The sequence below is a fragment of the Stenotrophomonas sp. YJH_SMC_131 genome, from assembly GCF_059367975.1.
The window spans coordinates 1-55,671 of sequence record NZ_JCAFRJ010000010.1 but is presented as its reverse complement, the minus strand read 5'-3'; the positions used below and the strand labels follow the sequence as shown (position 1 = coordinate 55,671).

The following is a 55,671-nucleotide window of genomic DNA, read 5'->3' as shown; positions in this document are numbered from 1 at the left end:
TGGCGCTGCGCCTGTTCTGGAAGCTGCCGAACCCGACCCTGCGGCAATGGCGCAACCTGGTCATCATGGGCGTGACCATGCTGGTGCTGGGCAACGGCATGGTGGTGCTGGCCGAGCGTGAGGTGTCCTCGGGCCTGGCCGCCACCGCGGTGGCCTCGGTGCCGCTGTGGATGGCGCTGTTCTCGGCGCTGCGCGGGCAGCATGCCAGCCGCGGTGAGTGGCTGGGCATCGCCATCGGCTTCCTCGGTGTGGTCTGGCTCAATGCCGGCAGCAGCCTGACCGCCTCGCCGACCGGGCTGGTGCTGCTGCTGATCGCGCCGATCGGCTGGGCCTTCGGTTCGGTGTGGGCACGCGGGCTGGACCTGCCGGGCCCGTTCATGACCGCGGCCGGGCAGATGATCTGTGGTGGCGTGCTGCTGGTGCTGATCGGCCTGGCGGTCGGCGAGCGCCCGAGCACGCTGCCCGATACCGGTGGCCTGCTGGCGATGGCGTACCTGTGCGTGTTCGGCTCCATCGTCGCGTTCACTGCCTACGTGTGGCTGCTGCAGAACGTGCGTCCGGCGCTGGCCGGCAGCTATGCGTACGTCAACCCGGTGATCGCGGTGCTGCTCGGCGCGCTGCTCAACGGTGAACGCTTCGGCTGGCGCGACCTGCTGGCGATGGCGGTGATTCTCCTGGGTGTGGTGGTACTGACGATGGCAAGGACGCGAAAGAGATGAGCATGGACGAGAAAGAACAACGCCGGGGCCTGCTGGTCACCGCGTCCACCTTCGTGATCTGGGGCCTGGTGCCGGTGTACTGGCACCTGCTCAACGAGGTGCCTTCGTTCCAGATCATCGCCCACCGCATCATCTGGAGCACCGTGCTGGTGCTGGGCTGGCTGCTGATCAGCTCGCGCCTGGGCTGGTGGCAGAAGATCGCCGCGCAGCCGCGCGCGCTGCCGATCCTGCTGGTGTCGAGCCTGACCATCGCCTTCAACTGGGGCCTGTATATCTGGGCGGTCAACGCCGGCCATGTCATCGAGACCAGCCTGGGCTACTTCATCAACCCGCTGGTGAACGTGCTGCTGGGCGTGCTGGTGCTGAAGGAACGCCTGCGCCGCCTGCAATGGGTGGCGGTGGCGATGGCGGCGGTGGGCGTGGCCTGGCTGACCATCGACGCCGGCACACCGCCGTGGATCGCGCTTGGCCTGGCTTGTTCGTTCGGCCTGTATGGCCTGCTGCGCAAGCTGGTCTCGGTCGACCCGGTGGCCGGCCTGGGCGTGGAAAGCATGTACCTGTTCCTGCCGGCGCTGGCCTTCGCGATCTGGGCGGAAAACGGCCATGGCGGTGCGTTCTTCCATGGCTGGGGCTGGCGCAACGACCTGCTGCTGATCTTCGGTGGCGCAGTCACCGCCGTACCGCTGATCGGCTTTGCCTACGGCGTGAAGCGCATTCCGCTGTCGCTGGTCGGCATCCTGCAGTACATCGCACCGAGCCTGCAGCTGCTGCTGGGCGTGTTCTTCTTCCACGAAGCGTTCGATACCGCCAAGGCGATCGGTTTTGCCGCGATCTGGGCCGGCCTGATCCTGTTCGTCGGCGACAACATCCGCACGATGCGCGCCAAGCGCTAGCGCCGGCGGGGCTGCGGGGTCGGATCCCTTCGCAGGGCGAAGGGATCCGACCCGCTTCCACCCAAAAAAGAACGGCGCCCCGAGGGGCGCCGTTCTGCTTCCGTCCACGGCCAGGAGAGAGGGATGGCCGTGGCGGGAACGCGGTTGCAGGCTTAGAAGCGCTGCTGGTACTTCATGTACATGAAGCGGCCGATGTCGAAGCCACCGTAGTAGGTGAAGCTGCTGTTCGGCTGGCTGTACATGATCGGACCCTGGTGGTTGAACACGTTGTTCACGCCCAGCGACACGGTGCCATCCCACGGCAGGCTGTAACGCACCTGCAGGTCGTGGAAGGTGTTGGAGCCCACCTTGTTGGTCGGCGACGCGCTGGTGTACGACGAGTTGAAGCCCGGCATGTTGCACTCATCCATGTACGAGCACTTCTCCTTCATGCTGGAGTAGTAGCGCGCGGTCCAGCCGATGCCGAGGTCGCCGTACTGCCAATCCAGGTTGAAGGTGGAGCGCACGCGGAAGTCGCCGGCCCAACCGGTACGCTGTTCCACCGGGGTGGTGGCGGCGCTGTCGTTGCGCTGCTCCAGGTAGTCGGTGTACGTGGTGTTCCAGTTGACGGCGAACTTGCCGAACGCGGTTTCCGGCAGGCGGTAGCGCACGTTGATGTCATAGCCGGCGGTTTCGCGGTAGCCCGCGTTCACCAGCGAGCGGTCCAGCGAGTTGACCTGGCCGTTGCTGCCACGGGTGAAGCGGCCGCAGGCGGCATCCGAACCCTGCACGTAGCACTGTTCCAGGATGTTGGTAGCCGACTCACCGACGATGGCGTTGTCGATGCGGATCTTCCACCAATCCAGGCTGACGTCCAGGCCCTGCACGAAGTCCGGGCTGTAGACCAGGCCGACGGTCCAGGTCTTGGCGGTTTCCGGCTTCAGGCCCGGGTTGGAACCCGAGCTGAAATCGGTGGTGGCCTGCTGGCCGGGCTTGGTGGCCACGCTGCCATCGCTGTTGAGCTGGCGGAAGTTGGCCGGCACCTTCAGCGCCTGGCAGCGGGCAGCGACGGTCGGGCTGGTGGCGGCGGTACCGAAGGAGGTATCGCACGGATCGGTGAACGAGTCGCGGCTGCTGACGGTGCCGCCGTACAGGTCATCCACGGTCGGCGCACGGAAGCCGGTGCCGTAGGTGGCGCGCACCAGCAGGCTGTCGATCGGCTTCCACTTCAGGCCGAACTTGCTGTTGGTGGTCGAACCGAAGTTGTTGTAGTCCGAGTAGCGGCCGGCCATGTCCAGCGACAGTTCGCGGGCGAACGGCAGGTCGGCCAGCAGCGGCACCTGCAGTTCCAGGTAGACCTCGTTGAGCGAGTAGTTGCCGCGGGTCGGCTGGCCGCTGGTGCCGGCGATCTCGCCCTTCTGCACCATCGTGTCCGGAGTGTAGCTGGCTTCTTCGCTGCGGTGCTCGAAGCCCATCGCGGCCAGGATGTCGCCGGCCGGCAGGGTGAACAGCGAGCCGGAGATGTTGCCGCTGGCGACCTTGGTGGTGCTCTGCATCTTGTCGACGAAGCGGGTGAACAGGTAGTCCTGCACGTCCTGGTTGCTCAGCGAGCCGGGTCCGGTGTAACCCATCGGGGCGGCCGGGTTCCACGGCACGCAGCCGGCGATCACCGCGCCCGGCGCACCGCAGCGGGCCACGTTGCCGTCCATGAAGGACGGGCCGACGGCCAGGTTGACGTGCGGCTGGTACATGCTGCCGGTACCGATGCGCTCGCCTTCGTTGCGGTTGTACATGTAGTTGACGTTCCAGTCCCAGTACCGCGAACCGGTTTCGAAGCTGCCTTCCAGACCAATGCTGGCGCGCTTGGTTTCCAGGTTGTTCTCGGTGCCGCGCGGCAGTTCCTCGGTACGGTGCGCGAACAGCGCATCCTGGCCCCACAGGTTGAACGCGCTGTCCTTGGACAGGGCGGCACGGCTGCCATTGCGGGCCTGCGCGGCGCTGACCGAGTACGGGTAACCGGCCAGGTGCTTGGTCGACTCGCGCTTGCTGTACAACGCGTCGGCGACGATGCGCAGGTTGTCGGTGATCGAGAAGCCACCGTTGGCGAACACCGAGGTGCGTTCCAGGCCTGTCAGCAGGCTCATGTTCGACTTGGTGTTGGCACCATCAGCCGGGTCCGGCGCATGGAAGTTGCCGGCCTTGCCCGGGTCGCCGCCCGGGCCCACCGTCAGGTTCTTGCCACCGACGGTGACGTAGCCCCACGGGGTGTTGCCATTGAGGCCATCGTTGGGGTGGCGCGGGCCGTTGGTGTAACGGCTGAACTCGCGGTCCTTGCCCAGCACCTCATCTTCCTTGGTGCGCTCGGCGCCCACGCTGAACCAGCCGCGCTCGAAGGTCTTGCCGAAGGTCGCGCTGTAGGCGCGCTTCTGGCCGTCACCCTGGCCGTACTGGCCGACATAGACGCTGGCTTCGCCACCATCGAAATTCTTGCGGGTGATGATGTTGACCACGCCGGCGATGGCATCGGAGCCGTACAGCGCGGAGGCGCCGTCGGTCAGCACTTCCACGCGCTCGACGATGGACGACGGGATCGAGGCCAGGTCGGAGTAACCGCCGGCGCTGACGCCCATGCGGCGGCCGTCGATCAGCACCAGGCTGCGTTCCGGGCCCAGGTTGCGCAGGCTGACGTACATGCCGCCGAAGTCGCGCGAGGAGGTCAGCGACGAGGCGCGGCTCATGCTCGGCGCACCGGCGGCAGGAATGTCCTGCAGGATGTCAGCGACGTTGACGTAGCCCTTCTTCTCGATCTCGGCGCGGTTGAGCGCGACCACCGGCTGTGCGGTTTCGACACTGGCCTGGCGGATGCGCGAGCCGGTGATTTCGATGCGGTCGAGGTTGGTCGGGGTATCGCTGGTGCTCTGTGCGAAGGCGGGGGTGGTGCAGCTGGCGGCCAGCGCGATGACGATCGCGTTGCGCAGCGGATTGGTTTTCAGGGACATCCGTGAAATCTCGTGTTTCGGTAAAAACAAGCGCCCGTTCTATGGGCGCGTGGGGTGCTGCAAACCAACGTGGGGGGCGCGATTCTAGAATGTTTCCATTCGTAACTGTTTGTCTCGGCGCTGCTGGAAGTGCGCGAAAATGAATCGCAACCAACAATCCACAGATGCGCTGTGCGCAGCGTCACGCGCGCTGCGTTTGCGATGGGCAGAGGCATCGATAGCGGCACGAAGCTGGCACGCTTGAGTGGTTGCGACAACGCGTCGCAGTACGCGCTTGTATGCAGGCGCGCAGGCGTTGTGATGCACCTGCCCGCATGAAATGCTCTTCGCCTTGTCATCGAAGGCAGGAGACGAAGGAATGATCCAGCTTGAAGAAGCACGCCGTCGCGTGGAGGCTGCACTTGCCAGCGACGATGAGCCGGTTGCCATCACGCATGAGCACGAAGTGGTCGAAGGCTGGCTGTTCTGCTTCCAGTCGCTGCGCTACCTGCAATCCGGCGAAATCTCGGATGCATTGGCCGGCAATGGGCCGATCTTCGTCGACCGGCACACAGGCGAGCAGCACGCGCTGGGCACGGCGTATCCGCCCGAGGAGGTCCTTCGCCAGCATCTGGCCGCGCGCGGCCCCGCCGTCTGATGCTGCGGCGGCGGATTTCTGAGTTCGGCAACGTGAAAGGGACGGAGCCTTCGCTCCGTCCCCTTGCGTGATGCGCAGTCCACCGCTGCGCGATGCTCAGGTTTCGCGCAGCGCCGTGGTGATCGGCAGACGTGCCGCGCGCAGTGCCGGGAACAGGCCGCCGACCAGGCCGATGCCCAGTGCCCATTTCAGGCCGGTCCACAGCAGTTCCGGCGACACATGGAACTTGAACACCACTGCGCTGAAGTTGCTGCCGATGGTGGACACGCTGTAGCCGTTGAACAGCAGCCACGCCACCGCACAGCCGAGCAGGCCACCGAGCAGCGCCAGCAGCATCGTCTCCAGCATCACTGCCGTCACCACCGGCAGGCCGCGGAAGCCGATCGCACGCATGGTGGCGATTTCGCGGGCGCGCGTGGCGACGGCCGCATACATGGTGTTGAGCGCGCCAAACACCGCACCGACCGCCATGATCGTGCCGATCACCTTGCCAAGGATGTCGATCAACTTGGTCAGCCCGCCGCCCTGCTTGCTGTAGTACACGCGGGTGGTTTCCACGTCCAGTTTCAGGCGCGGGTCGGCGGCGACGGCGGCCTTGAACTGATCGAAGCCTGCCTTGCCCTCGGTGCGCACGCTGATCGACTGCCAGGCGCTGCGCTGGTAGGTGGTGGCCAGCGTATCGGCGTCGGTCCACAGTTCCGAATCATGCGCATCGCCGGTGGCGAACACACCCACTACGGTCCAGGTCTGGTTGCCCAGGGTCAGTGTCCTGCCCACCTCCATGTCGCGGAACTGGCCCTTGGCGCCCTGGCCGACCACGATCTCGCGCAGGCCAGTGGCGAACTTGCGCCCCTCGACGATCCTGACCTTGTCATGCACCGCCCATGCCTGCGGGCCCACGCCGCGGAACTGCGCGTTGACGTCGGTGCCATCGGACTTCGACACCAGGTTGACCACCTGCGACAGCTCCGGCGACAGCAGCGGCCGGCCCTGCGCATCGCGGCTGATGCCGGGCAGGGTGGACAGCATCGGTACCTGCTCGCGGGTGATCACTGAGTTGGTCTCGGCCTGCGAGCCACCGCGCAGCACGATGGCAGTGGTGTCATCGCCGGTGTTGTTGAGCGTGGCCTGGAAGCCTTCGCCCATCGCCAGCATTGCCACCAGCACGCCGACCACGCCGGCGATGCCGACCACGATCACCGAGGACGCGCCCCAGCGCTGCGGCAGGCTGGCCACGCCGATACGGGTGGCGGCCAGCGCCAGTCGCCCCCCGCGGGTCAGCAGAAGCCACAGGGCCACCAGCACGGTCACGGCCAGCACGCCGGTCCACGGCAGGCTGATCCACAGCACCAGGCCGACCGCCAGCAGCAGCACCGTCACGCCGTTGCCCAGCCACTTCTTGAGTTTGCTCTTGAACATGTCTGTGTTCTCCTCAGCGACCGGCCAGTGCGTCGACGATCTTCAGGCGCTTGGCACGCAGCGCCGGCAACAGGCCGACGATGATGCCGATCACCACGATCAGGCCCAGCCCCATCAGCCAGGTTGGCGTCGGCACGTGCGGCGGCAGCATGCCCATGCTCTTCGGGCCGATGGCCGGCAGGATCAGGGCGGCCAGGCCCATGCCGATCAGGCCGCCCAGGCCGATCAGCAGCACCGATTCCACCATCACCAGGGTCAGCACGGTGCTGTCCTTGAAGCCCAGCGTCTTCAGCGTGGCCAGCTCCGGCACGCGCTCGCGCACGGCCTGCGCCATGGTGTTGCCTGTCAACAGCAGCAGGGTGAAGAACACCGCGCCCATGATCGAGGTGACGATCATGCCGATATCCGCGAACTGCTTGACGAAGGCCTGCTGGAACGCCGATTCGGTCTGGGTCTTGGTCTCGTGGTCGGAGTTGGCCGAGATCGCGTCGATCGCCTGCGCCACCCGCGAAGAGTGGTCCGGGTTGTCCAGCGTTACCGTGTACCAGCTCACCTGGTTCTTGATGTAGTCGTTGGATTCATCGAAGTACTTCCAGTTCATCATCAACTGGCGTTCTTCGTTGGCGGCCAGCGCACGGTCCTTGGAACGGTAGATGCCCTTGAGCACCAGCGGCCAGTCGTTGCTGCCGCCACGCGGGAAGATCGTGGCCTGCAGCGGGATGGTGTCGCCGATCTTCCAGCCGAACTGCTTGGCCAGGGTTTCGCCGACGATGGCGCCGGTACGGGTCTGCTTCCAGTCTTCCAGCTGTGCCGGGTCGATCTGCAGCTCGCGGTAGACATCGAAGTAGTTGGGGGACACCGAGAAGTTCGGGAAGAAGTTCTTCGGGTCCTGGTAGATGCCGCCGAACCACATGCCATAGGCCACGTCGCGCACGCCGGCCACCTGCCGCACCTGGGCCTCCAGGCGGATCGGCAGCGACTGGGTGATCGACAGCCGCGATGCGACCACCAGGCGGTTGGCGCCTTCCACGCTGCCGCCGGAGGTGAATGCCACGCGCACCGAATCGAGCATGCCGAACAGCAGGAACGCGGCCACCACGGAGAGCAGGGTCAGCAACGTGCGGGTACGGCTGCGGAACAGCTGCGCCCACACCAACGAGAAGTATTTCATCGCCGTGGCCTCCGTCAGTGGGCCAGCGGCGCGTCGGCCAGCTCGCCCTTGTCCAGGTGCACCGTGTGCGTGGCGTACTCGGCGGCCTTCGGGTCATGGGTGACCATGATGATGGTCTTGCCATGCTCCCGGTTGAGCTGCTGCAGCAGGCCGAGGATCTCCTCGGCGGACTGGCGGTCGAGGTCGCCGGTCGGTTCGTCGCAGATCAGGAAGGTCGGGTCGGAGACGATCGCCCGGGCGATTGCCACGCGCTGCTGCTGGCCGCCGGACAGTTCATTCGGGCGGTGGCTGCGGCGGTCGGCCAGGCCGACCAGGGTCAGCGCGATCTCGGCGTTGCGGCGGCGCTGCGCCGCATTGAGGTGGGTCAGCAGCAGCGGCAGTTCCACGTTCTTCTGCGCGGTCAGCATCGGCATCAGGTTGTAGAACTGGAACACGAAGCCGACGTGGTGGCTGCGCCAGGTCGACAGCTGGCCGCCGCTCATCTGGTCGATGCGCTCGCCCTCGATGCTGATCTCGCCGCCGCTGGGGTTGTCCAGGCCGCCGATCAGGTTGAGCAGGGTGGTCTTGCCCGAGCCGGACGGGCCCATCAGCGCGACGAAGTCGCCGCTGGCGATGTCCAGGTCGATGCCGTGCAGCACCTGCACTTTCTCGGGGCCACGCTGGTAGGTCTTGGTGATGTTGCGCAGTGAAACCAGGGTCGACATGGGTGGTTCTCCACGGAAGGCGGGAAACGGGGAAGCGCCACGGCAGGGGCCGCAGGCGTGCGTCGAGCGGTGCTGCCGGCGGCGCCCGTGGGCGCCAGGCCGCTACTGCGCTTGTTTCTGTTGCACCTTGGCGCCATCGCGCAGGGTGTCCGGCGGGTTCAGCACCACCGATTCACCTGCGCTCACGCCCTTGAGGATCTGGCGGTCCTTGCCCATCGCCTGGCCGGCCTCGACCGTGCGCTGCTGCACGCGGCTTTCGTCACCCAGCACGAAGGCAACCGAGGCGCCCTCGCGCTGGACCACGGCGCCCGCCGGCACGCGCACGCCCTGCGGTTTGGCGGCCGCCTGCGGCTGCGCCTGCTCCAGGAAGCTGACGCGCACGCCCATCTCCGGCACGATGCGCGGGTCCTTCACCTTCAGCGCCACGCGCACCTTCACCGTGGCCTTGCCGCGGTCGGCGGTGGGGATGATGGCGATCACCTCGCCCGGAATCTTCCACTCCGGATAGGCGTTGAGCGTGGCTTCGACCGGCATCTTCGGCTGCACGCGGCCGATGAAGGCCTCGCCGACCTCGACTTCGATCTCCAGCGAGTCCATGTCGACGATGGTGCCGATGCCGGTACGGGTGAACCCACCGCCCGCCGACAGCGGCGAGACGATTTCGCCGGGCTGCGCGGCCTTGGCAGTGACCACGCCGGAGAACGGCGCGCGCACGATGTTGTTGTCCACGCCCAGATCGGCGATGGCCAGCTGGTCGTTGGCCACCTTGACGTTGCGCTGTGCGGTGTCCAGCTGTGCACGCAGGCTGTCACGCTGGGCCACCGCCTGGTCGTACTGCGAGCGCGACACCAGCTGCTGGCCGACCAGTGCCTGCAGGCGGCTGGCTTCAGCGGCCGCCTGCCTCTGCTGCGCTTCCAGCCCGGCCACCTGGCTGCGTGCGGCCTGCAGCTGCGAGGCATACAGGCTGCGCTGCGCGTCGGCATCGATCGGGTCCAGGGTGGCCATGATCTGGCCCTGTTCCACGCGCATGCCTTCCTCGATCATCACCTCGCGCACCTTGCCGGTGATCTTGGCCGATACCGTGGCCATGCGCCGGGCGACCACGTAGCCACTGGCATCGAGCACCGAACTGCTGGCGCTGCCCTGCTGGATGGCCACGGCGGGGGCGGTTTCCACGTCCACTGCCGGCGTACGCCCGAACAGGGCGAAGCCGACAGCGGCCAGCAACAACACGACCACGATGATCGCGATCCACAGCCAGCGGCGGCCACCGCCACTGCCGCCGGAGGCGGGCGGCGGCGATTTGCGGTCGATACGGAGTTCCTTCAACAGCTCGGCAGAAGCGTTCATTCGTTCCATCACAGGCGTTTGGGCGGGTGTGGCCGGAAGGGCGGACGGCGGCGGTTCCGGCGGTGGAGCGTGCGGCACAGCATGCAGGCAGGCACAGCGATGACGGCAGTGACAGCTGTCACCCGATGACACTGACGGCGGCAACTGCGAAACGTGACCACGGCGGCACAGGATGGCAACGTCCCCGCTACCGGTACCGCCCATGGATCCGATCACCCCGTCGCTGGCCCGCCACAGCCGCGCCGCCAAGCGTACCGTGATCCGCGCTCGGTTGCGCCGGTGCCGCCCGGCCGGTGGTGGCGCCTGCGCGCAGGCGGCTGAACTGGCATGATCGGCGGCGATCGTCCCCGCCTGGAACCGCCCGTGCCGTCGACATGGCTTGCCTCGCTGCTGCGCCCCGCGCCGGACTCGGCGGTGGCCGATACGCTGCGCCGGGGAAAATCGCCCTGGAGCGAGGCAGTCCACCTGCTGTGGTCGGTGTGGATCTTCCTGACGCCCTTGCTTGGCCACGGCTTCACCCTGCGCTGGCTGCTGCTGACGCTGGCCAGCTATCCGGTGTTCCTGCTGCTGTACGCCAAGGTGATGGTGGCGCCGCGCCATCACGCTCCGCGCTATGCGCTGGGCCTGATCGCGATGTCGCTGGTGCTGCTGCCCTGGTATCCGTCCGGGCTGACCTACTTCGTGTTCGGCTGCGTGCTGCTGCGGGTGAGCGGACGCGGTGGCTGGTGGCAGTATCTGCTGCAGCTCACTGGCCTGAACCTTCTGTTCTGCAGCCTCGCGCTGCTGTTCCAGTACCCGTGGCAGAGCCTGGTCTGGATCCCGGCCGTGTCCTACATCGTGGGGCTGGTCGTGAACGTGGAAGCGCTCAACCAGCAGAAGGATGCGGCACTGCAGCTGTCGCAGGACGAGGTGCGGCGGCTGGCGGCCACTGCCGAGCGCGAACGCATCGGCCGCGACCTGCATGACCTGCTCGGCCACACCCTGTCGCTGATCACATTGAAGCTGGAGCTGGCGCGCAAGCTGCACGACCGCGGCGACGCGCGCGCGCGGCTGGAGATCGGCGAGGCCGAGGCCATCGCCCGCGAAGCGCTGGCACAGGTGCGCAGCGCGGTTACCGGCATCCGCGCCAGCGACCTGGCCGGTGAGCTGGCATCGGCGCGGCTGCTGCTGGAATGCCAGCAGGTCCACCTTCAATACGCACCACCACCGGCGATGCCGGTGGATGTCGAACGCGGGCTGGCGCTGGTGCTGCGCGAGGCCGCAACCAATATCGTGCGCCATGCACAGGCGACACAGGCACGGGTGGAGTTCATGCTGGAGGGACGCATGCTGGCGATGCAGATCCGCGACGATGGCCGTGGCGGCGTGCAGGCCGAGGGCAACGGGCTGAGCGGCATGCGCGAACGCGTGGCCGCCCTGGGGGGCAGCCTGCAGGTACAGTCCGCAAAGGGCGAGGGCACGCGACTGACCGTGCGCGTGCCACTGGCTGCCGCGACCACACCGTTGCCGCCGGGAGCGCCGCCGTCGCTGGCACAGGACGGTGCCGCATGATCCGCATCCTGCTGGCCGAGGATCAGGCGATGGTGCGCGGTGCACTGTCGGCGTTGCTGGGCCTGGAGCCGGATATCGAGGTGCTGGGCAGCGCCGCCGATGGCGAAACCGCGTGGCGGATGCTGCAGCAGCTGCAACCGGACATCCTGGTCACCGACATCGAGATGCCCGGCCTGTCCGGGCTCGAGCTTGCCCAGCGCATCGCGCGCCACGAGCTGCCGATCAAGGTGGTGATCGTGACCACCTTCGCCCGCGCCGGTTTCCTGCGCCGCGCGCTGGAAGCCGGCGTGCTGGGCTACCTGCTGAAGGATGCACCGGCCGAGAACCTGGCCGATGCCCTGCGCAAGGTGAAACAGGGCATCCGTGCGATCGACCCGCAGCTGGCACTGGATGCGTGGTCGCAGGCCGATCCGCTGACCGACCGCGAGCGCCGCGTACTGCGGCTGGCGGGCGAGGGCCGCACCGCCAGCGAGATCGCCGAGCAGCTGGGGTTGTCGCACGGTACGGTGCGCAATTACCTGTCCGAGTGCATCGGCAAGCTGGGTGTGGCCAACCGGATCGAGGCGTACCGGCTGGCGCGGCAGAAGGGGTGGTTGTAGCGGATCATTTCCGCGCCTGCGGAGAGGTGTCACTTTCTTTGCTCGTGCAAAGAAAGTAACCAAAGAAACACGCCGCCAGAGCGCGAGCCGTCGCTACGCGACGGTTCCCTGCGCTTCTCGGCGAATCAGGGGACGGCGCCGAACTCGCTGCGCTCAGACACCGGCGCCTCTTCGCCCCTGATTCCCCTGCGATGCTCGGCTCGCTCAAGGCGGACCCAAGGTCAAGAACCACAGCTGCACGACGATATTTGGTAGCGCCGGGCCGTGTCCGACGAGTGAAGCGGCCGCTTTCGCCTTTGATCTTGAGTCCGCCTTCAAGCGAGCCGAGCACCGCAGGACCGGCGAGGGCGAAGAGGCGCGGGTGTCTGAGCGCAGCGAGTTCCCGCGCCGTCCCTCGACGGACCGAGGAGCGCAGGGCACCGGCGTGCGAAGCACGCCGGCTCGCGGCCGGCGGAGCGTTTCTTTGGTTACTTTCTTTGCGCGCAAAGAAAGTGACACCCCCCGCGGTCGCGGAAACAATCCGCCGGGAACGCCCGGCGAATCCTTTCAATCCTTCCCGCGCGCCATCGCCTGGAACACCCCGTCACGCCGCACCCACAGGTGGAACAGCGCCGCACCCACATGCATCAGCACCGTGGCAAACAACACATAGGCCAGCAGGCTGTGCGCATTGCGCAACGCGGCATACAGCGCCGGGGTATGCGGCACGATCGGCGGCAGGTGCAGGCCACCCCACAGCACGATCGGGTAACCGCCGGCCGACAGCATCGCCCAGCCGATCAGCGGCATCGCCAGCATCAGTGCGTACAGCATCCAGTGCGAGGCCTTGGCCGCCATCACCTGCCACACAGGAAGATCCGCCGGCAGCGGCGGTGGGCGATGACGCAGCCGGTTGTACAGGCGCAGCAACACCAGTACGCCGATAGTGATGCCCAATGGGCGGTGCAGGTCGATCAGCATCGGCCGCAAGTGCAGCGAGGCGACCATGGTCACGCCAATGAACAGCATGGCGATGATCATCAGCGCCATGGACCAGTGCAGCACCCGCGCCAGCAGGTTGAAGTGGCCGTTGCCGGTGCTCATCGTACGGCCTCCTTCCGTTGCTCGACGTTGCCGGTGGCGCGCTCGCGTTCGCGGCGGTTGAAGGACTGCGAATACACGGCCGAGCGGGCCGCCAGGATCGGATCGTCACTGCCACGCACGCCGCTGGGCAGGATCAGCGGATCGAAATTGATCTGCCCGCAGGCGCCCTGTTCCTGCGACTGCATGCGGTCCAGGCTGAGTACGCCGGCCACTACCTGGTCACGCGATTCGGGCCACGGTACCGACGGATCATCGATGGCATCGCCCGGCTCGGCGGTGGTCACGACCAGGTTCCAGCGCACCGGGCCGCTGGCCAGGCGCTGCTGCAGTTCCTGGCTGAGGAAATCGACGCTGGCCTGCTTGCGGGTTTCCGCATCCATCTCCACCACCGGCGCCTGCGGCTGCCAGCGCCAGCGCACCGCGCGCTTCTGGCCCTGCGCATTGGTGAACCAGAAGCTGTTGACGCTGTTGAAGGTGGTGTCGGCCCAGCTGCTGGTCCACGGCGCGGTCTTGGCCCACTGCTGGAAAGCCTGCGCACTGGGGTATTTGGCCAGCACCGCGGCCATCTTCTGCGGATCGGGCTTGCCGGTGGCCGGGTCGGGAATGGAGGCGCGGGTCTGCTCGTAGAACGCCTCTGCGCTGGGCACGGCGAAGAACGGGAAGCTGTTCATCGCCATGCGCCATTCCTGGCCATCATCGCTGACCATCTGCACCGCGAGGCTGCGCACGCGTGCGGTGTTGTCGGCGCCGTAGGGGTCGCCGCCGCCGATCGACAGGCGGCCCATCACTGGCACGCGGCGTTGCGAGAACACCCGTGCGCTGGACAGGGTGGGGGCCTGCGCGCTGGGTTCGAACCAGCCGCTCACGCAGATGCCCTTGCTGTGCGCGCGGCGGAAGCCCGGGTGGGCCGGGCCGGTGGCCTCGATGGTGTCGGTGAAGCGCTGCGCGGTCAGGCGGTTTCCAATCCAGCCGGCCAGCCAGGCGAAGGCCAGCGCGACCGCACCCAGAATGAGTGCGATCAGTGCGATCCAGAGCAGGGGTGAATGCTTGCGTGGCGCGCCCGGCGTCTGGCCAGCGCGGGTGTAGCGGAAGAGCGACATGGTCGGAGTCCTGCCTTCACGGAGCGTGTGGGTGGTCGACCCACACATCCTCGCAGAACCCGGCCGGGGCCGAAATTCAATTTTTCGTCAGATTTTCCGGGGACGGGGTGCCGACCAACGGTCGGCACCCACCCGATCAGCTGTAGCGCTGCTTCAGCATCGCCCACGCCGAGCGCAGCGCCAGCGCTTCGCCACCGGCCGGACGGCCCGGGCGCTCGCCGTCGTTCCAGGCATACACATCCAGGTGCGCCCAGCGCTGGCCGTCTTCCAGGAAGCGCTCCAGGTACAGCGCGGCGGTCACCGAGCCGGCCATGCGCGAACCGGCGTTGGCCAGGTCGGCGATGCCGCTGCTCAGGTAGCGCAGGTAGGGGCGCCACAGCGGCATGCGCCAGACCGGGTCGCGGGTCGCGTCACCGGCCTGCAGCCACTGCTGGGCCACCGTGTCGTCGTTGCTGAACAGTGCCGGCAGGTCCGGGCCCAGTGCGATGCGCGCGGCACCGGTGAGGGTGGCGAAGTCCAGCACCAGGTCCGGCTTCTGCTCACCGGCGAAGGTCAGCGCATCGCACAGGATCACGCGGCCTTCGGCATCGGTGTTGTCGATCTCCACGCTCAGGCCCTTGCGGGTGGCGATCACTTCGCCCGGGCGGAAGGCATCCGGACCGATCGCGTTTTCCACCGCCGGCACCAGCAGGGTCAGCCGCACCGGCAGCCCGCGCGCCATCACCAGGCCGGCCAGGGCCAGTGCGTGCGCGGCGCCGCCCATGTCCTTCTTCATGTTGCGCATGCCGTCGGCTGGCTTGATGTCCAGCCCGCCGGTATCGAAGCACACGCCCTTGCCCACCAGCACCAATGCCGGATCGGTTTCCCTGCCCCAGCGCAGCACGACCAGGCGCGGCGCACGATGCGAAGCGCGGCCCACGGCGTGGATGGCCGGGAAATTCTGCTTCAGCAGTTCGTCGCCGGTAATCGCCTCGACCTGCGCACCATGTGCATCGGCCAGCGCGCGCGCGGCGTCTTCCAGCTGCTGCGGGCCCATGTCTTCGGTCGGGGTGTTGACCCAGTCGCGCACGCGCAGGCTGGCGGCGATCAGGTCGGCCACTTCGCCGGTCGGCGAGGCCACCAGCTGCGCCGGTGCGCGATTGCGCTTGCGATAGCGGTCAAAGCGGTAGCTGCCCAGGCCCCAGCCCAGCTGCAGCAGCGCCAGTTCGGCGGCCGGCAGTTCATTGGCCAGCTGCCAGACGCTGCCTTCCGGCAGCGCGTGCGGCGCATGCGCATAGCTGTAGGCATCGGCACGATCACCCACGCCCATCACGGCACCGGCCAGGCCATCGGCGCCCGGCAGCAGTGCCACGCTGTGGGCGCCGGCGTTGAAGCCCTGCGATGCCAGCCACGCCTGCGTGGCAGCCGGCTGGCTGTCCTTCCAGGCGGCGAACTGCTCGCGGTCCAGCACGTACAACGGCAGCGCCGCAGCGGTGTCGGCGGTGAAACCAGTGATCTCGCTCATGCGTCAGGTACTCCGGGGTGCGGCGGCGTCGAGGTTGGCATCCAACCAGTCGGCCAGGCCGGTAAGGGTGTCGAACTGCAGGTCCGGCTGCAGCTGCGGATGGGTCCAGGTGGCTGCGTCGCGGTTGATCCAGCAGCCGCGCAGGCCGGCGGCAATCGCCCCGGCCACGTCCATGTCGGCATGGTCGCCGACGTGCAGCACCTGTGCCGGTGCCACACCCAGGCGGGTGCACGCGGCATGGAAGATGCTGGCTTCGGGCTTGGCCGCGCCGTGTTCGCGCGAACCCAGCTGGAAGGCGAAATGATGGGCCAGGCCGATCCGCTCCAGATCGGCATTGCCGTTGCTCAGCGCCGCCACCGGTACCCGTGCGGCAATGCGCGCCAGCGCGTCGATCGCATCGGGATAGCACTCCACCTGGTTGCGCGCGGCGTAGAACACTTCATACGCAGGCTCCAGCAGATCGAGGCTGGCACCGCTGGTGTGCAGTGCTTCGTGCAGGGTCAGCCGGCGCAGCGCACTCAGGTCGTGGTGGAGGTGCGGATGGGCGTGGTACAGCCGCTCGCGCAGTTCGCGCATCGCCTCCACCGGATACATCGCGGCGGTAGCGGGGCTGTGTTCGCACATCCAGGCGTGCAGGACCTGTTCGATGCGGGCGCCGATCGGAGCGAACGGCCACAGCGTGTCGTCAAGGTCGAGGGTGATGGCTTGGACGGGGAAATTCACCTCGCCATTCTACCCCTGCCCGCGCGGGCTTTCATGCGGCGCGGCGGGCGGGTGGGCACTGTGGCTGGGCCGGGTCAGCGCAGGTTGTACGAGCAGGCGATGGTGGTCTGGCCGTCGAACTGCTGCACGTCCAGGTTGTGCCGCCCAACTTCCTTCGTGTAGGTGCCTGCTACCGGGTCGGACAGCTTCGCCAGTGCCGCGACCTGTTCCACACTGGCCGAGCTGAAGTACGCGGTGAAACTGTCGATGCCATCCTCGCCGCTGTCGCCGTCATAGGACTGCAGCCGGTTCACGGGCTGGCCCAGCACCATCAAGGGCGTGGTCAGCCGGAACTCGCCGCTGGATTCGCCGTCCTGCGCCCTTGCCGGGGCCGGTGCCAGCATCCGGGCCATGGCGTCGAACTGCATGGGCGTGAGGTGCCGCTTGCAGGTAACCGCCTCAGCAAGCTGGGTGCGCGCCTGATCGGCAGTCGGCGGTGTCGCGGCGAACGCGGGAGCGGCAATGCAGGCCAAGGCAAGGCAACGCGTGGCGAGAGAGTTCATACGAGCGGATCCATCCGGGTAGGGCGCCATAGTCTGCCACTTCGTCCCTGTTTCTGGTTCCGCCACCTGCGTCCATCCGTTGTTGATGCCGTCACTCCAGCAGGCGTGCCCAGCCCTGCATGCCATCCAGGCGTGCCAGCACCAGCTTGATGCACACCAGCAGCGGCACTGCCAGCAGCAGCCCGATCATGCCCCAGGCCCAGCCGAACACCATCAGCGCCAGGATCAGCACCAGCGGCGACAGCTTCATGCGCCGGCCCAGCACGATCGGGGTCACCATCTGCCCTTCCAGGGTGTGCAGGCCCAGGTAGGCGGCGGCCGGCAGCAGGGCCTGCAGCGGGTCGCGGAACTCGACGAAGCCCATCAACAGCATCAATGCCACGCCGATCAGCGGGCCCACGTACGGGGCGAAGTTCAGTAGTGCAGCCACCGTGCCCCACAGCAGTGCTTCCTGCAGGCCGATGCCGAGCAGCATCAGCACGCCGGCGAACACCAGCCCGACCAGGGTGTTGATGACGCTGATGGTCAGCACGTAACGCGAGACCTCCCGTTCGATCGAACGCAGGATGTCGGTGGTGAACCGCTGCTGCTGGCGGTTCGGGAACAGGGCGATCGCTGCGCGCTGCAGGCTCTGCCCGTAGATCATGAAGAACAGGGTCAGCAGCACCACCGCCAGCACCGACGCGGCCAGGCGCGGTGCACGGGTCAGCATGCGGTATGGATCGTCCAGCTGGGTGCGGATCACCTGCACCTTGTGGTTGCTGTCACCGCCGGCCACGCGGGCGAAGTTTTCCGCCGCCTGGTTGGCCTGCTGCACCGGCTTGGTCAGGTCCTGCACCTGCCGGGCCACCTTGCGCAGCTGCTGCGGTGCTTCCTGCGCCCATTCCATCGCCGGACCGATCAACTGCACCGCCAGCGAACCGGTCACGCCCAGCCCGGCGCCGAGGATCAGCAGTGCGCCCAGCGCGCGCGGAATCCACAGCTTCTGCAGCAGGCGCAGGATCGGGTTGCCGACCAGTGCGAAGAACATCGCCAGCAGCACCGGCAGGATGATGTCCTGCGCGGCCCACAGCGTGTAGCCCACCGCCAGGGTGGCCAGGACCACCAGCGACATCGGCCCGCGTGGACGCGACGGGGGCGGCAGCGGCGCCTCCGCACCCTGCGGATCGGCTGGTGACGGGGACAGGAGGGACTCGCTCATCGACGCACCAACCGGGAAGGGGAGCGCATTATCCGCCGGCCGCGATCGGCGCGGCGGAGTGCCTGGATCAACGTTCGGACAGCTCGGTGGCGGCTTCGGCCGGGCGCGGTTCGCGCGGTTCCGGTTCGGGTTCCGGGCGGGGGGCAGGTGCCGGCCGTGCGTTGGCGGCGGAGGCCGCCGCCTGTGCCTGTTCGCTGGCATCGTCGGCTTCTTCGGCCGCGTCGTCGGCGGTCGCTGCAGCCTGTGCCGCCATCGCCGTGGCAAACGCCGCCTGGGCACTGGCGAACAGGTTCGAGACCGAACCGACCATCTGCAGCCAGCGCGCACCGTTGACCTTGCCGGGCACTTCCAGCTTGCCGGCGATGAAGCCACCGGCCAGGCCGACCACCACGATGCGCAACGGCGACCAGCCCTTTCGCCAGACGTCGCTGAGCGTGGACCAGTGGTCCTGGGTCTCGCCCAGGCGCACGGTCACCACCTGTTCGCAGCGTTTCACCCGCCGCTGCAGCGCGCCGAACTTCATGGCTTGCCCTCGGGCAGCTGCACGCCGGCATCGGGGTCGTCTTCGCTGGGCTCGTCGAACAGGCCCAGGCGTGACAGCTGGCGCCGGGTGGCATGCATGCCGGTGTGGTGGAAGAAGTAGGACACCCGCCAGATCGCGTAGCCGGTGACGGCCAGGCTCAGCAGCGAGGTGATCAGCAGCGCCTGCAGCCAGCTAAGGCCCCAGCTCTGCAGCAGGGCGATGAGGGTGGCCGCCATCAGCAGCCAGGCCGAGGCACCAAATACGATCGCCACGCCGGCCCAGGCCAGCGCACGGCCGAAGGCACTGCGGGCCAGGGCGAAGTCGGCCGAGGCCAGCCGGCGCAGCGAGCGCACGGTGTGCTTGGCCGAATCGGCAGCGGCACGACCGGCCGCGCCGACCTGGCGGATGCTCTCATCCAGCGGCGGGGTGGCCGCCGGATCAGGGGCTTGCGCGTTGTCTTCGCTCACGCCGCGGCTTACTTGTCGCTGCTGCCGCGGGCCAGCTTGGCGATGATCCAGCCGGCAGCGAAGGCGACGCCGAACGATGCCAGCGGACGCTCACGGATCAACTCGGCGGCGCTGTCGATCAGGTCCTTGCCCTTGTCCATCAACGCGTCAACCTGTTCCTTGGCAGCGGCACCACCGAATTCGGCGGCGGCCAGGCCAGACAGTGCGCTGTCGGACAGTTCGGCCTTGACGTTGGCCTTGCCAATGCGCAGCTCGTCGGTCGCGGCACCGGTTGCGCCCTTGATCGCACCGCCGGCGGCCGTGGCGGCCTGCTTCAGGTGGGAACCGGCTTCACCCAGGTGTTCCTTCAGGTTCTCGGTATTGGTGGGGCTCATCGAATCACTCCTGTTGCGATGGGGGAACGGGTGTCGGCGGTGCCGACCTGGACTGACAGCAATAGCATTGCCGGGGTATAGGGGGTGTTACGGCAGGGCGATCAGCGCATCACGAGCTGGCCCTGCTGCTGGCCATTGTTGCGCAGCACGCGCACCACCAGGGTCGGCGGGCGCTGCTGGAAGTTGGCGCGCCAGCTGGCCAGGTCGGCGAATTCACCCACGGTGGCGTCGGTGATGATGTCGCCCTGCTGCAGGCCGTTGCTGGCCGCGCGGCTGCCACGCTTGACCTCGCTGACCAGCACGCCGCCGACACCCGACTGTCGCAGCGACTCGGGCAGGTCGACGAAGGTGGCACCGGTCAACCGCGGGTCCAGGCTCTCGCCGGTGACCGCACGCGCCTGTTCCTTCAGCGTGGCCTTGATCTGCACGGGCTTGCCTTCGCGGCGTACATCCAGCGTCATCGGGCTGCCGACCGCAGCCAGGCCTTCCACGTTGTGCAGGGCTTCGGCGCTGTCCACGCGTTGGCCGTTGGCCGAGACCACCACGTCGCCCGGCTTCAACCCGGCCGCGGCGGCCGCCGAACCGGCCAGCACGCGGGTGATCAGCGCACCGCGCGTTTCGCCCAGGCCCAGCCCCTGCGCGATCTGCGCGGTCAGGTTCTGGCTCTCCACGCCCAGCGTGCCGCGTACCACCACGCCGTGCTTGACCAGCTGGTCGACCACGCTGCGCGCCAGGTTGGACGGAATCGCCAGGCCCAGGCCGATGTTGCCGGCCATGCTGCCCTGCGGGTTGAAGCTGGCGGTATTGATGCCGACCAGCTGGCCCTGCAGGTCGACCAGGGCGCCACCGGAATTGCCCGGGTTGATCGACGCATCGGTCTGGATGAAGTTCTGGTAGCCCAGGCCACGGATGCCGCTGCGGCCCACCGCCGAGACGATGCCCGAGGTGACCGTCTGGCTGAAGCCGAACGGGTTGCCGATGGCCACCACGAAGTCACCGACCCGCAGCTGGTCGCTGTTGCCGAGCTTGATGTCGGTCAGGTTCTGCGCCGGGATGCGGATCAGCGCGATGTCGGTATCGCGGTCCGAACCGAGGAACTCGGCCTTCACCGTGCGCCCGTCGGCCAGTGTCACCTGCACGTCATCGGCGTTGTCGATGACATGGTGGTTGGTCAGCACCAGGCCTTCCTTGGCGTCGATGATCACGCCCGAGCCCAGCGATTCGTTGATGCGCTCCTGCGGGATATCCGGGAACAGGCGGCGGAAGAACGGGTCGTTGAAGAACGGGTTGCGCACGCGCACCACCTGCTTGGTGTTGACGCTGACCACGGCCGGCATCGCCTTTTCCAGCATCGGCGCCAGCGAAGGCACCGCCTGTCCGGCCACCGCGGCCGGCAACGCGGCGGTGGTCGGCAGCACCGCTGGCAGCGGTGCTGCATCGGCACGGTTGTCCAGGTGGGCATTGATGCCGGTGGCAACGAAGCCACCGAAGGCGGCGGCGATTGCGAGCGTGAGCAGGGTGGGAAGCGGTCGCATGGTTGTCGGTTCGCTGGCGTGGGTGGGGGCGGTTCGGCCCTACGGTAAAACAAGCTGAATGAGTGTGTCGCGATCTGGATAAATGCGCCATGAAAACCGCAGGCCGCGAAAGGCGAGTGAGGAGGCTGACAGCATGGCTGTGGCGACACCGCACAGGCGACGCCTGCACCACCGAAGACGATCGCCGGGGGCGCCGACACAGACCGATACCTGCGCAGTTCCGCGCAACCGGGTGCCGCAATGCGCCACAGCACGCATCGGATGCCGCGTCCGTGCAACGGCACGCAACGGCCATCTTCGACCACGCGCTTGCTGTGGCGTAGTCCTTAAAAAAAGGCGTTTCCTGTGAACCCGCCGCTTCCGCGGCAGTGGTGGGCTACACCATGGCCGTCGCATCAGATGCGATTGCGGGCGCGTGCCCCGTTCCACGATCGTCAATGTCGGTATAGCATCGCCCCGTTTTGATACTTAAGGCCCCCAGGAGGGCAACATGAGCAACGGTAATGGTGTGTCGGTCGTGACCGACGCCGTCGAGAACGTCAAAGAAGCCGCCACCAACGTTGGCGAGACCATCGCCCACGCCGCCGAAGACGCCGTGAAGTCGGTCAAGAAGACCGTCAAGCGCGCCACCAAGGCGGCCGGTACCCGCGTTGCCAAGGCCAAGAAGGCCGTGGCCAAGGTCGAGAAGACCGTTGCCAAGAAGGCCGACAAGGCCGCCAAGTCGGTCGGCAAGACCGTTGCCAATGCCAAGAAGAAGCTGGAAGCGGCCAAGAAGAACGCCAAGGCCGAAGCCGCTGCCCTGAAGAAGGAAGTGGCCAAGAAGAAGGCCGCTGCAGGCAAGGCTGTGACCAAGAAGGCCGCTGCCGCCAAGAAGACCACCAAGGCTGCCGGCAAGAAGGTCGCCACCGTGAAGAAGGCCGCCACCAAGAAGGCCGCCGTCGCGAAGAAGACCGTTGCCAAGAAGACCGCGGCCGCCAAGAAGGTCGCCACCACCAAGAAGGCTGTGGCCAAGAAGACCGTCGCCGCCAAGAAGGTCGCCGGCAAGAAGGCCGTGGCTGCGAAGAAGGTTGTCGGCAAGAAGGTTGCCGCCACCAAGAAGGTCGCCACCAAGAAGACCGCGGCCGCCAAGAAGGTTGTCGGCAAGAAGGCTGCCGTCGCCAAGAAGGCTGTTGGCAAGAAGGCCGCCGTCGCCAAGAAGGCTGTCGGCAAGAAGACCGCCGTCGCCAAGAAGGCGGTGGGCAAGAAGGTTGCCGCCACCCGCAAGACGGTCGCCAGGAAGGCTGCGCCGCTGAAGAAGGTCGCCGCCAAGAAGGCTCCGGGCAAGAAGGCCGTGCGCAAGGTCGCCAAGCGCAAGTAATCGCGCCGTGACCGAAGGCCCTGCCACCCACCGGGTGGTAGGGCCTTTCGCGTTTCTGGGGCGCTACCTGGGGCAAGATGCAGGTTCTTCCCGCCGGAGCCCCGACCATGCGCGGTATCGACTTCAGTTCCTGGCAGGGCGTGCTGTCCACGTTGGCCGGCCTGGTCCTGATCACCCTGCTCGGCGTCGGCATCCGCCTGCTGGTGATGCAGACCCTGCAGCAGCGCCGCGAGCGCGAGAACCGGCAGATCAACGAACGGCTGCGCACGCTGATGGCCGCCTACAAGACCCTGGGCGGTTCGTTCACCGGCGAGCTGGGCGTGGATCCCAGCCATCGTCGCGACCTGCGCCAGCGCGAAGATGCCGACGGCATCGCCGAGCCGCGCTCGGACCGTGCGCGGCGCATCCGCGATGCGGTCGAGGCCGCGCTGTCGGACATCCTGCTGCTGGGCACCGACGAACAGGTGCGGCTGGCCACGCGTGCCGCCAACGAACTGGCACAGGGGCGGCCGGTGCATACCCACGAACTGGTGGTCTCGCTGCGCGACTTCGTGCGCGAAGCGCTGGATCTGGCCCCGATTCCGGCCGATCTGCAGATTCCACCGCAGGGGCCGACCCGGCCCGTTGCCAGTGGTGGCGGCAAGGGCCGTAACGACGGCGATGCCAAGGGCGGCCGTGCAGGCGGTGGCGGTGGTGGTGGAATGGGCGCCGGCATGGGCGGCATGGGCCTCGGTGCCGGCGCCGCACTGGGCGCCGGCCATGCTGCTGCCAGCGATGAAACGGACGCGCGCTGAGCACGTCCGCCGGGTTCAGCGCGTCAGCTCGTAGAGCGGCACGAAGCCGCCGTAGATCATCCGCGCGCCGTCGAACGGCATCGGATTCTTCGTTGGATCAAACCGCGGGTCCTCCATCATCTTCTTCATGCCGGCGTCGCGGGTCGGCTTGTCCGGCCATTCGATCCAGGAAAACACCACCGTCTCATCCGGCGTGGCTTTCACCGCGCCGAAGAAGTCGGTGGTCTTGCCGTGCGGCACGTCATCGCCCCAGCACTCGACCACGCGCAGCGCGCCGTACTCGATGAAAACGGGATCCCCTGTGCGTGCATGGGCGAGGAACTTCTCCTTGTTGGCGGTGGGCACCGCCAGGACGAAACCGTCGATGTAGCTCATTGCCTGCCTCCGGATGGACCGTGCCACATGCACGGCCTTCAGGTACACGACGAACCAGGGGATCGGGGATCGACAACGGTGGACAGTGAAGAAACCTGAAAAATGCACGCGCGCCGCGCGCGTATGCCAGACGCAGCCTGAATCAAGCCAAAAAATTCAGCAATGCGAAGACCGCTGTTTTCAGGGAGCGTTGTGGCGAATAACGGAGAATTTACATTCCCGATGCGATGGCGCCCTGGCGCTGCTGCACACCATAAGAAAGTAAAGGTGTACCCCCATGAAGAATTCGCTGATTGCTCTGGCCCTGGCCGCTGCCCTGCCGTTCACCGCTTCGGCTGCTGAGAACCTGTCCTACAACTACGCCGAAGCCGACTACGCCAAGACCGACGTTGAAGGCATCAAGGCCGACGGCTGGGGCGTGAAGGGTTCCTACGGCTTCCTGCCGAACTTCCACGCCTTCGGCGAATACAGCCGCCAGGAAATCGACCACACCAACCTGAAGGTTGACCAGTGGAAGGTCGGTGCCGGCTACAACGTTGAAATCGCTCCGAGCACCGACTTCGTTGCCCGCGTTGCCTACCAGAAGTTCGACCGCAAGCACGGTCTGGACTTCAACGGCTACAGCGCTGAAGCCGGTATCCGCACTGCCTTCGGCGCCCACGCCGAGGTCTACGGCATGGTCGGTTACGAAGACTACGCCAAGAAGCACGGCGTCAATCCGGATGGCCAGTGGTACGGCCGCCTGGGTGGTCAGGTCAAGCTGAACCAGAACTGGGGCCTGAACGGCGAGCTGAAGATGAACCGCCACGGCGACAAGGAATACACCGTCGGCCCGCGCTTCAGCTGGTAATTGCTGCCTCGGCGCGATTGCGCGCTGGAGACGCCCCAACAGGCCCGGCATTTGCCGGGCCTGTTGCGTTTGCGCCGTGGCAAACCGGAATGCTGTCTGACTGGCGGAATGCGCGGGCCAGCCATTGCAAGGAATTGGATTCCGCCGCTGCGGGCACCGACCTACGTTGGATGTCCCATGTTGCCTGGACATGCCGCAATGCCGCTGACCCTCCCGCCTCTGCTGCCTGATCGGCCACGACGCCTGGCGCTGCTGGACCCGCACCCGGTACTGCGGTTGGGCGTGGAAGTGCTGCTGCGCCAGCACGCGGGTGTGCAGGTACGGGTGAGCCTGTCCAGCGAGGCGCACCTGCTGCACCTGCTGGAGCGCAGCCCGACGTGTGTCGACCTGCTGCTGATCGATGCGTTGCCCATGGGCGACCTGGGCGATGGGTTGGCCCTGTTGCACGTGCTGTCGCAGCGCTGGCCGGCACTGCCGGTGCTGGTGCTCTCGGCACACTGCAATGCCAGCACGGTGGCCACCGCGATGCGTGCCGGTGCGCGCGGCTTCCTGTCCAAGTCGACGCCACCGGACGTGTTGCTGCGTGCCATTGATGTGGTCGCCCGGGGAGGGCGCTTCGTGCCACCGGAGCTGCGCGCGGAACTGAACCTGCCGGGCACGCGTGCACGCAGAATGCCGGCCCCGGCACTGGTGCCGTTGAGCCAGCGCGAACGGGAAGTGCTCGGGCTGGTGCTGAAAGGGGTCAGCACCAGCGAAATGGCCCTGCGATCGGGGCGTTCAGCCAGCACGATCAGCTCGCAGAAAACCTCGGCCTACCGCAAGCTCGGCATCCGCGGCGACGGTGACCTGTTCCGCTTCCGCCACCTGCTGGAATGCGGATGAGCGGCGTTACTCGCCCTGGTACTGCTTCTCTTCCACCAGTGCAGAACCGGCCACGCGGTTGATCTCGTTCTTCACCTGCACGCGCTCGCCATTGGTGCCATAGACACCGCGTGCCAGCTGGATGAATGCATCATCGAACACCTGGGCCGCTTCCTTGTCGCGCAGCTGGTCCTGGATGTCCCACATACGCTCGTTGATCGCCTTCAACTGCTGCTGCAGCGCGGCCAGGGCCGGCTGTGCCTGCAGCTGCTGCTGCAACAGGGGCAGCAGGCCGTCCAGCTCGGTGCGCACGTTGGCCAGCTTGGCGGCATCGTCGATGCGCTCGGCCTTGATCTGGAGAATGGTGATCTTGTCGATCAGCTCGCCGATCGATACCGGGGTCAGGATGGCGTCCACGCGGTTGGTTCCTGGAAACAGGGCGCCATGATACCGCGCCGCTGGCGCATGGCCCCGATCCACGGGATTTACGCCGAATTTGCGCCGCGGCCCGGGCCGCACCCTCGATCCGTTACGGCCACGCGCTGGACACTGCCGTCCCGGCGGCGTGACCGCCTTCGACGAGGAACACAGTGCAGTGAACAGCAAGGGGACGATGGCGGCGGTGGTGGCCGCCCTGGCAGGGCTGCTTGGCATGGGCAGCGCGCAGGCACAGGTGCAGGTCAGTGGCAGTGCGGCCTTGACCAGTGACTACGTGTGGCGCGGCAGCTCGCAGAGCGATGGTGACCCGGCGGTGCAAGCCGGCGCGAAGATCTCGATCCCATCGGGCTGGTACGCCAGCGTGTGGGGGTCCAACGTCTCGTTCAAGCCGGACAATGGCGCGCGCAGCGAGTTCGACCTGGTGGCGGGCTGGTCCGGCGCGCTGGCACCGGACTGGACGCTGGATGCGAACCTGACCCGCTATGTGTATCCGGGTACCGGTCGTGCGCTGGACTGGACCGAACTCAACACCACCGTGACCTGGAAGCAGCGCGCCTGGCTGCAGGTCGCGCATTCCAACGATGCGTTGGCCGGTGGCCATCGCGGAACCTATGCCCAGCTGGGCGTGCGTGTGCCGTTGCGCGAACGCGTCCGCCTGGAAGCAGCGGTGGGCCAGTACTGGCTGGCCACCGCGCAGGGCCCGGATTACCTGCATGGCCAGCTCAGTGCCATTGCCACGCTGACTCCGGCATGGGAGCTGCGCGCCACCGTGCATGACACCGACAGCGCGGCCAAGCGACTGTTCCCGGGCAATGCCGGTGGACGCTGGGAGCTGGCGCTGCAGGGCAGCTTCTAGTTCGACGATGCCGCCTGGCGCGCGCGCAGCGCGCCGGGCAGCCACAGCAGCAGGGCCAGCACGGCCACGGCGGCACCGGCCACGCAGACGCCGGTCCAACCGTAGCGCTGGTAGACCTGCGCCGACAGCAGCGAACCCAGCGAGCCGCCGATGAAGTAGCCGGTCATGTAGCCGGCATTGAGGCGGTTGCGCGCCGCGGGCTGCAGCGCATAGATCAGATTCTGGTTGCTGACGTGCAGCAGCTGTGCGGCCAGGTCCAGCACCACCACGCCGATCAGCAGCGCCAGCAGCGAGTGGGCCGACAGCCCCAGTGGCAGCCACGACAGCAGCAACAGCACCAGCGCGATGGCAGTGGCGCGTCCGGTCTGGCCGCGATCGGACATGCGCCCGGCCAGGCCGGCCGCCAGCGTACCGGCTGCACCGACCAGCCCGAACAGGCCGATGGTGGCATCGCTGTAGGCGTACGGTGGCTGCGCCAGCAGGAACGCGAGCGGGGTCCAGAAAATCGCGAACATGGCAAAGCTGCAGGCGCCCAGCAGGGTGCGCTGGCGCAGCACCGGCTCCTGCACGAACAGCACGCCGATCGAGCGCAGCAAGGCGAAATAGCCCAGGCCGGCGCTGTGGTGGAATCGCGGCAGGCCGCGCTGCAATGCCAGTGCGGTCAGCACCAGGGTGCCGGCAGCGATGGCATACACCAGGCGCCAGTCACCCAGGCTGGAAAGCAGGCCGGCCACGGTACGCGCCAGCAGGATGCCCAGCAGCAGGCCACTCATCAGCGTGCCGACCACGCGGCCACGATGTTCCGGCGCGGCCAGCGTGGCCGCGAACGGCACCAGCACCTGTGCCACCACCGAAAACAGTCCGGTGATTGCGGTCCCGACCAGCAGCCAGGCCAGCGACGGCGCGCAGGCACTGATCACCAGGCCACCGGCCGACAGCAGGCTCATCACCACGATCAAGCGGCGGCGCTCGAACAGGTCACCCAGTGGCACCAGCAGGATCAGTCCGGCGGCATAGCTCAGCTGTGCTGCGGTAACCACCATGCCGACCTGGCCGAACGGCACGCCGAAGGCATCTGCGATGGTGTGCAGCAGCGGTTGCGCATAGTAGTTGCTGGCCACGGCCACGCCGGTGGCGACCGACATCAGCAGCACCTGCCAGCGGTGCAGAGGGGGAAGGGAGGGGCTCACGCGGTGTTCCAGGAAGCGGGGTGCACAGTGTCCGCCTGCTGCGGTCATGATGGAAATGAATCATCATCATCCTTGTCATCTGAAAACAAGATAGCTGGATGAACCTCAAGCAGCTCGAGTTTGCCGTCGCCCTGGCCGAGGAGGGCAATTTCACCCGTGCCGCCGAGCGCTGCCACGTGGTGCAGTCCGCGCTCAGCCACCAGATCGCCCACCTGGAACAGGAACTGGGTGCCACGCTGTTCGAGCGCCTGCCACGCCAGGTGCGGGCTACCGCCGCCGGCGAGGCGTTGCTGGTGCACGCACGCCAGGTGCTGGCCAGCCTGCGCCACCTGCGCGCCGACGTGGCCGCCGTCAGTGGCGAAGTGCGTGGCCTGCTGGCCATCGGGCAGATTTCTTCGCTGACCGACATCGACGTCGTGGCGATGCTGGCGGCCTTCCAGCGGGTGCACCCACAGGTGGAGTTCCAGCTGCGCGTGGACAAGAGCGAAGACCTGATCGCACAGGTGCAGTCGCGCGCGCTGGATGTGGCACTGGTCGGCCTGGCGCCGTCGGCAGCGCTGGATGGCGTCTGCCACCAGGTGCTGCAGGAGGAGGATCTGGTAGCGGTACTGGCGCCGTCGCACCGGCTCGCCGGGCGCACGCGGCTGCCATTGACCGCACTGCAGGATGAAGCGCTGGTCGACTTCCCGCGCGGTACCGGTGCGCGCCGGCAGACCGACGATGCCTTCGCCGCCGCTGGCCTGCCGCACACGGTGCGTTTCGAGGTCAACCTGATGGAACTGGTCGAGCGCTTCGTCCGCCACGGATTGGCGGTGGGCATCGTGCCGGCGTTGATCGCCGAAGGTTTCCAGGGCGTGGTTCAGATTCCACTGCAGCCGACCCCGACCCGGCGCGTACACCTGGTCTGGCAGCGGCTGCCGACGCCGGCCGCGCGCGCCTTCGTCGAGGCCGTGCTCAGCCGCGCAGGCGCAGGCTCAGGCCCTTGAGGAAGTTGCGCAGCATCTGGTCCAGGCAGCGCCGGTAGTTGGTGTGCCCGGGCTGGCGGAACAACGCACCGACTTCCGACTTGGACACGTTGAAGCCGGCGCTGGCGAAGATCTCCATCAGGTCCACGTCGCGCAGCTGGAAGGCCACGCGCAGCTTCTTCAGCACCAGGTTGTTGTCGATGCGGGTTTCCACCGCACGCTGCGGCTGGCTCTCGTCGCGACCGCGCAGGTGCACGATCAGGCCATCGAGGAAGTGCGCCAGTGCGCTGTCGTTCATCGCCTCGAAACCGGCTTCGTCCTCGCGGCGCAGCCAGGCCTTCACCTGCTCGGTATCCACGGCGAAGGCCGGGTCGGCCATCTGGCACAGGGTGACCACGTGCTGGTCACCCAGGTCCAGGGAGTAGCGCACGCTGCGCAGGACATCATTGTTGATCATGGCGCAATTGTACCGGTCACCCCGACACGTGGGGTCGCCGCCCCGGATCTGGCCGATCCGGCAACACGGGTGCTGCCGGACGGTGCCAGAATGGGGATCTGGTTTTCCCCCTGGAGTTGCCTGATGACCCGCACTGTCCTGATTACCGGCGCCACGTCCGGCTTCGGCGCCGCCGCCGTCCACCGCTTCGCCCAGGCCGGCTGGAAAGTGATCGCCACCGGCCGCCGCGGCGAACGCCTGCAACCGCTGGTCGAGCGCTATGGCAAGGACGTGGTGCACGCCGCCGCCTTCGACATCCGCGATCCGGTGGCGATGGAGGCGGCCCTGCTGGCGCTGCCGCCGGCCTTCGGCGAGATCGACCTGCTGGTCAATAACGCCGGTCTGGCGCAGGGCACCGCACCGGCACAGAGCGCCAGGCTGTCGGACTGGACCACGATGATCGACACCAACATCACCGCGCTGGTGACCCTGACCCACCGCCTGTTGCCGCAGCTGGTGGAGCGCAAGGGTGCGATCATCAACATCTCGTCGGTGGCCGGCGTCTACCCGTACCCGGGTGGCAACGCCTACGGTGGCACCAAGGCCTTCGTCAGCCAGTTCTCGCTGGGCCTGCGTTCGGACCTGCACGGCACCGGCGTGCGCGTGACCACGATCGAGCCGGGCATGGCCGAGACCGAGTTCACCGTGGTCCGCACCCATGGCGACCAGAATGCATCGGACAAGCTGTACAGCGGTGCCAATCCGATGACCGCCGAAGACATCGCCGAACAGATCTTCTGGGTGGCCACGCTGCCACCGCACCTGAACATCAATCGCCTGGAGCTGATGCCGGTCAGCCAGTCCTTCGCCGGGTTCCAGGTCGCCCGCGAGGGCTGACGCCGTGTGTGGAGTCGAGCCATGCTCGACTCGGCAGAAACAAAAAAAGCCGGGCAATGCCCGGCTTTCTTCATGCAGTCCCGCAGAACGTCACTGCGCCTTGATGGCCATCGCCTGCAGGCCGGTGCCATCCAGCTTCTGCTTCGCTTCAGACAGTTCGCCGGCGCTGCCGTACGGCCCCATGCGCACGCGATACACGGTCTTGCCGTTGATCTGCGCCGACTCCACGCGTGCCGCCAGGCCCATCATGGCCAGCTTGGCCTTGGTGGCTTCGGCGTCGCCGGACGCACCGAAGGCACCTGCCTGCAGGATGTAGCGGGCGTTGTCGGCGGGCGCCGGTGCGGCAGTGGTCGCCGGCGCGGTGGGCGCGGCTTCCGCGCGCGGCGCGGGGGTGGCGGCCGTGCTGGTCGACGCCGGTGCGGTGCTGGCCGGCGGGGTTGCCGCGGCCGGGCGCTCGCTCAGCGGTGCCGGCAGCGGACGGTTGCTCGCGGTCACCGGTGCGGTGCTGGCGACGCTGGCCGTTGCGGTCGGTGCCGGCGTGGCCGTGCTCGCCGGCGGCACCGGCTTGCCCTCCAGCGCGGCCTGCGCGCGCGACGCTTCGGCCTTGGCCCGGCGCTGGTCCTCGGCACGCGCGCTGGCGGCCAGTTCGGCGTCGGACATTTCCACTTCCTTGCCCGGCAGCAGGGTGTAGAAGTCGTACTGCGTCGCCGCGGGCTTCTCCGGTTCGGCCGGCTTCGGCGTGGCCGGCTGCGCGGCTGGCTGGCTGCCGACATCGCTGTCTGCATCAGCAACCGGGGCCGGCTGCGCGTTCGGGTTCGGCTGCGGACCGGCGCGCAGGAAGCCGTCGCCTTCGCCCTTGAACAGGTTCGGCGCCGCCAGGAACACCACGGCGGCGATCGCCACACCGGCCACCAGCCACACCCATCCGGGTGTGCCCTGGCTGCTGCTGTTGCGTCGTGCCTGGGTTTTGCCGCGTCGTGCTGCCATGTGTACTGCGTCTCCTGATGCTTACATTTTTTCCGGGGCGCTCACGCCCAGGAGTTCAAGGCCGTTGGCCAGCACCTGGCGCGCCGCGCAGGCCAGGGTCAGCTTGGCGTTGCGATCGGCGGCGTCTTCCACCAGCACCGGCGTCCCGTGATACCACGTGTGGAAGGCATGCGCCAATTCACGCAGGTACTGCGCCACCAGGTGCGGCTCCAGCGCCACGCCGGCCGCTTCCACCACTTCCGGATAGCGCGAGATCTCGTTCATCAACAGCAGCGAGGCATCGTCGGCCAGGTGGCCAAGGTTGGCCAGGCCATTGCCCTGCTCGTACACCAGGCCCTTTTCCTGCGCCTGGCGCAGCAGGCTGCAGACACGGGCGTGCGCGTACTGCACGTAGAACACCGGATTGTCGTTGCTCTGCTGGCGCGCCAGGTCGATGTCGAAGGTCAGCTGCGAATCGGGCTTGCGCGCGATCAGGAACCAGCGGGTCGCATCGCGGCCGGCTTCTTCGATCAGGTCGCGCAGGGTGAAGTAGCTGCCGGCACGCTTGGACAGCTTCACTTCCTCGCCGCCGCGCATGACCGTGACCATCTGGTGCAGCACGTATTCCGGCCAGCCCTGCGGGATGCCCACTTCCATCGCCTGCAGGCCGGCGCGCACGCGCGCCAGCGAGCCGTGATGGTCGGCGCCCAGTTCGGTGATCGCGCGCTCGTAGCCGCGCTGCCACTTGGACAGGTGGTAGGCCACGTCCGGCACGAAGTAGGTGAAGGTGCCGTCGGACTTGCGCATCACGCGGTCCTTGTCGTCACCGAAGTCGGTGCTGCGCAGCCACAGCGCGCCGCCTTCCTCATAGGTGTGGCCGGACGCCTGCAGCTTGGCCACCGCTTCGGCAACCTTGCCGTCGGCGTACAGCGAGCTTTCCAGGAAGTAGATGTCGAAGTCGACACCGAACGCGGCCAGGTCCAGGTTCTGCTCGTTGCGCAGGTAGGCCACGGCGAAGCGGCGGATTGCCTGCATGTCGTCCGGGTCCTTGGCGCCGACCACGGTGCTGCCTTCCAGGTCGACGCTGGCACCGGCCATGTAGGCGCGGGCGACATCGGCGATGTACTCACCGCGGTAGCCGCCTTCCGGCCAGCCGTCCTGATCGGGTGCGATGCCCTTGATCCGCGCCTGGGTGGACAGCGCCAGGTTCTCGATCTGCACGCCAGCGTCGTTGTAGTAGAACTCGCGCTTGGCGTTCCAGCCGTTGGCATCGAGCACGCGGGCCACGCAGTCGCCGATCGCCGCTGCGCGGCCATGGCCGACATGCAGCGGGCCGGTCGGGTTGGCCGACACATACTCCACGCCCACCGTGCGGCCATTGCCGGACAGGTTGCGGCCGTAGTCGTGGGCTTCCTTGATGACCGAGGCGGTTTCGCGCTGGTACGCGGCCGGGGCCAGATGGAAGTTGATGAAGCCGGGGCCGGCGATCTCGACCTTGCTGACGTCCTCGCTGCGCGGCAGCGCCTCGACCAGCGCCTGTGCCAGTGCGCGCGGATTGCTGCGCGCGGCCTTGGCCAGCAGCATCGCGGCGTTGGTGGCGAAGTCGCCGTGGTCACGGGTCTTCGGGCGCTCGACCACGAAGTCCGGCGGCAGGGAGTCGGCGGGCAGGGTGCCATTGGCGCGCAAGGCTTCGATGCCTTGGCTGATCAGGGCGCGGAGGAGATTTTTCACGAGGCCTGCTGTGAGAATGAGCGGCGGAATCGCCCATTTTAGCGCAGATGCCCGCGCCCACGCTGACCAGGACATGCCTGCGGGGCGCCCGCCCGGCCCTGACCAGGGCCGTTCAGCCGAACAGGCGCGGCTGGGGCGGGGACAGCAGGCCCCGTTCAGCAAATGAAACGGGGCGGCCCTCGCCGACGACGAAGTGGTCGAGCAGGCGCACGTCCACCAGTGCCAGCGCCTGCTGCAGTTCATCGGTGATGCGGGTGTCGGCGCCGGAGGGCTCGGGGTCGCCGGAAGGATGATTGTGGCTGAGGATCACCGCTGCCGCATTGTGCAGCAGGGCTCGACGCACCACCTCGCGGGGATAGACCGGGGCGGCATTGATGGTGCCCTGGAACAGTTCTTCGCAGGCGATCAGGCGGTGGCGGTTGTCCAGGAACAGCGCCATGAAGATCTCGCGGGCCTGGCCGCGCAGGCGGTGCTGCAGATAGCGGCCGACCGCAGCCGGGTTGTTGCCGACGGCCTCGCCCTGCTGAAGTTCGGCCGCCAGATAGCGGTGGGCCAGTTCCAGCCCGGCGGCCAGTGCACAGCTTCGAGCAGGGCCCAGCCCCGGCAACCGGGCCAGCTCGCGGGCCGGGCGGTCCAGCAGCACACGCAGGGGACCGTGCGCCTGCAGCAGGTCGCGCGCGGTCTGCACCGCATCGCGTCCACCGAAGCCGGAGCCGAGGAACAGTGCCAGCAGTTCTGCGTCGGACAGCGTGGCGGGGCCGCGTGCGATCAGCTTCTCGCGGGGACGTTCCTGTTCGGGCCAGTCGTGGATGGGCATGCCTGCATCATCGCCAGTGGGGGCGATGCGGCCCATCAGGGCAGGACGCATGCCCGGGTCGGCCGTTGCCTCAGTCGCGTCGCGACTGCAGGTAGGCGAACAGCTCCTGGTTGTTCTGCAGCCCCAGCTTGCGCTTGGCCTCGGCCTTCTGCCGGCTGATCGTCTTGGGGCTGCGGCCGCAGTGGACGGCGATGGCGTTCACTTTCAGCCCGGCGGCCAACAGGTCCAGCACTTCCTGTTCGCGGGCGGACAGCGCCGCCGGTTCGCGCGCGAACATCAGGTCGCGCGCCTGCAGGTGGTGGCGCAGCTGCTGCGAGACGAACACCTGCCCTGCCATGGCCGCGTTCAGGGCCTGCGGCAACTCGCCGAAATCGGCGCACTTGTCGACCAGGCCGCTGACACCCTCACGCAGCAGGCCATCGAGCAGGCCGGGGTGGCGGGCGCCGGTAAGCACCACCACGGGCATGCGCGGGTGGCGTGCGCGCAGTTCAGCGATCAGTTCCGGGCCATCCGGGCCGGTGCCCGGCATGGAGAGGTCGGTCAGCACCGCGTCGCAGCCGTGGTGCTCGACCAGCTGCAGCAGCTCGGCGCCGTCACGCGCGCTGCCGACGACCTCCATCAGGTGGGTCTGCAGCACGATGCGGATGCCGTGCAGGACGACGGGATGGTCGTCGGCGATGATGATGCGCGGGTGCACGCGGAATCCTCGAAAAGCGAAGCGGCACACCTGCGGCGGCCACTGACGATTCTGCAAACGTGGCCGGCCTACAGGTATAGGAAAGTTCCGAATCGCAGTGTCTTGAACCCGGGAAGCGCTGTGGTGCAAGTCCCATCTGCTGATAGCTGCCCGCTATGTGCGCTGTGCACCGGGACATTACCGACCATCGGGTAAGCTAATGCCCTCGTTTGCACAGGAATTCCAGGTGGCTGACTCCCCCAACGCTTCCCCCGCGCCCGGCCGCGCGCTGGAAGGCCAGAAACTGCTGTTGTGCGTCGGAGGCGGGATCGCGGCCTACAAGGCCCTGGAACTGGTGCGACGCCTGCGTGATGCGGGCGCCCAGGTGCAGGTGGCGATGACCGCCGGCGCCCAGCAGTTCGTCACCCCCCTCACTTTCCAGGCCCTGTCCGGGCAGCCGACCCGCACCACGCTGTGGGACAGCGCCGCCGAACAGGCCATGGGCCACATCGAGCTGGCCCGCTGGGCGGACCGCATCGTGGTCGCGCCGGGAACCGCCGATCTGCTGGCCCGGCTGGCCCAGGGCCATGCCGATGACCTGGTCAGCACCCTGTGCCTGGCCAGCACCGCACCGCTGACGATCTGCCCGGCGATGAACCATCGCATGTGGCTGCATCCGGCCACCCAGGCCAACATCGCCCTGCTGCGCCAGCGTGGTGCGCAGGTGATCGGCCCGGTCGATGGCCCGCTGGCCGAAGGTGAATCCGGTCCCGGCCGGCTGGCCGAACCCGGCGACATCGTGGCCGCGCTGGCCGCCAATGGCGGCGCCGCTGCGACGGTTGGCGCGCCGGAAACCCGTGCCCTGCAGGGGCTGCGCCTGCTGATCAGTGCCGGCCCGACCTACGAAGACATCGATCCGGTGCGTTACGTCGGCAACCGCAGCAGCGGCAAGATGGGCTTTGCCCTGGCCGCCGCTGCTGCCGCGCTGGGCGCGCAGGTGGTGCTGGTCAGCGGTCCGGTACAGCTGCCGACGCCGCCGGGCGTGCAGCGTATCGACGTGCGCTCGGCCGCGCAGATGCGCGATGCCGTACTGAAGTCGCTGCCCGCCGACATCTATATCGGTGCCGCCGCGGTGTCCGACTACACGCCGCGCCAGGTCGCCGCGCAGAAGCTGAAGAAGACCGCCGACAGCCAGTCGCTGGTGATCGAACTGGTGCGCACGCCGGACATCCTAGCCGAAGTCGCTGCACAGACGCAGTCGCTGAAGCTGGTGGTCGGCTTCGCCGCCGAGACCCACGACGTGGAGAAATACGCGCGCGGCAAACTGGTCGACAAGCGCCTGGACCTGGTGATCGCCAACCAGGTCGGCATCAGTGGCGGCGGTTTCGAGAGCGACAACAATGCCGCCACGGCCTTCTGGCAGGACGGCGAACAGGTATTCCCGGCCACTTCCAAGCGCGAGCTGGCCGAACAACTGCTGGCGCTGATCGCGCGGAGACTCCAGGCATGACCCAGGCATCCACTTCCCACCCGCTGCAGGTCAAGCTGCTCGATCCGCGCTTCGGCGACAGCTGGCCGCTGCCGGCCTATGCCACCGAGGCCAGTGCCGGCATGGACCTGCGCGCGGCGCTGGATACCGCGCTGACCCTGCAGCCGGGCGACACCGCGCTGGTGCCCAGCGGCCTGGCCATCCATATTGCCGACCCGAACCTGTGCGCGGTGATCCTGCCGCGTTCCGGGCTGGGCCATCGGCATGGCATCGTGCTGGGCAACGGCACCGGCCTGATCGATGCCGACTACCAGGGGCCGCTGCTGATCAGCGTCTGGAACCGTGGCCGCGAGGCCTTCACCATCGAGCCGGGCGATCGAATCGCGCAGCTGGTGGTGGTTCCGATCGCCCGCGTCAGCCTGCAGGTAGTGGATACTTTCACCGACAGCGTGCGGGGCGCGGGTGGATTCGGCCATACCGGGGTGCGTTGACAGGGGACATCGATGAGCGGCATCGGGGAAGGACAGCGGGGACGGTCGTTGGGTCGCAGTGCACCTCTACTGGGGGTGCTGTTGATCCTGTTGGCCGGCTGGTTCGGATGGAGCGCGGTGCAGCAATGGCGGCAGGAGGCCAACGGGCAGGCGCTGGAAGAGGCGCGTGACCAGGCCGTGCAGGGCCTGCAGCAGGCTGCTGCAGGCCAGTTGCAGCAGCTGCAGCAGCAGTTGAAGAATGATCGCGTGCAGCAGGCGCTGCAGGCCGGCGACGCCGCTGCGGCGGCGCTGGCCGTTCGCGAGAGCTGGACCGGGGTCGAGCAGGTCGAGGTGCTGGCGGCCGATCTGGCCAACGCCTATGCCGATCCGGCCACCTTCGGGTATTCCCGCCTGGCGCTGCTGGAAGCGGCGCTGGCCGAGGCCAGGCCAAGCCTGCGCGTGGTCCGCGACGGCGGCGGCAACCGCCTGGGCCTGGCCGCGCCGGTGCAGCTGGGCAGCCTGGGGCCGGCCGTCATCTATGTCCGCCAACCGCTGCTGCGGCTGACGTCGCCGCTCGACCAGGTCAGCGCGCCGTCCGCCGGCTTCCTCGGCCTGCGCCAGGGAGCATTCGATCTGGTCACCCAGGGCGACCCGAGCCTGGCCGAAAGTGCGGAAGCGCTGGCGCGCCCGGTTGCAGGCACGCCGTTGCGGCTGGTCGCGTCGGTGCCGAATGTCGAGGCCGGTCCGCTCGGCCTGGGCGCGCTGGCCAGCGCCATTGTGGCGTTGCTGCTGGCGTTCATTGCCGTGTTGCTGGTGGTGGGGCGCGACCGGCTGCCGAAGTCGCTGCCGTTGCCGCGCCGCGCCGCCGCGTCCGAGGCCGACCATGGCCCGACCCTGAGCGAGAGCCTGCAGCAGGCGCCGCCACCGGTGGCCGCCGTGACCGGCAGTGGCGATGCCACGCCACCGCCGCCACCGCCGGTGCCTGCCGAAGAGCTGGCCGCCGGCATCTTCCGCGCCTATGACATCCGCGGCATGGTGGGCAGCGAACTGACACCGAAGACCGCGGCGCTGATCGGCCAGGCCATCGGCACCGTGGCACTGGAGCAGGGCCTGCGCGAGGTGGTGATCGGGCGCGATGGCCGCCTGTCCGGACCCGAGCTGACGGCCGGGCTGGCCGAGGGCCTGCGCCGTGCCGGCTGCGCGGTGATCGACATCGGCCTGGCGCCGACCCCGCTCGTGTACTACGCCGCCTTCCATCTGCGTACCGGCACCTGCGTGGCGGTCACCGGCAGCCACAACCCGCCCGAGTACAACGGCTTCAAGGTGGTGATCGGCGGCGAGACGCTGTCCGGCGACGCGATCACCGATCTCTACCAGCGCATCGTCGAGGGCCGCCTGGTGCAGTCCGCCGAGCCGGGTGACTACCAGCAGCGCGATGTCAGTGCCGACTACATCCAGCGCATCGCCGATGACGTGCAGCTGGACCGTCCGCTGAAGGTCGTGGCCGATGCCGGCAATGGCGTGGCCGGCGCACTGGCCCCGCAGCTGCTGGAAGCAATCGGCGCCGACGTCATTCCGCTGTACTGCGATGTCGATGGCACCTTCCCCAACCATCATCCCGACCCGAGCGAGCCGGCCAACCTGGAAGACCTGGTGCAGACGGTCAAGCGCTTCGGCGCCGACCTCGGCGTAGCCTTCGATGGCGATGGCGACCGGTTGGGCGTGGTCACCGGCGAAGGCAGGATCATCTATGCCGACCGCCTGCTGATGCTGTTCGCTGCCGACGTGCTGATGCGCAATCCGGGCGCGATGGTGATCTACGACGTCAAGTGCACCGGCAAGCTGTCCGACCATGTGCTGCGCAACGGTGGCAGCCCGCTGATGTGGAAGACCGGGCATTCGCTGATGAAGGCGAAGATGCGCGAGACCGATGCCGAGCTGGCTGGTGAGATGAGCGGCCACTTCTTCTTCAAGGAACGCTGGTTCGGCTTCGACGACGGCCTGTACGCCGCTGCGCGCCTGCTGGAGATCCTGGCCCAGCGCGAGGAAACCCCGGACGAAGTGCTGGGCGAACTGCCGGAGATGGTCGCCACGCCGGAGCTGAAGGTAGCGGTGGCCGACGGGACGCCGCATGCGCTGGTGGCGATGCTGGTGGCGGCGGCGCAGTCGCCGGACAACCCGTATGTGGGGGGCCGCCTGTCGACCATCGATGGCCTGCGCGTGGACTTCGCCGATGGCTGGGGCCTGGTGCGTGCCTCCAACACCACGCCGGTGCTGGTGCTGCGCTTCGAAGGCAACGACGAGGCCGCACTGGAGCGCATCAAGGCCTTGTTCCGCAGCCAGCTGCAGCCGGTGCTGGGCGACACGCCGCTGGGGTTCTGAGGTGGGGCCGGGCGGCGCCCGGCACCCGCCGAATCAACGTCAACGTCAAAGGCCGGCTATCCGTAGGATGCGGGGTGGGTCCGGTTGCGCGGGACGCTGCAAGTCCCCCTCCGGGGCCCGGCCCAGCCGCTGGCGGCTGGGCGTTCGGGCGCTTGCGAAGCAGTGCTTCGCAAGCAAAGCGCCCTCACCCATGTAAGCTCGGTCGCCGCATCCATGCGGCTCACGCCCCCGCAACCGGACCCACCCCGCCTTCGACAGATTTCCGCGATCTGTCCGAACCGCATGAACTGCTCTTGGTAGGTGTCGACCTTGGTCGACACAGCAGAGATCCACGCCATGCGTGGATGCTCTTCCGAATTTGCTTTGGTGGGTGCCGACCGTTGTTCGGCACACCCTCACCCCTTGAATCGCAAGCCCACGCCCGGTTCGGTGAACAGGTAGCGTGAATCCAGCGCCGAATCGCCCAGCTTGTGCCGCAGCTTGCCGACCAGGATGCGCAGGTAATGGGTATCGTGCTGGTGGGTCGGCCCCCAGATTTCCTGCAGGATCTGCGGCTGTGTCACCACCCGCCCGGCATTGCGCAGCAGCAGCGACAGCAACGCGTACTCCTTGCGGGTCAACGCCACCGGTTCACCCTGCAGGGCGACTTCGCGGCGCACCAGGTCCACGCGCAGGTGGCCGTCGTCGAACACCGGTGGCGTGCCATCACTGGGTACGCTGCGCGTGCGCAGCAGCGCCCGCACCCGCGCCATCAGTTCCTGCGTGCCGAACGGCTTGGTCACGTAGTCGTTGGCGCCGGTATCCAGTGCGCGCACCTTCTCGGCTTCGCCGGCGCGCACGGTCAGCATGATCACCGGCACCTGGCTCCACTGCCGCAGCTGTTCAAGTACCTCGCGGCCTTCCATGTCCGGCAGGCCGATATCCAGGATCACCAGGTCCATGTCCTCGCTGGCGGCCAGCTGCAGGCCTTCCTGGCCGGTGGCGGCCTGTCGCACCTGGTAGCCCTGCGCGCGCAGGCTGATGTCCAGGAACCGGCGGATCTGGGTTTCATCATCGATCACCAGCACGCGCGCGGCCGGCACGCTGGCATCAATCGGGGTCGGGCTCATCGTGGGAGGCTGGCTTGAGCAGGGGCAGGGTGATGCGGATCAGGGTACCGCGACCGTCGCGTCCGGGCAGCGCCTGCACGCTGCCGCCATGTGCGCCGATCATGCCCTGGCAGATGGTCAGGCCCAGGCCGGTGCCGTGGCGGCCGCGGTCGCCGCGCTCGACGCTGTAGAACATGTCGAAGATGCGCGCGCGCTCGTCGTCGGGAATGCCGGGGCCGGCATCGATCACGTCGATGCGCAGCTGGCCGTCCAGTTCGCGCGCCTGCACCTGCACGGCGGCGTCGGGCGGCGAGAACTTGGCCGCGTTCTCCATCACGTTGAACACGGCCTGTTCGACCAGCGCCGGGTGTACCCAGATCGGCGCCAGCGTGGACGGAATGTCCAGCTCCAGCCGCACCTTGGGCTGGTAGCGCTGCAGGCGCCGTGCGGCCGAGCCGATCAGTTCGTCCACGCCGATCCAGTCACGGTTGATCTTCAGACCTTCGTGGCCAAGGCGGGTCATGTCCAGCAGGTTCTGGATGTAGCGGTCCAGCCGCTCGCCTTCGACCAGGATGGTGTCCAGCAGGGCACGGCGATCAGCCGTGTCCATCGCCGCGCCGTAACTGGCCAGGCTGTCGGCCGAACCGATCATCGCCGCCAGTGGAGAGCGCAGGTCGTGCGACACCGAAGAGAGCAGGGCCGAGCGCAACCGCTCGGTCTCGTTGCTGACATGCGCCTGTTCCAGTTCGGCCACCAGCCGGGTACGCAGTGCGGCCTGTGCGATGTCATCGACCATCGCTTCGGCAAGCTGCCGCTGTTCGGGCAGCAGGCGTGCCTGTGCGCCGGGCAGGTACAGGCCGGCCACGCCGATCGCGCGATCTTCGCCATCCAGCAATGGCAGGAACCACCACTGCGCACCGGCCAGGGTGTCGGTGAAGCGGCCGCTGGGCTGGCCGTGGCGCAGTGCCCAGTCGGCGGCAGCCAGGTCGGTATCGCCGGGTTGGCTGCGGCCACCGGCGGCAGTGTCCGCGCCGATCCGCAGCCACGCCGGCACATCCATCGCCTGCTCCAAGGCATGCCGACCTGCCTGTGCCACCTCGCCGTTGCCGGCGGCGCTGGCCAGCTGACGGCCCAGCTGCTGGCGTGCACGTGCATGGCGATTGGCCGCACGCAGCGCAATGACCTGCATGCGCAGGCGCGAGGCCAGCCGTCCGGCCACCAAGGCGGCGGCCAGGAACAGGAACACGGTGATCACGCCTTGGCGCGCACCGATGGCGAAGGTGAAGCGGGGCGCGATGAACAGGAAGTTGTAGGCCAGGAAGCACAGGATCGCCGCCATCACCGCCACGCTGGCACGCGTGCGCGCCGCCACCAGCACCACTGCCACGATGAACACCATCGACAGGTCGGCCATGCCGACCCAGCGTTCGGCCAGCCAAGCCACCGCACAGGCCAGCGCGGTGGCGATCAGTGCCTGTACCGGCTCGTAGCTGATGCCGCGCATCGGTGGCAGCAGACCTTCGCGGCGCGAGCGCGCCCGGGCCTGCGGCGTGCTGATGATGGTGATCTCGTAGTGCGCGCCGCGCTGGATCAGCTGCTGGGTCAGGGTTCGGTTGAACATCCGCGCCAGCGGGCGCTCACGGGTCCGCCCCAGCACCAGGGTCGATACACCGTTGTGCGCTGCATGGTCCAGCAGGGCATCGGCGATGCTCGATCCGTGCAGCAGTTCGGCGTCGCCACCCAGGCGCCGTGCCAGGGCGAAGGCCGCATCGATCTCGCGCCGCGTGGCCTCGTCCTGGCGCCGGCCCTGCACGGTCACCACCGTCCACGGTGCGTCGCGGCGCTCGGCGATGCGGCGCGCCACCCGCACCAGGTACTCGCTCTGGCCGCCGCCATCGATGGCCACCAGCACGCCGCGCCGCAGCGGCAGGTTGCCTTCGCCCCGTGCGGCGCGGGTTTCACGCAGGCTGCTGTCGACGCGGTCGGCGGCTTCCTGCATCGCCAGCTCACGCAGGGCGGTCAGGTTGGCCGGCGAGAAGAACGCCTGCAGCGCCTGCGCGGCCTGTTCGGGCACATAGACCTTGCCCTGCTGCAGGCGCGCGATCAGTTCGCGCGGCGGCAGATCGACCAGCACGATGTCGTGCAGGCGATCGAGCACGCCATCGGGCACGGTCTCGCTGACCCGCACGCCGGTGATGCGCATCACCACGTCGTTGAGGCTTTCCAGATGCTGGATGTTGACCGTGGTCCAGACGTCGATGCCGGCGTCCAGCAGCTCCATCACATCCTGCCAGCGCCGCTCATGGCGGCTGCCGGGCGCATTGCGATGGGCCAGTTCGTCCACCAGCACCAGCGCCGGATGCCGTGCCAGCACGGCATCCAGGTCCATCTCCTGCAGGGCGTGGCCATGATAGGCCACGTCCTTCAACGGCAGCTGCGGCAGGCCTTCCAGCAGGGCCTGGGTTTCGGCGCGGCCATGGGTTTCCACCAGCCCGACCACCAGGTCCACGCCGCGGCGCAGCTGCTCCTGGGCACGGGTCAGCATGGTGTAGGTCTTGCCCACACCCGGCGCAGCGCCGAGGAACACGGTCAGCTTGCCACCGGCTTCGCGTTGCAGGCCTTCCACCAGGGCATCGGCCTGGCGGGTACGCGCATCAGTCATGGGGGCCGCTGTCATGGCCGCCATTGTGCGCGCAGCCGATGCAGGCCGGCATCACGGCGCCTTGGCCGCATGGTCCAGCGCGAAGTTCAGCGTCACCACGTTCACCCGCGGCTGGCCGAACACGCCCCACTGGCGCCCTTCAGTATGTGCCTGCACCAAGGCCTGCACGCGCTCCACCGGCAGGCCGCGGGCACGTGCCACGCGTGCCACCTGCAGCTGCGCCGCCGCCGGCGACAGCTGCGGATCCAGCCCGCCGCCGGACTGGGTGACCAGGTCGGCCGGCACCTGCGCCGGGGCGACACCTTCGCGCGCGGCCACCGCCGCCGTGCTGGCGGCAACACGCTCGGCCAGCGCCGGGTTGCTGCGCGCCAGGTTGGAACCGGCCGCGGCCATCGGGTCGTAGTTGGCCGCCGACGGCCGTGCCTGGAAGTAGCCATCGCCGGTGAACGGCTGCGACAACCATGCCGAGCCGCGCACCTGGCCGTTGCCGTCGCGCAGCAGGCTGCCCTCGGCCTGGGTGGGGTAGGCCAGGCCGGCGAAACCGGTGGCGATGCCGGCGTAGACCGCGCCGGCCAGCAGCAGGGTGGCCAGGCCTAGGCCGATCGCCGGGCGCCAGCCGGCGCCGTCCTGCAGGCTGGCCACGCGGGCTTCGGCCTTCGGTTCGCGGGGCAGGGTGGTGGAGGTGGAAGCAGAACGGTTCATGCGCCGAATACCAGGACAAGGAAGAGGTCGATCAGCTTGATCGCCGCGAACGGCAACAGCACGCCGCCGAGGCCGTACACCAGCATGTTCCGGCGCAGCAGCGCGGTGGCCGTGGCCGGACGGAAGCGCACGCCACGCAGGGCGAGCGGGATCAGCACGGGAATCACCAGCGCGTTGAAGATCAGCGCCGCCAGCACCGCGTTGCGTGGGCTCGACAGCTGCATCACGTTCAGTGCGGCCATGGCCGGAACCGCAGCGGCAAACAGCGCCGGCAGGATCGCGAAGTACTTGGACACGTCGTTGGCCAGCGAGAAGGTGGTCAGCGCACCGCGGGTGATCAGCTGCTGCTTGCCCACTTCCACGACTGCCAGCAGCTTGGCCGGGTCTGAATCGAGGTCGACCATGTTGCCGGCCTCCTTCGCCGCCTGCGTGCCGGAGTTCATCGCCAGGCCGATGTCGGCCTGGGCCAGCGCGGGAGCATCGTTGGTGCCATCGCCCACCATCGCCACCAGGCGGCCACCGGCCTGTTCCTGGCGGATGCGTGCCAGCTTGTCTTCCGGACGCGCCTCGGCGATGTAGTCATCAACACCGGCTTCGGCGGCGATGGCGGCAGCGGTCAGCGGGTTGTCGCCGGTGATCATCACCGTGCGGATACCCATCGCCCGCAGCTGTGCGAACTTCTCGCGCATGCCGTGCTTGACCACGTCCGACAGCTCGATCACGCCCAGCACGTGGCGGCCCTCGGCCACCACCAGCGGGGTGGCGCCATTGCGCGCGACCTGCTCGACGCGGCCGGCCAGTTCAGCCGGCACGTTGCCGCCGAGCGCCTGCACGTGGGTGCGGATCGCATCGGCAGCGCCCTTGCGGATCTGCCGCCCATGCTCCAGATCGACGCCGGACATCCGGGTCTGGGCACTGAAGGCCAGGTAGTCGGCACGGTCCGGCTCGGCGGTGGCGCAGCCCTGTTCGCGCGCCAGGCGCACGATCGACTTGCCTTCCGGGGTCGGGTCGGCCAGCGAGGACAGCAGTGCGGCCTCGCGCAGCTGGCTGGCGTCGATGCCGGCCAGCGGATGGAAGTGGCTGGCCTGGCGGTCGCCGTAGGTGATGGTGCCGGTCTTGTCCAGCAGCAGCACGTCGACGTCGCCGGCCACTTCCACCGCCTTGCCCGACTTGGCCAGCACGTTGGCAGCCAGCGCACGGTTCATGCCGGCGATGCCGATGGCCGGCAGCAGGCCGCCGATGGTGGTCGGGATCAGGCACACCAGCAGTGCGATCAGCAGCAGTGGATCGACCTGCACGCCCACGGCCGCGCCGATCGCCGGCAACGTGGCCACCACCACCAGGAAGGTCAGCGTCATCGCCGCCAGCAGCAGGGTCAGCGCGATCTCGTTGGGGGTCTTCTGGCGATTGGCACCTTCCACCAGCGCGATCATGCGGTCCAGGAAGCTGTGGCCCGGCTCGGCGGTCACCCGCACGATGATCTGGTCGGACAGCACCTTGGTGCCACCGATCACACCGGAACGGTCGGTACCGGCCTCGCGCAGCACCGGTGCCGATTCGCCGGTTACTGCCGCTTCGTTGATGGTGGCCAGGCCCTGCACGATCTCGCCATCGGCCGGCACCAGCTCACCGGCACTGACGATCACATGGTCGCCCGGGCGCAGCTCGGCGGCAGGCACCTGGGCTTCGGCTGCGCCCGGCTGCGGCGCCGCCAGCCGGCGCGCCACCAGGTCCTGGCGGGCACGGCGCAGCGAGGCGGCCTGGCCACGGCCACGCGCTTCGGCCACTGCCTCGGCGAAATTGCCGAACAGCACGGTCACCAGCAGGATGGCGGTCACTGCCAGGCCGAAGCCCAGCGGTGCATTGCCGGTCAGGGTGACGATCGCGGCGACGATCGTGCCGGCCATCACCACCGCCATCACCGGGCTGCGCACCAGATGCATCGGCGCCAGCTTGCGCACCGCTTCGACCAGCGCACGGCGCAGGCCGGCGCCATCAAGCAGGGCAGGGCGCGGTGCATGGGTACTACGGGTTGAACTTGCTTGGGTACTCATCAGGGTGTCCTCAGCGCAGTCCCAGGCTCAGGTGATCGGCGATCGGGCCGAGTACCAGCGCCGGCATGAACTGCAGCACGGTCAGGATGACGATCACCGAGACCAGGGTCAGGGCGAAGGTCGGGGTTTCGATCTGCAGGCTGCCGGCAGACTCCGGCGCCTGGCGCTTGGCGGCCAGCTGTGCGGCCACCACCAGCGGAATGATCAGCAGCGGGAAGCGGCCCAGCAGCAGTACCAGCGAGCAGCTCAGGTTCCACCACAGCGTGGCGTCACCCAGTCCTTCGAAGCCCGAACCGTTGTTGGCGTAGGCCGAGACATACTCGTAGAACACCTGGCTGATGCCATGGAAGCCGGGGTTGGAGGTGCCGGCCAGGCCGGGCACGGCCAGGGTGATCGCAGTGAACACCAGCAGGGTGATCGGCTGCAGCAGCACCAGCAGGGCCAGCAGGCGCACCTGGGGCGTCTCCAGCTTGCGGCCGAACAGTTCCGGCGTGCGCCCGGTCATCAACCCGGCCAGGAACACACCCAGCAGCAGATAGACGATGAACTGCTGCAGGCCACAGCCGATGCCGCCCCAGATCGCGCTGACCAGCATGTTGACCATCGCGATGCCACCGCTCAGCGGCGCCAGCGAATCGTGCATGCCGTTCACCGAGCCATTGGAGACCTGGGTAGTCACCGCCGCCCACAGCGCCGTGCCGTCGGCGCCGAAGCGCACCTCCTTGCCTTCCATCAGCAGCGGGGTGGCGGCGCTGGCGCTATGCCCTTCGCTCCACATCATCGCGCCGGTGGAAAGCAGCGACATGCCCAGCATGCAGCTGAACACCAGGGCGCCGAAGCGACGCCGGCCGGTGAACGCGCCGATCATGAAGATCACCGCCATCGGCACCAGCAGGATGCCGACGATTTCCAGCGCGTTCGACAGCGGGGTCGGGTTCTCCAGCGGGAAGCTGCTGTTCGGGCCGTACCAGCCGCCACCGTTGGCGCCAAGCTGCTTGGCCGCGACCATCGCCGCCACCGGGCCCAGCGGCAGCTTCTGTCCGGTCATGCCGGCGCTGGCATCGATCGGCGTGGCCTGCGGGCCACCGGCCATCGTCGACGGCACACCCTGGCTGGTCAGCAGCAGGGTCCACACCAGGCACAGCGGCAACAGGAAACGCACGCACAGGCGCACCACGTCCACGTAGTAGTTGCCTACCGCCACCTGGCGGTCATCGCCGGCACCGGTGGCCGCCGCAGCCTGCGGCGCACGCGAGAACAACGCGCGCAGCGTCGCCACCGCCAGCGCCAGGCCCATCATCGGCGTCACCACCTGCAGGCCGGTGATGCCGGTCATCTGCGAGAGGTAGGACAGCTGCGCCTGGCCCGAATAGTGCTGCTGGTTGGTGTTGGTCAGGAACGAGATCATCGTGTGCAGCGCGGTGTCCCACCGCATGTTCGGGATCTGGTCCGGGTTCAGTGGCAACCAGGCCTGGGTCATGAACACCGCCTGGGTCAACACAGCGACCACCACGTTGCTCAGCACGAAGGCCAGCACGTAGCCGCGCCAGGACATCGCGCGCGAGGGATCGACGCCGAACACCTTGTACAACGGCTTTTCGATCCAGTTGAACAGCACGTCGACCTTCATCGGCGTGCCGCGCATCACGCGGGCCAGGTACAGGCCCAGCGGCCACGCCAGCAGCAGGCTGGCGGCAAGAATGACAAGCATCTCAGTCATGGCCGGCTCCGTTAGAACGATTCGGGCCGCAGCACGACATAGAGAAGATAGGCGGCGGCGACCAGCACCAGCACGCCACACAACAAAGACAGCCAGGGGGACATTTCAATAGCGACCTGGTGGAACCCCTCCACCTCAGGCCGTCATCGTCGTCCTGCCGCCCATAAACGCACTACGCGCCGGACCGGGCCGACGCGTAAAGAGTGCATAAATTCCGTGGGCCAACCCGTAACCAGGCGCCGCCTGCTGTAGAGCCGAGCCCATGCTCGGCTGCCCTTTCCCAAGGTCACGCGGCGCCGAGCGTGGGCCCGGCGCTACAGGCGAATCACGGCGCCTGGCTCGCCTGCGCCACGCCCTTCAGCTCGCGATAGCGCTGCAGCGTGCTGTCGATCTCGGCCTTCAGCGCCTGCTGCTGCTGCAGGAACCCGGCCTGCAGGCGTTGCTGCGACTGCAGTTGTACATGCCGCTGGCGGATCGCCTCGGCCTGCTTGTCGGCCACCTTGCCACCGGCCAGTTCGCGGTCACCGGCGGCCGACAGCAGCGCCACCAGCGATTCGCGCAGGCTGGTGACGTTGTACTCGGCGGTCTTCAGGTTGTTGTCCAGCACTTCCTGGCGTTCGGCGAACACCCGGCGCAGGTCGTCCTCGCTGCCATAGGTGGACAGCATCGCCTGCTCGGTGCGCTGGCGGGTCTGCTCGGCCATCAGGTCCAGCTGCTGCTGCTGTGCCACGGTGCTGGCTGCGGCGCGCTCCTCGTCGGTCAACGCGCGCTGGACCTGCGCATTGCGCAGGCCGCTCTTCGCGTTGAACTCCTCGCGGGCGTGATTGACCGCATCGGCCGGCAGCGAATCACTGCAGATCCGCTCCTTGCCCTCGTTCCAGCAGTACAGCTTCTTTTCCACCTTGCCGCCGTCGCGCGACTGCGCCGGCACGGTGAACGGCACGGCCAGCAGCAGGCCGGCAAAGAGAACAGCAGGAACTCGGGACATGACCTTTCCCCTGGTCGGTCAGCGGATCGAACGGACGCCGTACTGGGCCCGGTAGGCTTCCAGCGGCTGCCGGTAACCGACAAGTTCCGGGTTGCCGGAGGCGAAATCAAGCAGATCGGCCAGCGATGCCACGGCGATCACCGGAATGCCGGCTTCTTCGGCCACCGACTGTGCCGCCGAGCGACGGTCGGCTTCCGAGGCGATCTCCTGGCGGTCCAGTGCCACCACGATGCCGGCCGGGGTGCCGCCGGCAGCGCGGATGATGCCCAGCGCTTCGCGGATCGCGGTACCGGCGGTGATCACGTCATCGACGATCAGCACGCGCTTGCCATTCAGGTCCGCGCCGATCAGCTGGCCGCCTTCACCATGGTCCTTGGCTTCCTTGCGGTTGAACGACAGCGGCAGGTCGCGGCCACGCTGAGCCAGCTCGCAGGCCATCGCGGTGGCCAGCGGAATGCCCTTGTAGGCCGGGCCGAACACCACGTCGTACTTGATCCCGGTGGCATCGATGGCATCGGCGTAGCAGGCGCCGAGCTGCGACAGCAGCGAACCGGAGTCGAAACGACCGGCGTTGAAGAAATAGGGGCTCAGCCGGCCGGACTTGAGGGTGAACTGGCCGAAGCGCAGGGCGTCGGCAGTCAGGGCCAGCTGCAGGAAACGGTGGCGGTGGTCGCTCATCAAAACTCGATTCATCTTCATTTGGAGCACAAATCCTAATCCAGCTGGGCGTTTTGCGCTCGTCCAGCGCCATGTGAAAGCCGTCCAGGCCCGGCCTGGCGGACTGCGCAGCCCTGCAGGCAACCGGTATGCTTGCCCGGTTTCCCGCCGCAGGTCCCCCGCATGCGCATCATCAGTTTCAACGCCAATGGCATCCGTTCCGCCGCGACCAAGGGCTTCCTCGACTGGTTCCGTGCCCAGGACGCCGACGTCCTGTGCATCCAGGAAACCAAGGCCCAGGAAGACCAGCTGACCGACCCGATGTTCCGTCCGGACGGCCACCACTGCTTCTATCGCGATGCCATCACCAAGAAGGGCTACAGCGGCGTGGCGATCTACAGCAAGCGCGAACCGGACCAGGTCATCACCTCGCTGGGTTGGGCGCCGTTCGACGACGAAGGCCGCTACATCGAGGCGCGCTACGGCAATCTCAGCGTGGTTTCCTTCTATATCCCATCGGGCAGCTCGGGCGACCTGCGCCAGGGCTTCAAGTTCGAAGTGATGGAATGGCTGCGGCCGATCCTCGAAGCGTGGGCGCGCAGCGGCCGCGACTACGTGCTGTGCGGTGACTGGAACATCGTGCGTTCGGCGCTGGACATCAAGAACTGGAAGTCCAACCAGAAGAACTCCGGCTGCCTGCCGGAGGAGCGCGACTGGCTCAACGCGCTGTGCGCCGACCACGGCCAGGCCACCGATGTCGCCGGCGGCCGTGGGTGGGCCGATGCCTACCGCCTGCTCAACCCCACCGGAGAGGACTACACCTGGTGGAGCAACCGCGGCGCCGCCCGTGCCAACAATGTCGGTTGGCGCATCGACTACCAGTTCATCACCCCGGGCCTGCGTGACCGACTGCGCAGCTGCTCGATCTACCGCGACGAGCGCTTCTCCGACCACGCCCCGTTCACCGTGGACTACGACCTGTGACCGAGGCCGCCACGCCGGTCAGCTACAAGGGCTGGGCCGGCATCAAGCGCGCCTTCGGTACCCCGTCGGCGCTGACCATGGCCATGCTCGGCTTCGGCAGTGGCCTGCCGTTCCTGCTGATCGCCTCGCAGACCCTGTCCACGCGCCTGCGCGACGTCGGGCTGGACCTGGGCAGCATCGGCCTGATCAGCCTGGCCAGCTTCTTCTACCTGCTCAAGTTCCTGTGGGCACCGCTGCTGGACCGCTACGCCTTCCCGCTGCTGGGGCGGCTCGGCCGCCGCCGCTCCTGGCTGCTGGTGTCGCAGGTGCTGGTGCTGGTCGGGCTGGTCGCGCTGGCCTTCGTGCGGCCCGAACAGGGCGTGTGGCCGTTGGTGATGTGGGTGCTGGTGGCGTCGTTCGCCGGCGCCACCCAGGATTCGGCCGTCGATGCCTACCGCATCGAGATCGCGCCGCAGACCGCCCAGGCGGCGCTGGCCGCCACCTATACGCTGGGCTACCGGATCGGCCTGATCCTGGCCGGTGCCGGCGCGCTGTACCTGGCCCAGTTCGAAGGCTGGATCGTCGCCTACCTGGCGATGGCCGCGCTGATGCTGCTGCCGATCGTCACCACCCTGCTGTGCGCCGAACCGCAGCGCCCGGCCACCGCCGTGCAGCGCCGCATCGATATTGCCGAAGCGTTCGTCCAGCCCATCTCCAGCTTCTTCAGCCGCAATGGCGTGGCACTGGCGCTGGTGCTGCTGGCCTTCGTCGGCCTGTTCAAGTTCCCCGACCAGGTGATCGGAGTGATGGCCGGGCCGTTCTATCTCGACTCGGGGTTCGACAAGGCCGACATCGCCACCGTCTCCAAGCTGTTCGGTGTGTGGATGGGCATCGGCGGCGCGTTCCTTGGCGGCATCGCGGTGGCTGCGTTCGGCTTCCGCCGCATGCTGCTGGTGGCCGCGCTGGGCGTGGCGCTGTCCAACCTGGCCTTCCTGCTGATGGCGCACAATCCGGGCAAGCTGTGGGCGTTCTACGCCGCGCTCAGTGCCGACAACCTGTTCCAGGGCTTTGCCGGCACCGTGCTGGTGGCCTTCATGTCGTCGCTGACCGACCGCAACTTCACCGCCACCCAGTACGCATTGCTGGTCTCGCTGGCCAACCTGCCGGGCAAGTTCGTCGGTGGCGTCTCCGGCTACATCGTCGAAGCCACGTCCTACAGCACGTTCTTCATCCTCAGCTCGATCACCGTGGTGCCAACCCTGCTGCTGCTGGCGTGGCTGTGGCCGCGGATCGCCGATCGCGGGCCGCCGCCGGTCGCCTGATTGCCTGCCCGCCCGGACTGCGGGATCATCGCCCCCGACGCGCCGAGGGGGCGGTGCCTTGCGAACGGGGAAGTGAGCATGGCCGACGTTGTGCTGCGGGACCTGGACCCGCTGCTGCTGGAACGCATCCGACGGGTCGCGGTCGCCCGCGGCTGGACCCACGAACAGACCTGCGCCGCCTTGCTGGAGCAGGGGCTGTTCAGCAGTGAACTGGAGGTCCGCTCCGGCTTCGGCGATCCCGAAGTGGACGCCCTCTCCGCCGCGATTGCCGCCCTGCAGGCCCTGCCGGCAGGGCAGGGCTTCGATTAGCGCCTTTGTAGAGCCGAGCCATGCTCGGCTGCGCTTGGCCCGGCCCGGCCCGCGCTAAGCCGAGCAGGGCTCGGCTCTACAACGGCGCCTCACCTGCGCGGACGGCCCACCTCACGCCAGGTGGATCGCCCCCAGGATCCGCGGGCCCGTTGCCCCGGTCACGCTCGGCAGGTTGCCCGCCAGCCCGTCCATCGTCCGCTGCGCCAGCCAGGCGAAACCCATCGCCTCCACGTACTCCGGGTCCAGCCCATGCACCGCGCTGGACTCAACCTGCACCTCCGGCAGCCGCGCCGCCAGCCGCTTCATCAGCTGCCGGTTGCGCACACCGCCGCCACAGACCAGCAGGCGCCGGGTCTGCGGCTGCTGCGCCAGCAACGCATCGGCCACGGTCGCCACGGTCAGCTCCAGCAGGGTGGCCTGCACATCGGCAGCGGCGTACTCGCCTTCCCCCATGTGGGCTCCGGCCCAGGACAGGTGAAACTGTTCGCGCCCGGTGCTCTTCGGCGGCGGCAGCGCGAACCACGGGTCCGAGCGCCAGCCGGCCAGCAGGCCCTCGTCCAACGTGCCACTGGCAGCGTAAGCGCCATCGGCATCGAAGGTGCGGCCGGTATGGCGCTGGCACCAGGCGTCCATCAGCGCATTGGCCGGGCCGGTATCGAAGCCACGCACCGCGCCTTCGCGCGGGATCAGGGTCAGGTTGGCGATGCCGCCCAGGTTGAGCACCGCGCGGTCTTCGTCGGCGGTGCCCAGCATGCCCAGGTGGAAGGCCGGCATCAGCGGCGCACCGTGGCCCCCGGCCGCCACGTCGCGGCGGCGGAAGTCGGATACCGTCGTGATCCCGGTCAGTTCGGCAATGCGGTTGCCGTCGCCCAGCTGCACGGTGAACGCCGGGTCGGCCAGCGGGCGGTGGCGCACGGTCTGGCCGTGCGAGCCGATCGCGCGCACCTGGCTGCGGTCCACGCCGGCCTCGGCCAGCAGTTGATTGGCGGCCCCGGCGAAGTTGATCGCGATCCGCGCGTCCAGTTCGCCCAGTTCCTCCAGCGACTCCAGCGGGCCACCTTCGCCCAGCGCCACCAGCCGCGCGCGCAGCACCGGCTCCCAGCGGGCGGTCAGGCCGTGCACGAAGCGGCAGCCACCGCCGGCGGGGAACTGCACCAGCGCGGCATCGATGCCATCGGCGCTGGTGCCCGACATCAGGCCAAGGTACAGGGGGGCGTCAGCGTCGGCAGTCGTGTTCATGGCAGGCATAAAAAAAGGACGCGGCAAGCTTGGGCTGCCGCGTCCTTCTTCGTCAACGCAAGACGCTCAGCCGCGCTTGCGGCCGGTCGCCTGCTTGTCCTTGGCGCTGGCCACCTCGGGCGCAGCCTCGTCGCGGCTGGTCGGTGCCGGGCTGGCGTCGGCGTAGATCAGCTTCTCCATGCCCTGGATGCGCGCCATCGCCGGCGCGGTCTGCGCGCGGAAGGCGACCAGCTCGGCGCCCTTCAGCGGTTCCGGCGGCGGCATGGTCACGGTCAGCGGGTTGCGGTGCTCGCCATTGACGCGGAATTCGTAGTGCAGGTGCGGGCCGGTCGCCAGGCCGGTCGAGCCGACATAGCCGATCACCGTGCCCTGGGCCACGCGCTGGCCGGTCCTGATGTTCGCAAAGCGCGACATGTGGCCGTACAGGGTGGTGTGGCCGCGGCCATGGTCGAGGATCACCACGTTGCCGTAGCCGCGCTGCACGCCGGCGAACTGCACGCGGGCATCGCCGGCGGCCATGATCGGAGTGCCGGTGCGCGCGGCGTAGTCCACGCCCTTGTGCATGCGCATCTTGCCCAGCACCGGGTGCTTGCGCGCGCCGAAGGTCGAACTCAGCCGCGCGAACGGGATCGGCATGCGGATGAAGCTCTTCTTCAGCGAACGGCCGTTGATGTCGTAGTACTCGGACTTGCCGTTGCGGTCGAAGCGGAAGCCGGAATAGGTCTTGCCACCGGTGGTGAAGGTCGCCGCCAGGATCTTGCTGGTGTCCACCTTCTCGCCTTCGCGCCAGGTTTCATCCATCACCACGCTGAAGCGGTCGCCCGGCTGCAGGTCCTTGGAGAAGTCGATGTCGTACTTGAAGATGTCGTCGGTCATCGTCGCGATCGCCGACGGCGACAGCCCGGCCCGTCGGGCCGCGGCATACAGCGAACTGGTGATCTCGCCGCTGGTGACCACGGTGCGCGTGGAGGACTCGCGCTTGGTCACTTTCTCCTTGATGTCATCGCCGGCCAGGCTCAGTTCCACGCGGTTGTCGGCATCGCGGTCGAAACGGATGCTGCGCAGGTCGCCGGACAGCGGCATGTCGAAGGCGATCTCGGCACCCGGGCGCAGCTTGGTCAACGCCTCACGCGCGCCGGGGTGGTCCAGCACCCGGTGCAGGGTGGTGGCCGGAATGCCAGCCTTGTCGAACAGGTCGCTCAGGGTCTGGCCACGCTGCACGCGCAGCACCTGCCAGCTGTCACCCGGCACCTGCTGCTGGCGGGCCATGGTCAGCGGCGGCAACGGCAGCGCCAGGCTGGTGTGGCTGTCGGCGTAGGGGGCATCGATGGTGTGCGAGAAACCGGGGACGATCGTCGCCACCAGGGCGCCGATGGTCGCAAACAGGCTGGCATGCATCCAATGGCGGCGGGTCCAGCGCTCATTGAAGGCGGCGGGAAGATGTTGCCTGAGCTTCCGATGCAGGGTGTTGTCGTGCAGGACGTGGAGGCGTTCCTGGAAGCGCTGCTTGCGTGCGCGCCCTTGTTCGGAATTGTGCATCGGCGGTTTTTTCCTGGCGGCCTGGGAGTGCGGGCCTGATCGCCGGTTACCATAGACACCTCAGAAAACCGCGTCAAACCCTTGTGCCCATTGGCTTTTGTGAAGCCAATCGGGTTAACTTCGCTTTAACACCCCACACAAGAATCGGCGTTGCCGGGAGTAGTCACGTGTCCTCGATTGAAGAAGCCCTTGCCCTGATCGGCCGTGGTGCCGACGAGATCCTCAAGCTCGAGGATCTGCGTGCGCGCCTGCAGGAAGGCCGTCCGCTGCGGATCAAGGCCGGCTTCGACCCCACCGCGCCCGACCTGCACCTGGGCCATACGGTGCTGCTGAACAAGATGCGCCAGTTCCAGGACCTCGGCCACCAGGTCATTTTCCTGATCGGCGACTTCACCGGCATGATCGGCGACCCGTCCGGCAAGAGCCTGACCCGCAAGCCGCTCAGCCGCGATGACGTGCTGGCCAACGCCCGTACCTACGAGGAACAGGTGTTCAAGGTGCTCGACCGCAGCCGTACCGAAGTCCGCTTCAACTCGGAGTGGTTCGGCAAGATGGGCGCGGCCGACATGATCCGCCTGGCCGGCCAGCACACCGTGGCGCGCATGCTCGAGCGCGACGACTTCGCCAAGCGCTATGCCGCCCAGCAGTCCATCGCCATCCACGAATTCCTGTACCCGCTGGTGCAGGGCTACGATTCGGTGGCCCTGGAGGCCGACGTCGAACTGGGCGGTACCGACCAGAAGTTCAACCTGCTGATGGGCCGTGGCCTGCAGGAACACCACGGCCAGAAGCCGCAGGTGGTGCTGACCATGCCGCTGCTGGAAGGCCTGGACGGCGTCAACAAGATGTCCAAGTCGCTGGGCAACTACATTGGCATCAGCGAGCCGGCCATCGACATCGTCACCAAGACCATGAAGGTGGACGACACCCTGATGTGGCGCTGGATCGAACTGCTGTCCTTCGACATCAGCCAGGCCGAAGCCGTGCAGCTGCGCGAGCAGGTGGCCAAAGGCGGCTTGAACCCGCGTGTGGTCAAGCTGCGCCTGGCGCGTGAACTGGCGACCCGTTTCCACGACGCCGCGGCGGCCGAGCAGGCCATTGCAGGCTGGGAAGCAGCGGTGACCGGGCAGGGTGACATTACCCAGCTGCCGCTGCAGGACGTGGCGATTCCGGCCGAAGGACTGCGTATCGCTGCGCTGCTGACGGCGGCCGGCCTGACCCCGAGCAACTCTGAAGCCAATCGCAAGCTCAAGGAGCGCGCGGTCAAGGTCGACGGTGAAGTGGTCGAAGATGGCCAGCAGGTGCTGCAGCCGGGCTTCGAAGGCCTGCTGCAGGTCGGCAAGCGTACTTTCGCCCGCGTGCGTCTGGTCACTGCCTGACAGCAGGGAAGGGCCGGCGCCAGCCGGCCCTTCCTTATGCTCTTGTAGAGCCAAGCCTACGCTTGGCTGCGCTTCGCGGGTTCCTACCGCAGCGCGACGGATGAACGGATGCAACATCCGGTGAAAAAAATCGCTACACCCCCTTCACAAATGATGTGGATGGGGCCATACTTCTCCTCCCCCGTCGCAGGGGTCGCCACCAAGGGGCTTCAGCGACATCAGGGTGCCCACCACCGCCGAACGAGATGATCGAACGAAGGTGTTGACGGACTGAAAAAGTCTGGCATAATGGGCGGCTCGCTACGAAGGAAACTTCGCAGCACACGGGAACGGCGCTGAGGCCACTTCCCCGGATCTTTGAAAGTATGCGCAGGTATCTTGTGAAGGCGCCTGCAGGAAGGATGATTGTCCATCTTGCAGACGTTT

At 67.8% G+C, this 55,671-nt stretch carries 53 protein-coding genes (1 of these 53 only partly in view); 20 read left to right on the top strand and 33 right to left on the bottom strand.

Annotated elements, in window-relative coordinates:
* Together yedA and rarD are read left to right on the top strand one after the other, a co-directional pair.
* Positions 1–719, top strand: the 3' portion of a protein-coding gene (gene yedA, locus AC5P56_RS18275; protein WP_049441840.1) for a drug/metabolite exporter YedA. Its footprint begins 187 nt before the window's first position; only the last 719 of its 906 coding nucleotides appear in the window; its start codon lies beyond the left edge, outside the window; the stop codon is at positions 717–719.
* Positions 716–1,612 (top strand): EamA family transporter RarD, encoded by an 897-nt coding sequence (rarD, locus tag AC5P56_RS18270; RefSeq protein ID WP_014645638.1) that lies wholly within the window; start codon positions 716–718, stop codon positions 1,610–1,612. The genes yedA and rarD overlap by 4 nt, the downstream gene beginning before the upstream one ends.
* 152 nt (positions 1,613–1,764) lie before the next feature.
* Here the strand turns inward: rarD and AC5P56_RS18265 are convergent, their stop codons facing one another.
* Positions 1,765–4,590, bottom strand: a complete 2,826-nt coding sequence (locus tag AC5P56_RS18265; protein ID WP_288495753.1) for a TonB-dependent receptor — start codon at positions 4,588–4,590, stop codon at positions 1,765–1,767.
* A 319-nt stretch (positions 4,591–4,909) separates the two neighbouring features.
* Here AC5P56_RS18265 and AC5P56_RS18260 point away from each other — a divergent pair, with 319 nt between their 5' ends.
* Complete coding sequence (locus AC5P56_RS18260) at positions 4,910–5,227, top strand: YrhB domain-containing protein (protein ID WP_239510533.1); 318 nt, start codon at positions 4,910–4,912, stop codon at positions 5,225–5,227.
* 96 nt (positions 5,228–5,323) lie between these two features.
* On the opposite strand, the gene AC5P56_RS18255 is transcribed toward AC5P56_RS18260, so the two are convergent.
* From AC5P56_RS18255 to AC5P56_RS18240, 4 genes are all read right to left on the bottom strand, one after another.
* A complete protein-coding gene (locus AC5P56_RS18255) occupies positions 5,324–6,646 on the bottom strand; it encodes an ABC transporter permease (RefSeq protein ID WP_032956233.1) in 1,323 nt (440 codons plus the stop codon).
* 13 nt (positions 6,647–6,659) lie between these two features.
* Positions 6,660–7,817, bottom strand: coding sequence for an ABC transporter permease (locus AC5P56_RS18250; RefSeq protein WP_014035671.1), 1,158 nt, complete (start codon positions 7,815–7,817; stop codon positions 6,660–6,662).
* Between the two features lie 14 nt (positions 7,818–7,831).
* Positions 7,832–8,521: an ABC transporter ATP-binding protein gene (locus AC5P56_RS18245; RefSeq protein WP_004137569.1), complete on the bottom strand. Its 690-nt coding sequence runs from the start codon at positions 8,519–8,521 to the stop codon at positions 7,832–7,834.
* Between the two features lie 102 nt (positions 8,522–8,623).
* The gene (locus AC5P56_RS18240; RefSeq protein WP_014645641.1) at positions 8,624–9,871 is read right to left on the bottom strand and encodes an efflux RND transporter periplasmic adaptor subunit; all 1,248 of its coding nucleotides are present in this window, start codon (positions 9,869–9,871) and stop codon (positions 8,624–8,626) included.
* A gap of 202 nt (positions 9,872–10,073) precedes the next feature.
* On the opposite strand from AC5P56_RS18240, the gene AC5P56_RS18235 reads away from it, so the two are divergent.
* From AC5P56_RS18235 to AC5P56_RS18225, 3 genes are read left to right on the top strand one after another with little or no spacing between them, the layout of a single operon-like run.
* On the top strand, positions 10,074–10,202 hold the full coding sequence (locus AC5P56_RS18235; RefSeq protein WP_257473236.1) for a hypothetical protein: 129 nt from the start codon (positions 10,074–10,076) through the stop codon (positions 10,200–10,202).
* Entirely contained in the window at positions 10,199–11,422 is a 1,224-nt protein-coding gene (locus AC5P56_RS18230) for a sensor histidine kinase (RefSeq protein ID WP_032956229.1), read from the top strand. Before AC5P56_RS18235 ends, AC5P56_RS18230 begins: the two co-directional genes overlap by 4 nt.
* Positions 11,419–12,021 carry a response regulator transcription factor gene (locus tag AC5P56_RS18225; protein ID WP_014645643.1) on the top strand — a complete coding sequence of 201 codons (603 nt, stop codon included), beginning with the start codon at positions 11,419–11,421 and terminating at the stop codon, positions 12,019–12,021. Before AC5P56_RS18230 ends, AC5P56_RS18225 begins: the two co-directional genes overlap by 4 nt.
* 546 nt (positions 12,022–12,567) lie before the next feature.
* Here the strand turns inward: AC5P56_RS18225 and AC5P56_RS18220 are convergent.
* The 10 genes from AC5P56_RS18220 to AC5P56_RS18175 form a co-directional block, all read right to left on the bottom strand.
* Positions 12,568–13,104, bottom strand: a complete 537-nt coding sequence (locus AC5P56_RS18220; RefSeq protein ID WP_075076380.1) for a cytochrome b — start codon at positions 13,102–13,104, stop codon at positions 12,568–12,570.
* Positions 13,101–14,204 (bottom strand): catalase family peroxidase, encoded by a 1,104-nt coding sequence (locus AC5P56_RS18215; protein ID WP_075076379.1) that lies wholly within the window; start codon positions 14,202–14,204, stop codon positions 13,101–13,103. The genes AC5P56_RS18220 and AC5P56_RS18215 overlap by 4 nt, the downstream gene beginning before the upstream one ends.
* 136 nt (positions 14,205–14,340) lie before the next feature.
* Entirely contained in the window at positions 14,341–15,708 is a 1,368-nt protein-coding gene (locus AC5P56_RS18210; RefSeq protein WP_005411979.1) for a leucyl aminopeptidase family protein, read from the bottom strand.
* Between the two features lie 3 nt (positions 15,709–15,711).
* Positions 15,712–16,431 (bottom strand): HAD family hydrolase, encoded by a 720-nt coding sequence (locus AC5P56_RS18205; RefSeq protein WP_049441851.1) that lies wholly within the window; start codon positions 16,429–16,431, stop codon positions 15,712–15,714.
* Between the two features lie 74 nt (positions 16,432–16,505).
* On the bottom strand, positions 16,506–16,973 hold the full coding sequence (locus AC5P56_RS18200) for a hypothetical protein (RefSeq protein WP_227863879.1): 468 nt from the start codon (positions 16,971–16,973) through the stop codon (positions 16,506–16,508).
* A gap of 91 nt (positions 16,974–17,064) precedes the next feature.
* Positions 17,065–18,174, bottom strand: a complete 1,110-nt coding sequence (locus tag AC5P56_RS18195) for an AI-2E family transporter (RefSeq protein WP_032961455.1) — start codon at positions 18,172–18,174, stop codon at positions 17,065–17,067.
* Positions 18,175–18,241: 67 nt separating this feature from the next.
* On the bottom strand, positions 18,242–18,697 hold the full coding sequence (locus AC5P56_RS18190) for a hypothetical protein (RefSeq protein ID WP_014645650.1): 456 nt from the start codon (positions 18,695–18,697) through the stop codon (positions 18,242–18,244).
* Positions 18,694–19,164 carry a phage holin family protein gene (locus tag AC5P56_RS18185; RefSeq protein WP_014645651.1) on the bottom strand — a complete coding sequence of 157 codons (471 nt, stop codon included), beginning with the start codon at positions 19,162–19,164 and terminating at the stop codon, positions 18,694–18,696. Before AC5P56_RS18185 ends, AC5P56_RS18190 begins: the two co-directional genes overlap by 4 nt.
* An 8-nt stretch (positions 19,165–19,172) precedes the next feature.
* On the bottom strand, positions 19,173–19,538 hold the full coding sequence (locus tag AC5P56_RS18180; RefSeq protein ID WP_004153835.1) for a hypothetical protein: 366 nt from the start codon (positions 19,536–19,538) through the stop codon (positions 19,173–19,175).
* Between the two features lie 101 nt (positions 19,539–19,639).
* On the bottom strand, positions 19,640–21,073 hold the full coding sequence (locus tag AC5P56_RS18175; protein ID WP_014645652.1) for a Do family serine endopeptidase: 1,434 nt from the start codon (positions 21,071–21,073) through the stop codon (positions 19,640–19,642).
* A gap of 490 nt (positions 21,074–21,563) precedes the next feature.
* Here AC5P56_RS18175 and AC5P56_RS18170 point away from each other — a divergent pair, with 490 nt between their 5' ends.
* Positions 21,564–22,430: a histone gene (locus AC5P56_RS18170; protein WP_495231843.1), complete on the top strand. Its 867-nt coding sequence runs from the start codon at positions 21,564–21,566 to the stop codon at positions 22,428–22,430.
* A gap of 107 nt (positions 22,431–22,537) precedes the next feature.
* Positions 22,538–23,224, top strand: coding sequence for a hypothetical protein (locus AC5P56_RS18165; protein ID WP_014645654.1), 687 nt, complete (start codon positions 22,538–22,540; stop codon positions 23,222–23,224).
* Between the two features lie 15 nt (positions 23,225–23,239).
* On the opposite strand, the gene AC5P56_RS18160 is transcribed toward AC5P56_RS18165, so the two are convergent.
* Entirely contained in the window at positions 23,240–23,599 is a 360-nt protein-coding gene (locus AC5P56_RS18160) for a DUF1428 domain-containing protein (protein ID WP_014645655.1), read from the bottom strand.
* A 277-nt stretch (positions 23,600–23,876) separates the two neighbouring features.
* Here AC5P56_RS18160 and AC5P56_RS18155 point away from each other — a divergent pair, with 277 nt between their 5' ends.
* Complete coding sequence (locus tag AC5P56_RS18155) at positions 23,877–24,449, top strand: OmpO family porin (RefSeq protein WP_014645657.1); 573 nt, start codon at positions 23,877–23,879, stop codon at positions 24,447–24,449.
* Positions 24,450–24,647: 198 nt separating this feature from the next.
* On the top strand, positions 24,648–25,331 hold the full coding sequence (locus AC5P56_RS18150) for a response regulator transcription factor (RefSeq protein ID WP_032961444.1): 684 nt from the start codon (positions 24,648–24,650) through the stop codon (positions 25,329–25,331).
* Positions 25,332–25,337: 6 nt separating this feature from the next.
* Here AC5P56_RS18150 and AC5P56_RS18145 read toward each other — a convergent pair whose 3' ends face one another.
* Complete coding sequence (locus tag AC5P56_RS18145) at positions 25,338–25,727, bottom strand: DUF6165 family protein (protein WP_010486915.1); 390 nt, start codon at positions 25,725–25,727, stop codon at positions 25,338–25,340.
* Between the two features lie 178 nt (positions 25,728–25,905).
* On the opposite strand from AC5P56_RS18145, the gene AC5P56_RS18140 reads away from it, so the two are divergent.
* Positions 25,906–26,604, top strand: coding sequence for a TorF family putative porin (locus AC5P56_RS18140; RefSeq protein WP_495228437.1), 699 nt, complete (start codon positions 25,906–25,908; stop codon positions 26,602–26,604).
* Here the strand turns inward: AC5P56_RS18140 and AC5P56_RS18135 are convergent.
* Positions 26,601–27,749 (bottom strand): MFS transporter, encoded by a 1,149-nt coding sequence (locus AC5P56_RS18135; protein ID WP_329768298.1) that lies wholly within the window; start codon positions 27,747–27,749, stop codon positions 26,601–26,603. The two genes, AC5P56_RS18140 and AC5P56_RS18135, sit on opposite strands and share 4 nt — an antisense overlap.
* Before the next feature lie 143 nt (positions 27,750–27,892).
* Between AC5P56_RS18135 and AC5P56_RS18130 the strand changes: the two genes are divergently transcribed.
* Entirely contained in the window at positions 27,893–28,780 is an 888-nt protein-coding gene (locus tag AC5P56_RS18130; protein WP_014645661.1) for a LysR family transcriptional regulator, read from the top strand.
* Here the strand turns inward: AC5P56_RS18130 and AC5P56_RS18125 are convergent.
* Positions 28,749–29,216: a YehS family protein gene (locus AC5P56_RS18125; RefSeq protein ID WP_014645662.1), complete on the bottom strand. Its 468-nt coding sequence runs from the start codon at positions 29,214–29,216 to the stop codon at positions 28,749–28,751. The two genes, AC5P56_RS18130 and AC5P56_RS18125, sit on opposite strands and share 32 nt — an antisense overlap.
* A gap of 123 nt (positions 29,217–29,339) precedes the next feature.
* Between AC5P56_RS18125 and AC5P56_RS18120 the strand changes: the two genes are divergently transcribed.
* Positions 29,340–30,092: an SDR family NAD(P)-dependent oxidoreductase gene (locus AC5P56_RS18120; protein ID WP_014035694.1), complete on the top strand. Its 753-nt coding sequence runs from the start codon at positions 29,340–29,342 to the stop codon at positions 30,090–30,092.
* A gap of 90 nt (positions 30,093–30,182) precedes the next feature.
* Here AC5P56_RS18120 and AC5P56_RS18115 read toward each other — a convergent pair whose 3' ends face one another.
* The 4 genes from AC5P56_RS18115 to AC5P56_RS18100 all read right to left on the bottom strand — a co-directional run bounded on the left by AC5P56_RS18115 (position 30,183) and on the right by AC5P56_RS18100 (position 34,303).
* Positions 30,183–31,079: an SPOR domain-containing protein gene (locus AC5P56_RS18115; protein WP_046428160.1), complete on the bottom strand. Its 897-nt coding sequence runs from the start codon at positions 31,077–31,079 to the stop codon at positions 30,183–30,185.
* A 21-nt stretch (positions 31,080–31,100) separates the two neighbouring features.
* The gene (argS, locus tag AC5P56_RS18110) at positions 31,101–32,789 is read right to left on the bottom strand and encodes an arginine--tRNA ligase (protein WP_032961431.1); all 1,689 of its coding nucleotides are present in this window, start codon (positions 32,787–32,789) and stop codon (positions 31,101–31,103) included.
* Positions 32,790–32,901: 112 nt separating this feature from the next.
* Positions 32,902–33,606: a RadC family protein gene (gene radC / locus AC5P56_RS18105; protein WP_014035697.1), complete on the bottom strand. Its 705-nt coding sequence runs from the start codon at positions 33,604–33,606 to the stop codon at positions 32,902–32,904.
* A gap of 70 nt (positions 33,607–33,676) precedes the next feature.
* Positions 33,677–34,303 carry a response regulator gene (locus AC5P56_RS18100; protein WP_014645666.1) on the bottom strand — a complete coding sequence of 209 codons (627 nt, stop codon included), beginning with the start codon at positions 34,301–34,303 and terminating at the stop codon, positions 33,677–33,679.
* 199 nt (positions 34,304–34,502) lie between these two features.
* Between AC5P56_RS18100 and coaBC the strand changes: the two genes are divergently transcribed.
* From coaBC to AC5P56_RS18085, 3 genes are read left to right on the top strand one after another with little or no spacing between them, the layout of a single operon-like run.
* Positions 34,503–35,792 (top strand): bifunctional phosphopantothenoylcysteine decarboxylase/phosphopantothenate--cysteine ligase CoaBC, encoded by a 1,290-nt coding sequence (gene coaBC / locus AC5P56_RS18095; RefSeq protein ID WP_495231842.1) that lies wholly within the window; start codon positions 34,503–34,505, stop codon positions 35,790–35,792.
* Complete coding sequence (gene dut / locus AC5P56_RS18090; RefSeq protein WP_014035700.1) at positions 35,789–36,262, top strand: dUTP diphosphatase; 474 nt, start codon at positions 35,789–35,791, stop codon at positions 36,260–36,262. The genes coaBC and dut overlap by 4 nt, the downstream gene beginning before the upstream one ends.
* A gap of 12 nt (positions 36,263–36,274) precedes the next feature.
* Positions 36,275–38,623, top strand: coding sequence for a phosphomannomutase/phosphoglucomutase (locus tag AC5P56_RS18085; RefSeq protein WP_032961426.1), 2,349 nt, complete (start codon positions 36,275–36,277; stop codon positions 38,621–38,623).
* A gap of 395 nt (positions 38,624–39,018) precedes the next feature.
* Here AC5P56_RS18085 and AC5P56_RS18080 read toward each other — a convergent pair whose 3' ends face one another.
* From AC5P56_RS18080 to pyrE, 8 genes are all read right to left on the bottom strand, one after another.
* Positions 39,019–39,732 carry a response regulator transcription factor gene (locus AC5P56_RS18080; RefSeq protein WP_495231841.1) on the bottom strand — a complete coding sequence of 238 codons (714 nt, stop codon included), beginning with the start codon at positions 39,730–39,732 and terminating at the stop codon, positions 39,019–39,021.
* Complete coding sequence (locus AC5P56_RS18075; RefSeq protein WP_014645670.1) at positions 39,713–42,373, bottom strand: ATP-binding protein; 2,661 nt, start codon at positions 42,371–42,373, stop codon at positions 39,713–39,715. Before AC5P56_RS18075 ends, AC5P56_RS18080 begins: the two co-directional genes overlap by 20 nt.
* A 51-nt stretch (positions 42,374–42,424) precedes the next feature.
* Positions 42,425–43,075 carry a potassium-transporting ATPase subunit KdpC gene (kdpC, locus tag AC5P56_RS18070; RefSeq protein WP_014645671.1) on the bottom strand — a complete coding sequence of 217 codons (651 nt, stop codon included), beginning with the start codon at positions 43,073–43,075 and terminating at the stop codon, positions 42,425–42,427.
* Positions 43,072–45,129 (bottom strand): potassium-transporting ATPase subunit KdpB, encoded by a 2,058-nt coding sequence (kdpB, locus tag AC5P56_RS18065; protein ID WP_495231840.1) that lies wholly within the window; start codon positions 45,127–45,129, stop codon positions 43,072–43,074. Before kdpB ends, kdpC begins: the two co-directional genes overlap by 4 nt.
* Before the next feature lie 10 nt (positions 45,130–45,139).
* Positions 45,140–46,849, bottom strand: a complete 1,710-nt coding sequence (gene kdpA / locus AC5P56_RS18060; RefSeq protein WP_014645673.1) for a potassium-transporting ATPase subunit KdpA — start codon at positions 46,847–46,849, stop codon at positions 45,140–45,142.
* Positions 46,850–46,860: 11 nt separating this feature from the next.
* Positions 46,861–46,953: a potassium-transporting ATPase subunit F gene (locus AC5P56_RS18055; RefSeq protein ID WP_005407770.1), complete on the bottom strand. Its 93-nt coding sequence runs from the start codon at positions 46,951–46,953 to the stop codon at positions 46,861–46,863.
* Positions 46,954–47,174: 221 nt separating this feature from the next.
* The gene (locus tag AC5P56_RS18050) at positions 47,175–47,837 is read right to left on the bottom strand and encodes a hypothetical protein (protein ID WP_032961414.1); all 663 of its coding nucleotides are present in this window, start codon (positions 47,835–47,837) and stop codon (positions 47,175–47,177) included.
* A gap of 18 nt (positions 47,838–47,855) precedes the next feature.
* Positions 47,856–48,515 (bottom strand): orotate phosphoribosyltransferase, encoded by a 660-nt coding sequence (pyrE, locus tag AC5P56_RS18045; RefSeq protein WP_032961411.1) that lies wholly within the window; start codon positions 48,513–48,515, stop codon positions 47,856–47,858.
* A 162-nt stretch (positions 48,516–48,677) separates the two neighbouring features.
* Between pyrE and AC5P56_RS18040 the strand changes: the two genes are divergently transcribed.
* The 3 genes from AC5P56_RS18040 to AC5P56_RS18030 all read left to right on the top strand — a co-directional run bounded on the left by AC5P56_RS18040 (position 48,678) and on the right by AC5P56_RS18030 (position 51,088).
* On the top strand, positions 48,678–49,478 hold the full coding sequence (locus AC5P56_RS18040; protein ID WP_041862998.1) for an exodeoxyribonuclease III: 801 nt from the start codon (positions 48,678–48,680) through the stop codon (positions 49,476–49,478).
* A complete protein-coding gene (locus AC5P56_RS18035) occupies positions 49,475–50,779 on the top strand; it encodes an AmpG family muropeptide MFS transporter (protein WP_014645677.1) in 1,305 nt (434 codons plus the stop codon). Before AC5P56_RS18040 ends, AC5P56_RS18035 begins: the two co-directional genes overlap by 4 nt.
* A gap of 78 nt (positions 50,780–50,857) precedes the next feature.
* On the top strand, positions 50,858–51,088 hold the full coding sequence (locus AC5P56_RS18030; protein WP_014645678.1) for a hypothetical protein: 231 nt from the start codon (positions 50,858–50,860) through the stop codon (positions 51,086–51,088).
* Between the two features lie 111 nt (positions 51,089–51,199).
* On the opposite strand, the gene AC5P56_RS18025 is transcribed toward AC5P56_RS18030, so the two are convergent.
* Together AC5P56_RS18025 and AC5P56_RS18020 are read right to left on the bottom strand one after the other, a co-directional pair.
* Positions 51,200–52,327 (bottom strand): anhydro-N-acetylmuramic acid kinase, encoded by a 1,128-nt coding sequence (locus AC5P56_RS18025; RefSeq protein ID WP_126411635.1) that lies wholly within the window; start codon positions 52,325–52,327, stop codon positions 51,200–51,202.
* A gap of 66 nt (positions 52,328–52,393) precedes the next feature.
* Entirely contained in the window at positions 52,394–53,866 is a 1,473-nt protein-coding gene (locus tag AC5P56_RS18020) for a M23 family metallopeptidase (RefSeq protein ID WP_032961400.1), read from the bottom strand.
* A gap of 167 nt (positions 53,867–54,033) precedes the next feature.
* Here AC5P56_RS18020 and tyrS point away from each other — a divergent pair, with 167 nt between their 5' ends.
* Positions 54,034–55,245 carry a tyrosine--tRNA ligase gene (gene tyrS / locus AC5P56_RS18015; RefSeq protein ID WP_049441862.1) on the top strand — a complete coding sequence of 404 codons (1,212 nt, stop codon included), beginning with the start codon at positions 54,034–54,036 and terminating at the stop codon, positions 55,243–55,245.
* The last annotated feature ends 426 nt before the right edge of the window (positions 55,246–55,671 follow it).

Coding starts and splice junctions, on each gene's coding strand:
- rarD (WP_014645638.1), top strand. CDS start 716: ATGAGCATGGACGAGAAAGAACAACGCCGGGGCCTGCTGGTCACCGCG.
- AC5P56_RS18265 (WP_288495753.1), bottom strand. CDS start 4,590: ATGTCCCTGAAAACCAATCCGCTGCGCAACGCGATCGTCATCGCGCTG.
- AC5P56_RS18260 (WP_239510533.1), top strand. CDS start 4,910: ATGCTCTTCGCCTTGTCATCGAAGGCAGGAGACGAAGGAATGATCCAG.
- AC5P56_RS18255 (WP_032956233.1), bottom strand. CDS start 6,646: ATGTTCAAGAGCAAACTCAAGAAGTGGCTGGGCAACGGCGTGACGGTG.
- AC5P56_RS18250 (WP_014035671.1), bottom strand. CDS start 7,817: ATGAAATACTTCTCGTTGGTGTGGGCGCAGCTGTTCCGCAGCCGTACC.
- AC5P56_RS18245 (WP_004137569.1), bottom strand. CDS start 8,521: ATGTCGACCCTGGTTTCACTGCGCAACATCACCAAGACCTACCAGCGT.
- AC5P56_RS18240 (WP_014645641.1), bottom strand. CDS start 9,871: ATGAACGCTTCTGCCGAGCTGTTGAAGGAACTCCGTATCGACCGCAAA.
- AC5P56_RS18235 (WP_257473236.1), top strand. CDS start 10,074: ATGGATCCGATCACCCCGTCGCTGGCCCGCCACAGCCGCGCCGCCAAG.
- AC5P56_RS18230 (WP_032956229.1), top strand. CDS start 10,199: ATGATCGGCGGCGATCGTCCCCGCCTGGAACCGCCCGTGCCGTCGACA.
- AC5P56_RS18225 (WP_014645643.1), top strand. CDS start 11,419: ATGATCCGCATCCTGCTGGCCGAGGATCAGGCGATGGTGCGCGGTGCA.
- AC5P56_RS18220 (WP_075076380.1), bottom strand. CDS start 13,104: ATGAGCACCGGCAACGGCCACTTCAACCTGCTGGCGCGGGTGCTGCAC.
- AC5P56_RS18215 (WP_075076379.1), bottom strand. CDS start 14,204: ATGTCGCTCTTCCGCTACACCCGCGCTGGCCAGACGCCGGGCGCGCCA.
- AC5P56_RS18210 (WP_005411979.1), bottom strand. CDS start 15,708: ATGAGCGAGATCACTGGTTTCACCGCCGACACCGCTGCGGCGCTGCCG.
- AC5P56_RS18200 (WP_227863879.1), bottom strand. CDS start 16,973: ATGAACTCTCTCGCCACGCGTTGCCTTGCCTTGGCCTGCATTGCCGCT.
- AC5P56_RS18195 (WP_032961455.1), bottom strand. CDS start 18,174: ATGAGCGAGTCCCTCCTGTCCCCGTCACCAGCCGATCCGCAGGGTGCG.
- AC5P56_RS18190 (WP_014645650.1), bottom strand. CDS start 18,697: ATGAAGTTCGGCGCGCTGCAGCGGCGGGTGAAACGCTGCGAACAGGTG.
- AC5P56_RS18180 (WP_004153835.1), bottom strand. CDS start 19,538: ATGAGCCCCACCAATACCGAGAACCTGAAGGAACACCTGGGTGAAGCC.
- AC5P56_RS18175 (WP_014645652.1), bottom strand. CDS start 21,073: ATGCGACCGCTTCCCACCCTGCTCACGCTCGCAATCGCCGCCGCCTTC.
- AC5P56_RS18170 (WP_495231843.1), top strand. CDS start 21,564: ATGAGCAACGGTAATGGTGTGTCGGTCGTGACCGACGCCGTCGAGAAC.
- AC5P56_RS18165 (WP_014645654.1), top strand. CDS start 22,538: ATGCGCGGTATCGACTTCAGTTCCTGGCAGGGCGTGCTGTCCACGTTG.
- AC5P56_RS18160 (WP_014645655.1), bottom strand. CDS start 23,599: ATGAGCTACATCGACGGTTTCGTCCTGGCGGTGCCCACCGCCAACAAG.
- AC5P56_RS18155 (WP_014645657.1), top strand. CDS start 23,877: ATGAAGAATTCGCTGATTGCTCTGGCCCTGGCCGCTGCCCTGCCGTTC.
- AC5P56_RS18150 (WP_032961444.1), top strand. CDS start 24,648: ATGCCGCTGACCCTCCCGCCTCTGCTGCCTGATCGGCCACGACGCCTG.
- AC5P56_RS18135 (WP_329768298.1), bottom strand. CDS start 27,749: ATGTCGGTCGCCACCGGCGTGGCCGTGGCCAGCAACTACTATGCGCAA.
- AC5P56_RS18130 (WP_014645661.1), top strand. CDS start 27,893: ATGAACCTCAAGCAGCTCGAGTTTGCCGTCGCCCTGGCCGAGGAGGGC.
- AC5P56_RS18125 (WP_014645662.1), bottom strand. CDS start 29,216: ATGATCAACAATGATGTCCTGCGCAGCGTGCGCTACTCCCTGGACCTG.
- AC5P56_RS18120 (WP_014035694.1), top strand. CDS start 29,340: ATGACCCGCACTGTCCTGATTACCGGCGCCACGTCCGGCTTCGGCGCC.
- AC5P56_RS18115 (WP_046428160.1), bottom strand. CDS start 31,079: ATGGCAGCACGACGCGGCAAAACCCAGGCACGACGCAACAGCAGCAGC.
- radC (WP_014035697.1), bottom strand. CDS start 33,606: ATGCCCATCCACGACTGGCCCGAACAGGAACGTCCCCGCGAGAAGCTG.
- coaBC (WP_495231842.1), top strand. CDS start 34,503: ATGCCCTCGTTTGCACAGGAATTCCAGGTGGCTGACTCCCCCAACGCT.
- dut (WP_014035700.1), top strand. CDS start 35,789: ATGACCCAGGCATCCACTTCCCACCCGCTGCAGGTCAAGCTGCTCGAT.
- AC5P56_RS18085 (WP_032961426.1), top strand. CDS start 36,275: ATGAGCGGCATCGGGGAAGGACAGCGGGGACGGTCGTTGGGTCGCAGT.
- AC5P56_RS18080 (WP_495231841.1), bottom strand. CDS start 39,732: ATGAGCCCGACCCCGATTGATGCCAGCGTGCCGGCCGCGCGCGTGCTG.
- AC5P56_RS18075 (WP_014645670.1), bottom strand. CDS start 42,373: ATGACTGATGCGCGTACCCGCCAGGCCGATGCCCTGGTGGAAGGCCTG.
- kdpC (WP_014645671.1), bottom strand. CDS start 43,075: ATGAACCGTTCTGCTTCCACCTCCACCACCCTGCCCCGCGAACCGAAG.
- kdpB (WP_495231840.1), bottom strand. CDS start 45,129: ATGAGTACCCAAGCAAGTTCAACCCGTAGTACCCATGCACCGCGCCCT.
- kdpA (WP_014645673.1), bottom strand. CDS start 46,849: ATGACTGAGATGCTTGTCATTCTTGCCGCCAGCCTGCTGCTGGCGTGG.
- AC5P56_RS18055 (WP_005407770.1), bottom strand. CDS start 46,953: ATGTCCCCCTGGCTGTCTTTGTTGTGTGGCGTGCTGGTGCTGGTCGCC.
- AC5P56_RS18050 (WP_032961414.1), bottom strand. CDS start 47,837: ATGTCCCGAGTTCCTGCTGTTCTCTTTGCCGGCCTGCTGCTGGCCGTG.
- pyrE (WP_032961411.1), bottom strand. CDS start 48,515: ATGAGCGACCACCGCCACCGTTTCCTGCAGCTGGCCCTGACTGCCGAC.
- AC5P56_RS18040 (WP_041862998.1), top strand. CDS start 48,678: ATGCGCATCATCAGTTTCAACGCCAATGGCATCCGTTCCGCCGCGACC.
- AC5P56_RS18030 (WP_014645678.1), top strand. CDS start 50,858: ATGGCCGACGTTGTGCTGCGGGACCTGGACCCGCTGCTGCTGGAACGC.
- AC5P56_RS18025 (WP_126411635.1), bottom strand. CDS start 52,327: ATGAACACGACTGCCGACGCTGACGCCCCCCTGTACCTTGGCCTGATG.
- AC5P56_RS18020 (WP_032961400.1), bottom strand. CDS start 53,866: ATGCACAATTCCGAACAAGGGCGCGCACGCAAGCAGCGCTTCCAGGAA.